This is a genomic window from Telluria sp. PB2R4, assembly GCF_059685695.1.
The window spans coordinates 1-57517 of the sequence record NZ_JCASIC010000016.1 but is presented as its reverse complement, the minus strand read 5'-3'; the positions used below and the strand labels follow the sequence as shown (position 1 = coordinate 57517).

Genomic DNA, 57517 nt, shown 5'->3' with positions numbered 1-57517 from the left:
TGGCCAGCATGCCCAGCTGCCGGTGCATTCGACGGGGCCGGGTCGGTCGGTGCCTGTTGCGACGTCTTCTTGCCGGCCGGCGCGGGCGTACCGTGTCCCATTTTGGAGTGGTCCATGGTCGACATGTCGTGGCTGCCGGTCGACTGCGGCGGCTGGGTTGGAGCTGTCGTCTGCGCTGCGGCGTTCGCTGCAAGCAGGCACGCCAGCACGAGCGCGCGAGGCGCAGGTTTAATCGATGGATTTTTCATGATACGACCACCTCCCTGAACATCCCGGCTTCCATGTGGTACAGCAGATGGCAGTGGTAAGCCCAATGGCCTGGCGCATCGGCCGTGACCCGGTAGGTGATCCTTTGGGCCGGCTGTACATTGATCGTGTGCTTGCGGACCTGGAATTTCCCGTCGGGCGATTCCAGTTCGCTCCACATGCCGTGCAAGTGGATCGGATGATTCATCATCGTGTCATTCAAGAGCACGATGCGCAGACGCTCCCCGAAGCGGAAGCGGATCGGCAAGGATTCGGAGAACTTCTGGCCATCGAACGACCACATGAAGCGTTCCATGTTGCCGGTGAGGTGAAGCTCGATCTCCCGGCTCGGTTCCCGTGGATCGACCGGCCCGCCGATCGTGCGCAGGTCGGCATACGTCAGGACACGTCGGCCGTTGTCGCGCAGGTTGACGCCGGGGTCGTCGAGGTTGGTGCGCGGCATATCGACGTGCATGTCGACGCCCGGCCCGTATTCGGTGCGCGCATGCGTCACCTTCGGCGGATGGCCTGCGGTCGGCGCGGCGGCCGTAGGCATCTGGGCATGCGCGGCATGCGGGTCGGTTTGCGTTGCCATCGGCATGTCGTGCCCCTGATGCGCGGCACCTGCCGTCGCTGCCGGTGGCGATGCGCCCGCCTGCTGTGCATGTCCACCCATCGCATGGCCGCCCGTGGCGGAGCCATGCATGCCTGACATGGCCATTGCACCCATCATGTCGGTCATGCTGAGCCACTGGGCCTCGTCCATGTCCGGTACGGGAGCCTGCATTCCCGTCCGCGGTGCGAGCGTGGCCCGGACGAAACCGGAGCGTCCGATCGACTGCGCGAAGATCGTGTACGCCTGGTCCTCTCCCGGTTCGACGGTGACGTCATAGGTTTCGGCGACCGAAATCCGGAATTCGTCGACAGTGACGGGTTCCACGTCCTGTCCGTCTGCGGAGACGACAGTCATTTTCAAACCCGGGATGCGCACGTCGAAGATGGTCGTCGCGGCGCCGTTGATGAAGCGAAGGCGGACTCGTTCACCAGGGCGGAACAGGCCGGTCCAGTTCATCTCCGCGGTGGCGCCGTTGATGAGGTAACGCAGTGCCCCGCTGATATTCCGGCTGGCCGTCACATCGCTGAAGTCGGTCGGCATCATACGCATCTGGTTCCACATCTTGCGCTTTTCCACGGCGGCGGCGAATCCCAAGCTCCGCACGTCGCTGACGAACTCGCCGAAGGTGGGCTGTTTGTTGTTGAAGAAGTCGCTCATCTTCTTCAGGTTGGCCAGCACCCGCTCCGGCTTCTCGTCCGTCCAGTCCGACAACATGACGACATAGTCGCGATCGGCCTGGACGCGCTCCCCGGCTTTTGGCAGGACGACGATCGGGCCGTACAAGCCGAGCTGTTCCTGGAACGCGGAATGGCTGTGGTACCAGTACGTACCGCTCTGCTTGACCTCGAACCGGTAGGTGAAGGTTTGTCCGGGCTCGATCCCGGCAAAGCTCAGTCCCGGCACGCCATCCATGTCGGCCGGCAGGAGGATGCCGTGCCAATGGATCGAACTGACCGTCGGCAGACGGTTGGTAACCCGGATCGTGACCGTATCGCCCTCGTTCCAGTAAAGCAGGGGCGCCGGCACCTGGCCATTGACCGCGGTGGCGATACGATCCGCTCCAGTGAAATTGACGGGCATCGGCCCGATCTCGAGATCGAAACTGGTGCCGCGTAGATTGCGCCTGTCCCGCGCGGCAAACAGCGCGCCTGGGCTGAAACCCGCGAGGCCTATCGCTGCCCCCAACCCTTGCAGGAAACGGCGCCGCCAGCTGCTTGTACAGGCGTCAGTAACTTCTGAACGTTTCATATGGTTCTCCGATTCGAAATGCGACTTCTAGCGCAGGAATCTGCGCGATTCGGCCCCAAACGTTCCCCATGCCGGTGACCAGGGACGCGGACACGCCTGCCCCGCGGCGGATAGCCACCGGGACACGACTCGGTTATTTGATCTGATTTGTTTGAACGCGTGCCCGGTCAGGATGACTCCTTCGTGCAGGCGCGAGCGCGGACACGGGCGGGTCTCCCGGTAATCAGGAACGCATCGCCGGCGCTAGCCGTGAAGGATTACGCCGCGATTGACGCGGCAGTGCGTGGGGGGCGCTCGATCCGGGCGGGAACATGCCCGGTGAACGAAGGTAAGGAAAATTGCAGGGCAGTACTGACCGCCTCCTCGACCGCAGTCACGGCCATGACAGGCGGCGGCGCATAGGCGCCAATGGAGCAGCTTGCACAGGTGCCGCAGCCGGATCGCGCGTGCGTACCATCGTCGCCGCAGTCTTCATCGACCCTCTGCACCGGCGCGCCGACATGATCGTGCCCGCCATCGTGCCCCTCGCCGGTCACCGTCGCTTCCATCTGCATGCCACCGGCATGATCGCCGTGGGCGGTCAAGGAATGATGCGCCATGCCGCACTCGAACCTCGCGACTCCCGCAATGCTCTGCAAAGGGAGGGAGACGATGAGTAGGCATAAGAAAAATGATCGGAGCCTGGCGCGCATATGGTCAATGTAGCATGCTCCCGGGGTAGCGTGCACACAATTTAGGGCGCCGCACGTAATCGTGCAGCGTAGCGCGGCGCCGTCGCCCGTCCCATATGCAGCTCGGCTACAACATCCGCCGTGCACGCAGTTTTGAGGACTGGTCTGCTGCTCGCTGTGCATTCGGATAGTCACGCGACACAGTGGTAGATTCACCACTCAACAGCGGAGCCGGACGCTGCCGGAGCCAGCGGCTATAGAGGAGAGTGAATGACAAGTTGGGCTCGCTGCGATGCCCGCAAAGTCGGCCGACAGATTAGAATCGCTGAATTCGAACGTTGAGCCAACTATGAGTCAAGTAGACGCAACAGAAATTGCAAACCGCCTGATTACGTATGCCGTCCCTGGATTTATTGCGCCGAAGGGGCGCCGGTTTCCTAGGACTGCTGAGGGCATCGCTATTCCGCCAGAGTCCGTCCAGGACTACTATGCCGCCGTTCGAGAGCTTTTCCAGGTCGATAAGACCGTCGCTACGACGTACTCTGTAATTACGTTTGAAAAACGGGTCATCAAGTTTATAGCCCCGTTTGTCATCGCGTCGCAAAAGGTAGACAAGCGAACCGTGTCTGCGTTTCTGCGGGAGCTGGCGAACGCGCCGTACATCACTCATGATGTGTTTCGCCCAATCCATCGCATTACGAAATCCGCCGACTCCGGGCCGATCGTACTGGGAAACTACACGCTCTATAACACGGTCACCGATGCGTCCGCTCTCGATGAAGCGTTGAGGGGAATAATGGACGAGACCTTGCTGGACACGAGCGATCAGTATCTCATTCGTTGCAGCGTAGAGGCCCGTGATGAAATGATCGCCTTGGAGTTGGCCGACGCGCGGTTTGAACAGTTTGAGAACGCAATCTACTGCATGTTGGGTCCTCAGAGCGGTTTCGCTCCAACCATATTCAGTTCGCCCGAGCCGATCGCAAAAAAAACGATCGTCATGAGCAAGGCAACTTGGTCCTCCTCGATTGGAAGCGAGTCCTTGGCGAAGGACCTTGACGTGGACGATACCTATTTTCGTGACTCCGATGCCGGATTTGACAGAATCTGGGCAAGCCTAGGCGCACCGTCGAACGGCAAGCTCATGCAAAAAATCTTGCTTGCGGTCGACTGGGTGGGCCAGTCCATTGCCGAGAAAGTATCTTCGAGCGCCTTCATCAAGGCAGCTATCGCACTCGAGGTCCTGTTTACGCCTGAGAAAGGCAACTTCGCCCCTTCGATCGTCTTCCAGATTACCGAGAACGTGACACTGTTGCTCGGGGAGGACGAAGCTTCACGCACCCAGCTCGAACGCGAGTTCAAACGCCTGTACGAGATACGCTCGAATATCGCGCACGCCGGGAAAACCGACATCGAACGAGCCGACCTGGTCTCTATCCAAGAAATGGCTCGTCGAGTCATATTCAAGCTGTTAACGGCACCCTCCATCAAAGATTGTGCCACGCCCGACGAACTAAGCAAGGTGCTGAAAAAACTTAAGTACAGCTGCCCTGCCATTACCTAGAAGGCCTCAGCAGTGGTATGGCCGTATTATGATTAAAGCTCTACATCCCGATGCAGAGGCTCGCACGCGTCATCGAATATAGTTAAAATGGCACGGACCGCCGTTACTACCAAACCCATGCGACGCTCCTTCCCGGCACTGTTCCGATACTTTGCGCTTCTCCTCGTCATGACGCTCATGACGTCGGGCATGGCGATGGCATCGTACGTATGTCCGGAGATAGTCGGCAAGCAGGTGCCCATGCAGATGATGGATGGAGAGCCTTGCGCCGGCATGGACACGGAGCGCCCCGTCCATTGCGCCGAGTTCTCGGCCGACACCAAGGCTTCGGTCGACCACCATAACCCGGCTCCCGCACTGAGCCTCCTGTCTCCCGCCGGCCTCGTTCGTATCCTTGCACCCGTCTCGGCGCTGGCGATCGCCCTGCCCTGGCTCGGCGACCTCCCCGAGCCGGATGCTGACCCGCCCTACCTGCGAACCCTGCGCATCCGAATCTGACCACCTCCCGTCTGGCATGTGCCCGGCCAGTTGCCGGCGCTCGTTTTCACTCGCGGAGGATGTATGTATTCTTATCTCATATCACGTCATGGCATGCCGGCCAAGCCCGCACGCCTTGGCCACGCTCTCCTCGTGGCCCTGTCCCTACTCGTTTCCAGGGGCGTAACTGCTGCCCCCGATGGGCTCACCTTGAACGAAGCCCTGACGCTCGCAACGTCTGCCTCGGCGTCCGCAAAAGCGGCGCGCGCCTCGGTCACGGCGAGCGAGCATGCTGCCGTGCGCGCGGACCAGCTACCCGATCCCACCCTGAAGCTGGGCATCGACAACCTGCCCGTATCCGGTCCCGACCGCTTCCGTCCCAACGCCGACTTCATGACGATGCGCCGGATCGGTATCGAGCAGCAATGGGTTTCCCGCGACAAGCGGCAGGCCAGGACGGAGCTGGCGCGCCGTTCGGTCGAGGCCGCTGAAGCGGCGCATCTCGACAGGGTCACAAACATCCGGGTCGAGACCGGGAAGGCCTGGCTGACTGTGCTGTACAAGCAGCGCGCGCTCGGTCTGGCGAAGTCGATCGCGCGCGAGATGGAAAGCGATGTGTTTGCCGTCCAGGCGGCGCACCGCGGGGCCAAAGCCTCGGCCAGCGACGTCCTGCAAGCCAAGGCCGAACTGCTGCTCGCTGGCGACGGCGTTGATGCGGCCGAGCAGGACCTGCAGGCGGCGCTAGTCGCGCTGCGCCGCTGGACGCGGACCGACACCCGGGCCGTTTCCGATGAGGCGCCGGCCCTCGATACAGCGGCTCCCCGCTTCGCCATGCCGAACCTGGAAAGGCTACACCCGGCCGTCCTCGGCGCACGCCGCGCCGTCGATCTGGCCGATGCTGATACGAGCGCCGTCGTACACGAGAGCCGGCCCGACTGGTCGTTCGAAGCCGGCTTCGCCCAGCGCGGCGGTCCGTATTCGAACATGATCTCGCTCGGCGTCAGCATCCCCCTGACCATCCACCGGGCGCAGCGCCAGGACCGCGAGATCGCGGAGAAGGCCGAACTCGGCACCGCGGCAAGGCTCGAGTACGAGGAAGCGCTGCTCGAGACCCGTTCGTCGATCGAAGCCCAGTTGGGGCAGCTCGACAGCCTGAAGCGCCGCATCGCACGGCTCGAGAAGGAGCTGCTGCCGACTGCGGCCCGGCAGGTCGAGACCGCGCTGGCCGACTATCGCGGCGGAACTGGAACGCTGACCGCAGTATTCAAGGCCAGGCAGGCCGACCTCGAACGCAGGCTGCAGGTCAATGCACTCGGGCTAGAGGCGGCACTGATCTGGGCGGGTCTGGAGCTGCGCCTGATCCCGCAGGAGCTGGCAGGCGCCGGGAGGGACGGCAAATGAAGCACTCCCTAGCAACGAAGATGCTGGTCCTCGCCGGCGCAGCTGGACTGATCGGCTATGGCGGCTACTGGCTGGGCGCCAACAGGAATGCCGATGCCCCGGCGGCCGCTTCGGCGCCGGCACCAGGCAAGCGGGTCCTGTACTGGCACGACCCGATGGTTCCCGGCAAACGTTTCGACAAGCCCGGCAAGAGCCCGTTCATGGACATGCAGCTGGTCCCGGTGTATGCGGACGAGGAGAATACCACCGGGGTGAGAATCTCACCGTCCCTCCAGCAGAACCTCGGCATCCGTTTCGCGACCGTGCGGCGCGAGGAAGTGGCTGACTCGCTCGATCTGGTCGGCACCACCCAGTTCGACGCCAGCCGCGAGGAGGTCGTCCAGAGCCGTACCGCAGGCTACATCGACAGGCTCCATGTTCGCGCACCGCTGCAGCAGGTCAGGCGTGGCCAGTCGCTCGCCTCGGTCTTCGCTCCGGAATGGATTGCGCCCCAGGAGGAATACCTCGCCCTCAAGCGCGGAGGCGACGCAGCGCTTGCGGCCGCCGCACGCCAGCGGATGCGCGCGCTCTCGATCCCCGACACCCTGGTCGCGGAGCTGGAGCGTACCGGGCGGGTGCAGACACACCAGAAATTGGCCTCCCCCGTTTCCGGGATCGTAAGCGAGCTCGGGGTGCGCGAAGGCGCCCAGGTTACGCCGGGCATGACGATCGCCAAGGTGGTCGGCATGCAGACCGTCTGGCTGCTTGCCGAGGTGCCGGAAGCCCTGATCGGCTCCACGCGAACGGGCATGCGGGTAAGCGCGACGGTCGAGGGCAACGCCCGGCGCACCTATGAAGGCAAGGTGCGGGAAATCCTGCCGGGCGTGAATGCCGCGACGCGGACGGCCCAGGCCCGTATCGAACTGGAGAACCGTGACGCCTCGCTGATGCCAGGCATGCTGATGCGCGTCCGGCTCAGCGCTGCGGCGGGGCAGCCGCGCCTGATGGTGCCAACCGAGGCCGTGATCGCGTCCGGTACGCGCTCCGTCGTCCTGGTGGTCCAGGGCGACAGCCTGCGTCCTGTGGTTGTCACCACCGGACGGGAGATCGGCGACGCCACCGAAATCCTGAGCGGCCTGGACGAAGGCCAGAAGGTCGTCGCCTCCGGCCAATTCCTGATCGATTCCGAAGCGAACCTGAAATCGATTCTGCCAAAGTTTTCGGACGAGGCCCCAGCGGCGGCAGCCGGTGACGGCGCGGGCCAGGCGCCTGCGGTTGACCGCATGGAGGCCATGAAGAAGCCGGCCGACGCCCCTGCCCAGCCGGAAAAGCCAGGCAAAGCGGCGGCAATTGTACATACCGCGGTCGGCAAGGTGGAGCAGGTGGCGGATGATGCCATCACGCTGTCGCACGGACCGGTCCCCAGCCTGAAATGGCCGCCCATGACCATGGATTTCATGAAGCCCGCACCCGATGCGTTCAAGGAAATCAAGGCCGGCCAGACCGTGGAATTCGACTTCGTCGAGGTGGAGGACGGCTACATGCTGAAGCGGGTCGTGCCGGCCAAGGGGGGCAAGCAATGATCGCGCGCATCATCCGCGCCGCGATCGGCGCCCGAATCTGGGTCCTGCTTGCCGCCGCCTTGCTGGCGGCATGGGGCGTCCACTCGCTGCGCACGACCTCGCTCGACGCCCTGCCCGACCTTTCCGACACCCAGGTCATCATCCGCGCCCAGTATCCGGGCAAGGCGCCGCAACTGGTCGAAGACCAGGTCACGTATCCCTTGACCACCGCCCTGCTGTCGGTGCCGGGGGCGACGTCGGTGCGCGGTTATTCCTTCTTCGGCGACTCCTTCGTCTATGTGCTGTTCGACGACGCGACCGACCTGTACTGGGCCCGTTCTCGCGTGAGCGAATACCTCAACCAGGTGCAGAACCGCCTTCCCGCCGGTGTGCGGGCCGAGCTGGGGCCCGACGGTACCGGCGTGGGCTGGGTATTCGAGTATGCACTGGTCGACCGCTCCGGGCGGCACGACCTGAGCCAGCTGCGCGCCCTCAACGACTGGTTCCTGAAGTTCGAACTCAAGACGGTGCGCGACGTCGCGGAAGTCGCCAGCATCGGCGGCATGGTCCGGCAGTACCAGGTCGTGCTCGACCCCGACCGATTGCGCGCATTTGGCATGTCGCACGCCCAGGTGCTTGATGCGATCGGCAAGGCCAACCAGGAGTCGGGGGGCTCGGTCGTCGAGATCGCGGAGACGGAATACATGGTCCGCTCGCATGGCTACCTGCGCAACCTGGAAGACTTCCGCAACATCGTACTGAATGCGAGCGAAACCGGCACGCCGGTCCTGCTGGGGGATGTCGCCAGGGTGCGCCTCGGGCCGGAGATGCGACGCGGGATCGCCGAGCTCAATGGCCAGGGCGAGGTCGCCGGCGGCGTCGTGGTCATGCGCTCCGGGAAGAACGCGCTCGACACCATCGCCGCCGTCAAGGCGCGGCTTGCAACGCTCAAGCACTCGCTGCCGGCGGGTGTCGAGATCGTCACGACCTATGACCGGTCGACGCTGATCTCGGCGTCGGTGGCGAACCTGGGCCGCAAGCTGGCCGAAGAGTTCGTGGTGGTCGCGATCGTATGCGCGGTCTTCCTGTTCCACGTGCGCAGCGCGCTCGTGGCCATCCTCACACTGCCGCTGTGCGTGCTGACGGCATTCATCGTCATGCGCTACCAGGGCGTCAACGCCAACATCATGTCGCTCGGGGGCATTGCGATCGCCGTGGGCGCCGCCACCGATGCGGCGCTCGTCCTGGTCGAGAACGTCCACAAGCACCTCGAAGCCCATGCCGAGGCCAACGCGGGCGCAGCGCCCGACGCCAGGACCCGTTGGGATATCGTCAGCCGGTCTTCGATCGAGGTCGGGCCGGCACTGTTCTTTTCGCTGCTGATCGTGACCCTGTCCTTCATTCCGGTGTTCGCGCTCGAGGCGCAGGAGGGCAAGCTGTTCGCCCCGCTGGCCTACACCAAGACGTACACGCTGGCGGCCGCCGCCGGGCTGGCCATCACCCTGGTCCCCGTGCTGATGGGTTATCTCATCCGGGGCAGGATTCCGAAGGAAGCGGCCAACCCGATCAACCGCCTGCTCATCCATGGCTACCGGCCACTGCTCGATGCCTGCCTGCGGCACCCGAAGGCCACCCTGGGCATCGCCATGATCGCGCTCCTGCTCACGGCGATTCCTGTTTCGCGGCTCGGCGGCGAGTTCCTGCCGCCTTTGAACGAAGGCGACCTCCTGTACATGCCCTCCGCCCTGCCCGGCCTGTCCGCCGCCAAGGCGGGCGAGCTGCTGCAGCAGACCGATCGCCTGATCAAGAGGGTGCCCGAGGTGGCGACAGTCTTCGGCAAGGCCGGCCGCGCAGAGACCGCGACCGATCCGGCGCCGATGGAAATGTTCGAGACCACAATCCAGTTCAAGCCGAAAGACCAGTGGCGGCCCGGCATGACCCCGGAGAAGCTGGTGGAGGAGCTCGACCGCGTCGTCAAGGTGCCCGGACTGTCGAACGTGTGGGTGCCGCCGATCCGCAACCGCATCGACATGCTATCGACCGGCATAAAGACCCCCGTCGGCATCAAGGTCTCTGGACCGGAACTGGCCCAGATCGACAAGGTGGCGACCGCCATCGAAGCCGCCGTCAAGACAGTACCCGGCGTCAGTTCCGCGCTTGCCGAACGGCTTAGCGGCGGCCGCTATATCGACGTCAGCATTGACCGGCTGCGCGCCGCGCGTTACGGGATGAGCGTGGCCGACATCCAGGCGGTCGTGTCGACGGCGATCGGCGGCGACAATGTCGGCGAAGTCGTTGACGGACGCCAGCGCTTCCCGATCAACGTGCGTTACCCGCAGGACTACCGCGATTCCGTGCAGGCGTTGCGCGAGCTGCCGGTCATCACCGCCCGCGGCGCACAGATTCGCCTGGGCGACGTGACGAGCGTCGTCATCACCGATGGTCCACCCATGATTCGGAGCGAGAACGCACGCCTGTCTGGGTGGGTCTATGTCGATGTCCGCGGCGTCGACCTACTCACCGCTGTTCGTGCGATGCAGGAGCGTGTGCGGAAACAGGTCGCGCTGCCTCCAGGGTATGCCATCGGCTGGTCGGGGCAATTCGAATATCTCGAACGGGCTTCCGAACGCCTGATGACCGTCGTTCCCCTCACTTTGCTGGTCATCTTCCTGCTCCTTTACCTGGCATTCCGGTCCATGGCGGAAGCGGTGCTGCTGATGGCGACGGTGCCGTTTGCCCTAGTGGGCGGGTTCTGGCTCGTCTGGCTGCTCGGTCACGCGGTGTCGGTCGCCACGGCGGTAGGATTCATCGCACTGGCAGGACTGGCGGCAGAGTTCGGTGTCGTGATGCAGGTTTACCTGCGCAATGCGCTGCAGAACCGGCTCGATGCCGGCCGTGCGCTGAGCAGCGAACTGGTGTTGGAAGCGATCCGGGAAGGTGCGCTCTTGCGGGTGCGTCCGAAGGCAATGACGGTGGCGGTCATCGTGGCCGGACTGCTGCCCATCATGTTCGGAAGCGCGGCCGGGTCCGAGGTCATGCAGCGCATTGCGGCACCAATGATCGGAGGGATGGTAACGGCGCCGCTGCTCTCGCTGTTTGTGATCCCGGTCGCGTGGCGGCTTCTGCAGGAACGGCGTCTATCTGCTAGGCACGACAGACAAACGTTTTACAATGCGCGGTCCGGATCAGATCGCCTGACTCCGCCCGGATGACCTTGCGTGTCGCGCGACCGGACCGGAGACCTCGCAATTTCAGCGCGTATGCTCCTTGAAAAGTGGCCCGGCTAATTAATCGAAACTGCCTACGGCGGGCTGCGGAGGCCAATGGCACTTGACCTTCAAGTTGCTAGAAGGTGTTAAATGTCAGGCTCCCCAACATCAAAGACAAGTTCAACTATGAAGTACCCCATCTGGCGTTGGTTCGCATCCATTGCAATCTTGTTCAGCCTAGCAATAAGCGCAGCACAGGCGGAGCCCAAATCGACGGAAGCGGAAGCCCGGCAGCTATGGCAGCTGCTCGATTATGTCTCCGTAGACTACGCTGGCGCGGTCCAGAACGGCTCCGTCATCAGCGAGGTTGAATATGGAGAGATGCAGGAATTCTCCACGCGAGCACAAAGCCAGGTGCTGGCATTGCCACCCCATCCCCGGCACGCAGAACTGACCGCCGCCATTTCAAGGTTGAAGGCGGCGGTTGAAAACAAGGAAACGCCGCCGCGTGTCAGCGAGCTTGCCCGAGAAGCCAACCGCTTGCTCCTGCTGGCCTACCCCTTCCCGGTCGCGCCGCGCTCCATGCCCGACCTGGCCCGTGGCGCCGCGCTGTACCAGGCGCAATGCGCTTCATGCCACGGCGCGAACGGCGCCGGCGACGGCGCTCTTGCGGCAACGCTCGACCCGAAGCCGATCGCCTTTACAGATGAGGAAAGGGCTCGCTCCCGTTCTCTCATGGCCCTTTACCAGGTGATCAGCCAGGGTGTCGACGGCACGTCGATGCCGGCGTTTGCCAGCTTGTCCGAGCACGACCGCTGGTCCCTGGCGTTCTTTGTCGGTTCCCTGTCTTTCAAGGACGCCGACATTGAAGCGGGGAAGGCTGCATTCGCACGAGATGAAGCCCCCGGCGTGGCGCTTCCTGACATGACCGCCCTTGTCACGACGAGCGAAGAGGAGCTGGCGAAGGCTATGCCACCAGCCACTGCGCGAGCAGCGCAGGCGTACGCGCGCACTCACCCCGACATTGTCCGGGAACAGCAGGAACGCAAGGGGATCGCCCTTGCGCGCAAGCTGCTGCAAGAGAGCCTGGGCGCTTTGAAGAATGGCCAGCGCGCGGCCGCCACCGATCTTGCCTTGTCGGCCTATCTGGACGGCTTCGAGCCACTCGAGGCGACGCTGGACGCGACCGACCGCCAACTCCTGGTCGATGTCGAGCGAACGATGCAATTGTACCGGGGCGCAGTCGCGCGGGGTGACGTGGAAGGCGCAAGCGGATACGCACAGCAACTGGACGCGTACTTCATACGGGTCGAAAATGTAACAGGCGCCAAAAAGACCGATGCCACGACGGTGTTCGTGGGCGCGCTGACCATTCTCCTGCGCGAAGGCGTCGAGGCCTTGCTGATCGTGATCGCCATGGTTGCGTTCCTGCGCAAAGCAGAACGTCCCCAGGCGCTGCGCTACGTGCATGCGGGCTGGATCTCGGCATTGGCCGGGGGCGCGCTGACCTGGCTGGTAGCCACGTACGTGGTCAGTATCAGTGGCGCCAGCCGTGAGGTGACAGAAGGTCTGTCCTCGCTCTTCGCGGCGGCGGTACTGCTGTCGGTCGGCCTGTGGATGCACCAGAAAAGCCAGGCTGGACAGTGGCAGGCCTACCTGAAGCAGCATCTCACGGCAGCGATGGAAAAGCGCTCGGCATGGGCCATGTTTGCCCTGGCCTTCATCGCGGTGTACCGTGAAGTCTTCGAAACGGTCCTGTTCTATTCAGCGCTTGCAGCCGACGGCAATGGCCCTGCCCTGATGGGAGGATTCGTAACGGGCCTGGTCCTGCTGTCGATTCTTGCCGTCATATTCCTGCGGACGAGCGCACGCATGCCAATCGGCAAGTTCTTTTCATACAGTTCAGTATTGGTCGCCGCTCTGGCAGTTGTCCTGGTCGGCAAGGGGATCGCAGGCCTGCAGGAAGCCGGGTGGTTGATGGCCACGCCAATACAGGGGCCGCGCTTGCCTGTTCTTGGCATCTACCCGACCGTCCAGACCTACATCGCGCAGGCAGCCCTACTTCTTGCGACCGGGCTAGGATTCGGTCTTAATCTTCAAAAAGCGCGCAAATAGCGTCGGGATACGTCCGGCCGGCGGAGCATGTGCGGCCGGGTGCTGGAGATTCTGTTTGTTGCGCCTCCAGCTTGAAAGCCAGGAACTTGGCGGGTTCGGTCGGCGTCGTAATCGGCGCCGACCGGACCTACTCGTTAATCAAGCTGACATGTATGAATGCTTGAATTCAATTTGCATACATCGGGTTCTCCTCCACGTAGATCGTGATATCTGCCGCGCCGGGCAAGAGTTTCGACAGGGGGATCAAGGGCAGACCCAGCGTATCGAATGTCCAGGTGATACTGCGTTCGCCATCGACGATGCGTACCGTTTCGAGCCGGTGTACTCGTACGGACCTGGTCTTGCCTGTTCCAAGCTTGATGACCCGATCAGGTGTGCCTGCCGATTCATAGCCATGTGGCGCCTCGTGGCCGACTCGTGGCTGTACTTGCGAGTTGCCGTCTTTGGCAGCCGGCATGGCTTGCGCGGCCAGAGGCGCTGAACTGCTGGCAAAGACAAAGAATGACAAAGCGAATACATAAGACAGGTTCGGTTTCATTGCTGTTTCCTTTTATATTGAATCAGTAAATCGTATAGATGAGAAAATTGGACTAGCCTGCTGGAGTCCAGCTAGCCCGCGACTTGTACCCGCGCGGGCGACCAATCGCTTTGCCGGGTATTCCACGCACGATACGTACACCCGGAGTCCTGCAATGCCGGGGCGTGATCAATGCAGGTAATCCAGCGAAAACCGCCACCGGAATCAAAGCAGTAAAGTCAGGACGGTTCCCAGCAGCGCGCCACGCCAACCCGTCAAGGGTGGCGCGTATGCTCCGGTCATGCGCTCACCCTTGCCACTGACAAGAACTCGCTACACGCCAAGCAATGCTCAGGAACGTGCTACTTGGGTCGGATCGGACTGTCGAATACCGGGGACTGATACAAGGGCGGGGCAAAGGGAGGGACTGGCAGTGAAATCGGCCGAAGGAAGTCTTCCTTCATGCGCGACGATGTATCGAATTGCGGTAGGTCACATACGGTCGTACAGAGCAGGCCGCAACCTTGCTCGTAAAGACCAGCCATATCCTGCTCATGGATATCGCTGATGTCATTGAGACCGACTGACGAATCAACTGAAGAATACTTGGCAAGTACAACGCAGCCGCCTGCCGCCCAGACTGACTGAAGCGGCAAAAGAGCGATGAGCAGGACGAGGAGGACTTTCTTCATTCAATTTCAATTGCTTGTCAGGCTATTCCGGTCGGATTGTGTGCAGTCCATCCAACCGTTCAAGAACGTAGTGTTGGCATAGACAGGTTGCGTTGTGATGCATTTTATTGCAAAAATATCCACATTCTCGCTTGGGTGCTTCCGCCCAGCTCAATGTTTGTTTAGGCGCTTTGCTGGAAAAACTTCGCCCTGGAACTGCGTCAATGGTGTGGATCAGCGCAAAGACGAACTGTAAAAATATAATTCGGCCAGACGCTCAGACAGGCAGGGCCGGTCGCTGAGGAGATAATCACGTTTTGTCTGGCGTCGAGGCCGCTGAGGGGGAACCGAACAGTGCATGCAAAACGACGACCGCCGCACCAACAGTGATGCCGATATCGGCGATGTTGAATGCTGGCCAGTGGTACGTGCCCGCATATAGGTCAATCCAGTCGACAACGCCCATGCGTGCGGTGCGATCGACCAGGTTTCCAATTGCACCGCCAAGTATCAGCGCCAATGCTGCTCTCTCCGTGGCCGTCGTCGCCGGCTTCCTGATCATTTGAATGATCAATACCGACGCCAGCACGGCCACAACGATGAACAGGTAACGTTGCCACCCGCCCGCCGTGGCGAGAAGGCCAAAAGCTGCTCCCTGGTTGATAACATGGACGATGTTCAACGACGGCAGCAGCTCAACCTGCTGGCCGTAGGCCAGCCGATCCACGACCTGGGCCTTCGTGACCAGGTCGGTGGCGGCGATCAGCCCGGCGCCCAGGACGGCAGAGAGCGGTGAAAGATGTCTGGCCATGGTTCCGTCAAATGCCTTCCGCTACGTTCTCTGCCGGGCGGGCAAAGCGCTGGTACAGCGTCGGCAGCACGAACAGCGTCAGGATCGTGGCCGAGATCAGCCCACCGATGACCACGGTCGCCAGCGGCCGCTGCACCTCGGCCCCGGCGCCTGTCGCCAGTGCCATCGGGACAAAGCCCAGTGATGCGACCAGGGCCGTCATCAGCACCGGCCGCAGCCGCCGCAGCGCGCCTTCGCGAACGGCTTGCGCCCACGGCAATTGTTTTGCCAGGTCGTCGATCGATCCCACCATTACCAGCCCGTTGAGGACGGCAACGCCGGACAGCGCAATGAATCCGACGGCGGCCGAAATCGAGAAGGGTAGCCCACGCAGCCAGAGCGCTGCAATTCCGCCAATCAGGGCCAGGGGCACACCCGTGAAGACGACTGCGGCGGCGCGCCAGGAACCGACCGCCGAATACAGCAATACGACAATGAGCGCGAAGCAGGCCGGTACCACGACGGCCAGGCGCATCCGCGCGCGTTCCAGGTTCTCGAACTGCCCGCCCCAGGTGAGCCATACGCCGGCCGGTACCCGTACGTCCGCATCGATACTCGCGCGCGCCTCGCTGACCACGCCGGCTATGTCACGGCCGCGTACGTTGGCCTGGACGACCACGCGGCGCTTGCCGTTTTCCCGGCTGATCTGGTTCGGTCCCTTGGCCGTCTCGAGTATTGCCACCGACCCCAGCGGAACGAAGCTGCCGCCCGGCGTCAGCACAGGCAGCAGGCGCAAGGCTTCCACATCGTTGCGGGTCTTTTCGCCCAGTTTCACTACGACGTCGAAGCGCCTGTCTCCCTCGTAGATCGACCCTGCCTCGCGTCCGGCGATGGCTGCGGCCAGGGTGTCGTGCACGTCCTGGGCGGTCAGGCCGACCCGTGCCATGGCGTCGCGATCCAGCCGGACATCAAGCAGCGGAAGCCCCTGCACCTGCTCCACGCGGACGTCTTCCGCGCCCTCGACCGCGCGCAGTTTTGCCGCGACCTGTTCGGCGGTGCGGAGCATGGCGTCGAAATTGTCGCCATAGACCTTGACGGCGATGTCGCCACGCACGCCGGCCAACAACTCGTTGAAGCGCATCTGGATCGGTTGAGTAAGCTCGTAGTTCTGGCCTGGAATGCCAGCAACCGCTTTCTCGATCTTTTCAACCAGCTCGGCCTTGCTCATACGAGGTTCCGGCCACTCCGAGCGGTCTTTCACGATGACAAAGGTATCGGTGATGTTCGGCGGCATCGGGTCGGCCGCCAGTTCGGCTGTACCCGTTCTTGAAAACACCAGCTTCACCTCGGGCAGCTTGCCGACCGCCTTCTCCACCGCAAACTGCATGGACTGGCTCTGCTCCAGGGAAGTGCCCGGGATGCGTGCCACCTGGAGCAGTACGTCCTGCTCATCGAGCGTCGGAAGAAATTCCTGTCCAAGCGTCGTGAACAGGCCGAGTGCGCCCGCGAAACCGACCGCGGCCAAAACGCCGGTCAGCTTAGGCCGTGCGAGAGCACGGTCCAGCCACGGTGCGTACGACGAGGACGCGGCCTTGACCAGTTTGTTTTCCTTTTCATCGACATGGCGCGAGAGCCAGAGCGCAATCGCGGCCGGCACAAAGGTGAGCGAGAGGACGAAAGCGAAGACCAGTGCAAGAATCACCGTCACCGCCATCGGTGCGAACATGCGGCCTTCCACCCCCTGGAACGTCAACAGGGGCACGTAGACGAGAATGATGATCGCCTGGCCGTAGACGCTTGGCCGGATCATCTCGCGTGCGGCGGCGGCGACGGTCTCGAGCCGCTCCGCCTTGGTCAATATCCTGCCGGTCGCATGCTGGCGTTCCGCGATCCGGCGCAGCGCGTTTTCCACGATGATGACCGCGCCGTCGACAATCAGGCCGAAGTCCAGGGCGCCCAGGCTCATCAGGTTTGCCGACAGCCCCGCTTCGAGCATGCCCGCAGAGGTCATCAGCATCGTAACCGGGATGACCGCCGCGGCGATCAGTGCCGCGCGCAGGTTCCCGAGGAGTGCGAACAGCACGGCGATCACCAGCAGCGCACCCTCGGTAAGGTTGGTCGCCACGGTCTTGATGGTGGCATCGACCAGCCGCGTGCGGTCAAGCACGGGCCGGATCAGCAGGTCCGGCGGCAAGGAGCGCGCGATCTCTTTCAGGCGGGCATCCACCGCGGCGGCAACCGTCCGGCTGTTCTCCCCGATCCGCATCACGGCGGTACCGACGACGACCTCCTGCCCGCCTTCGGATGCGGATCCGAATCGCACTTCCTGTCCCATGCCGACGGTCGCGACGTGCGAAACCAGTACCGGCGTGCCGCTACGGGTCGTGATGACGGTCTTCGCCAGTTCCTCGGCTGACGTGATGCGCGCGTCGGCCTTGACCGTCAGGGCTTCCCCGTTCTGAACGACCACACCGGCGCCGGCGCTTGTGTTATTGCGCTCGAGCGCTTCGCCCAGCATGGTCAGGCTGATCCCCAGGGCTGCCAACCGCTGCGGATCGGGCGTGACCACGTACTGTTTGACGTAGCCCCCGATGACGTCCACGCCTGCCAGCCCTTCGGTATTCTTGAGCTGGGGTGCGACGATCCAGTCCTGCACCGTTCGCAGGTAAGTGGCTTTTTCGGCAGCACTGCGCAGCACTTCGCCTTCTGGAGTGACATAGCTGCCATCGGCCTGCAGCCCAGCCGCCGGCCCCGCTTTCGGGGCAGGCTTCGAGGCGTATTCGACCGTCCACATGTAGACGTCGCCGAGCCCGGTCGCGATCGGGCCCAGGCTTGCGGTAGCGCCTGGCGGCAGCGAGCGCTCGACGGCGCGCAGCCGTTCAGCCATCTGCTGGCGCGCGAAATAGATGTCCGTACCGTCCTTGAAGACGGTAGTCACCTGCGCAAACCCGTGCCTGGTCAGCGACCGGGTGGATTCCAGGCCAGGTATCCCGGCAAACGCCGTTTCGATCGGATAGGTGATCTGCCGTTCCACGTCGGCCGGCGCAAGCGCAGGTGCAACGACGTTGATCTGCACCTGGGTGTTGGTGATGTCCGGTACTGCGTCGATCGGCAGGCGCGTCAGCGCAAGTGCCCCGAGGATCGACAGGAGGATCGTTGCGATGAGCACATGCCACCGCCGCGCAACGGAAAAGTTGACGATACGAGCAATCATGGTTGGGTGTCCTTCAGGAGCCGTCGAGTGAAGAGATCAGTCATCGTCTCCCGCCTCTCCTTTTCCATGCTCCGCTTTCAGCAGATACGTATTGCTGACCGCAACCTGTTCGTTGCCTTCCAGGCCACCCATCACCTTGACGTAGCCGGCCGCGTTACCGCCGAGGACAACGTGCTTGATCGCGAATCCGTCTTTCTCCCGAACGAATACGCTGGGCCTGTCCTCGACGGTTTGCACAGCCGTCCGTGGAATGGCCAGTTGCGTGCCGACGCCCCCTTCGAGCGCAATCGATGCCCGGACCGTTTCGCCGATACGCCACGCGCCGCGGCCGTTCGACAAGCGTGCAATGGCTCGTACCTGGCGAGTCGCAGGATCGAGGACACGCGAGACATGCGTGATGCGGCCCGTGCCGGTGCGGCCGTCGGTCGACACATCCACCGTCGTGCCCACGGTGACGCGGGCAGCGTCGTCCGGCGAGAGCGAAAGTTCGGCAGCCAGCTCGTTGAGGTCGGCGACCTCGAAAAGATGGGCGTCCGGTGCGACGATGTCGCCCAAGGCGATCTGTCGTGCCGTGACGTTGCCCTTGATGGGCGAGCGCAGCATCAGCCGATTGAGCTGTCCCCCGCTGCTTGCGCCTGCGGCGGCGAGCTGCTGCTCGGCCAGGCGAAGACGGGTGCGTGCTTCTTGCGCGGCATTGCGCGCAATCTCGAACTCCTGCCGCGAGGTGACTTTCTCACCGTACAGCCGCTCTTCGCGTGCAAAATTGGCCTGCGACAGTTCGTACTGCCGCTTGGCGATCTCGACGTCGGCCCTGAGCTGGGCGACGTCACGGCTTTCAATCACGGCAAGCACGTCGCCACGAGCGACCGAATCGCCAAGGTTGCGCCGGATCTCGACCACCCTGCCCCCTACGGCGCTCGAGACGACCGCTGCATGCTTCGGATCCGCCGCGATGACTGCCGGCGCCTCGACGGCCCCGGCGAACGATTGCCGGACCGGCATGACCTCGATTCCTGCCGCTTTGATCTGCTGGTCCGACAGCGCGACAAAGTCTTCCTTGGCTTCGGCCTCGCCGCCTTCTTTCTCCGCAGCTTCGCCCCGCTCTCCGGCCTCGCCCCTGGATTCGCCTTTCTCGGCCTTTTCGGCCTTTTCAGCCTGTTCGCCTTTGGCATTCGCGCTTTGTTCGCCATGTTCGGCAGCTTCTTGACGGCTGGCCGTTTCCGGCTTGGGCGAGCATGCGCTCAAGAGGATCATCGCGGCACACAGGCCCGATCGGAATACCGCTTGCATGGGTCAGTCCTTGTAAATTGGAGAGTTGGAACCTTGTAGCCGAGCCAGACGCGCCCGTGCCGTATGAAGTGCTGCGAGCGCATCGACCGAGCTTTCGCGGGTTTCGGCCAGCGAGCGTTCGGCCTCGATCAATTCGAGTTGCGGGAATTTCCCCTCGGCATAACCGATCCTCGCGATACGGGCCGCCTCTTCTGCCGCTGCCAGTGCGGGGCCGTTGGCGGCGCGTGCAGCCGCCAGTGCGTCGGCCACCTCGACTTCTGCCTGTGCGGTGGACTGTTCGACTTCCAGTACGACGGCGCGGCGCACGGCGGAAGAGCGATCGTATTCCGCCCGAGACCGCGCAAGCGCGGCGCTGCCCTGGTTGAACAATGGCAGCGGGACCGACAGGCCCAGCACCGCCGCCTTGTCGGAAGTTTCGCCATACCGGCGCATGCCGGCGGTAAGCGTGAGGTCCGGTATCCGCTCGCGCCTGGCCGCATCGACACGTGCCTCTGCAGCGGCCAGTTCCGCCTCGGCTGTGGCAATTGCCAGTTGCTGCCGCGCAGGCGGTACCTGCTCGCTGCGTTCGATCCGCTCAAACCAGGCGGACGCTATCGCGAAGGGCATTGGCGCGCCTGTCAGCCGCGCGATCGTTTTCTGCGCCAGCTCGGCGGCGCGCATTGCCTTTCCCAAGCGAACCTCGGAATTAATTCGTAGCACGTCCGACCGTTGCTCTTCTATGGGGGATGCTTTCCCGGCCCGTACCCGCTCGCGTGCCGCATGATGCGCGCGTTCGGCCAGCTCATGACCGGCTTTTGCGATCGCAAGGTAGCGCTCACTGGCGGCAAGGTTAACGAACGCCTCGGTGATCTGGAACGTCAGTTCGGCTTCAGCGGAGCGCGTACCAACGTCGGCAGCAGCGCGCTCGGCCTGGGCCACGCGTAGCCGGGCGCCCCGCTTGCCTCCCAGCTCCAGGGGCATCGACAGCGAAACCGTCTTTTCTCCCCCGCCGAAACCGGAATAGCGACCCGACCCCATCACATTTTCCGCTTCCACGGAAAGTGTCGGATTCGGCCGCAGGCCGGACAGGCGCACATTGGCGTCTGCAGCCCGCAGTGCTGCATCGGCGCTCTGCAGTTGCGGCGCCTGGGCACGGGCTCTGGCAACGGCGTCGGCAAGCGTCAGTACCGTGCCTTCGGCAAAGGCAGGACCCACAGCTGCGCACATGGCCAGCAAGGCTGCGGTGACACAGAAGTTCATCTTGGTGCGCATGATCGAATTTGCTTGACGGATTGGTAAATGAACTTTATAAACCTTGAAGCCACTTTAAGGTCAAGCATATGTCACGCACTTTAACGATAGGCCAGTTGGCCGCCGCGGCGCAGACCCCTGCGCCGACGATTCGCTATTATGAAAAAATCGGCTTGCTCGATTCTCCATCCCGGACCGGCAGTAACTATCGGCTGTACGGCAGCGAGGATGTGGCCCGCCTGAGCTTCGTTCGCCGCGCCCGGGAAATCGGCTTCACGATCGATCAGGTACGAAGCCTGCTGGCCTTTTCCGACAACCTCGATGGCGACTGCTGTGCCGTGACTGCGCTGACCGAGCAGCATCTTGCCGAAGTCGAGCAGAAGATCAGGGACCTCAACTTACTGAAGGAACACCTTTCCCGTCTCCTCATCTCATGCCGGGGCGGTCGGTTTTCCGACTGCAGCATCATCGGCGCCCTCTCACCTCAGCAATAAACTATTTCCCCGGCTGCGCGGCTCTCACGTGGCGAGCACGCTTGACCTTGAAGCGGGTTCAAGCTTTATCCTTCGAAAAAATCTGACCCAAGGCTCATCGTCATGACACAAAACCAAACCGCTGCGGCAGCCCGCCTCGAAACCGAACTGTTTGTCTCCAAGATGGACTGCCCTTCAGAAGAGAATCTGATTCGGATGGCCTTGGGCAAAGTCTCGGGCATCGACAACATTGCCTTCGACCTCAACGCCCGCACCGTGACTGTGCTTCACCATGGGAAAGCGGATGCCCTTTTGGAGGTGCTGCAGCCCTTGCGGCTGGGTGTCGAGTTGCGCGGTTCTCATCCAGCCAAGCCGAAAGTCCACAGCAAACGTATGCTGAGTACCCTCGGGATTCCCAAGATGGACTGCCCTTCAGAGGAGAACATGATCCGCATGGCACTGGCGGATGTCGGCGGAGTTCAGTCCCTGAACTTTGACCTCTCCCAGCGGCAGCTCCACGTTGCGCATACGGGAGAAGTCGATCCCATCCTGCAGAAACTCGGCCCGCTTAAGCTTGGTGCCCATCTGATTGGGTCGCAACCGGATTCGTCCCACGCGGAAGCTGGTAATGACAAGGCCGGCGACGCGTCGGAGGCGAAGACGCTCCGGCTGCTGCTGGCTATCAACGCCATCATGTTCGTGGTCGAGCTGACGTGGGGCCTGATCGCCGAATCAACCGGCCTGGTGGCTGATTCATTGGACATGTTTGCTGATGCTGCTGTCTACGGCCTGGCCCTGTACGCGGTAGGTAGGGCGGCTGCGCTGAAGACGCGTGCAGCGCATTTGGCCGGCTGGCTGCAGCTCGTGCTCGCGCTAGGCGCCCTCAGTGAAGTGGTCCGCCGGGCCTTCTTTGGAAGCGAACCGGAATCGGGCTTGATGATGGGCGTTGGCGCGGTAGCCCTGATTGCAAATGTGGCTTGCCTGGTGTTAATCGCAAAGAAACGCGACCGCGGGGCGCACATGAAGGCAAGTTATATTTTCTCGGCGAATGACGTCATCGCAAACATCGGCGTGATCGCTGCTGGCGCACTCGTCACCTGGACCAGATCGCCTTATCCCGATCTGATTGTCGGCACGGTGATCGGTGTGATCGTTCTTTCGGGCGCCCGTCGCATCCTGCAGCTGAAGTAAGCACGCCACCGACTGAAATGTAGAGGCCCGCTTGACGGCGCATTCGAATACATCGCAATCGACATCGGGACACAAGAGGCCGATATTGACGAGAATATCGGCACTTGCGATGAGATTTACCAAGCATCGCGAAGCTGAGGAAATGATGGAATCGCGCTATTGCCTGCGTGTGGCCATGCTATACTTTTCCCATGACTCGGCGTTTTATTTATGCTTTGCTAACAATCATGATGCTTCAGCTTAGCTGGAGCATCGTGGCCGAGTACTGCGAGCACGAAACCGGCCGCGCCGCACAGCATCTCGGCCACCACGCTTCGTTTGACGATCCCGTTCAAGAAAGCTTGGGCTCCCTTGAACAGCCGTCCAAGTCCAAGGCAGGCACCCTGCACTCGCACTGTACTTCCTGCACCCACACCCCTCTCAACTTCGAGGAACTCCCGGTCGCGGTAGCGGTATCCGAACCACTGCGTATCGCTCCCTCGTCTCCCCTGCTTCGTCTCTCCTCCATTGATACGGCGCCGCCCGAGCGGCCTCAGTGGCTTGCCCTCGCCTGATTCGGCGGCGGCTCGTAGCTCATCCATTTCATCGTCTTTCTGGAACGTCGTCACGACGGTCCTGACGCGGATCGCCGCTGAATAACCTTCGCCTATTGTTTTCGGAGTTTATTCATGCATCCCACACGCATTGTTGCGGGGTCGCTCGTGCTATTGGCATGGGCGCTCCCTGCGGCCGCGCAGCTGGCCGGCGATTCGCCGGGCAAGCAGTCGAGCGCGGCCCCCATCATCCCGGCCGTCGGCCGGACCTTAACGCTCGACCACGCGGTCGATATGGCCCTATCCGCCAACCCGGGCCTTCGAGCCCGGGCCCTCGATGTCACCATCGCCACCGCCGAGCGCCGCCAGGCCGGATCGCTGCCCAACCCGACAGTCTCCTATACGACCGAGGGAACGCAGCGCGGTACCCGTACGCGTACCTTCGAGCTCAGCCAGCTCGTCGAGCTGGGCGGCAAGCGCCGCGCCCGCATCGAGCTGGCCGAACGCGAAAGCCGGCTCGCGGCAGCGGACTTGAGCGTCGCCCGGGCCGATCTGCGTGCCGACCTGACCGCGGCATATTTCAACGCACTGGGCGCCCAGGAACGGGCGGGCCTTGCAAGGACGTCGCTCGACATCGCCTCGAAGGCAAGAGCTGCGGCCGACAAGCGGGTGGCGGCTGGACGGGTGTCGCCGGTCGAGCTCTCGCGCGCCACTGTAGCCGAGTCCACGGCACGCCTCGACCTGGCCCAGGCGGAAGGCGAACTCGCCATCGCGCAGGGCATGCTGGCAGCGTACTGGGGCCAGACCCGGCCGGAAGCGGTCACCCTGGTCGAGCCGACGAACGGGCTTGCCGTCCTGCCCTCCCTTGAAGTCTTGCGCACGCAACTGGCCAACTCACCGCAACTGCAGCGCGCTCGCCTGCAGGTCGAGCGCGAACAGGCGCAGGTCTCGGTCGAGCGCGCACAGCGCATGCCTGACCTCACCCTCGTTGTCGGCCGGCAGAAAGATGAAGAGATGGGACGCTCGCAAACCGTGCTTGGCGTGTCGGTTCCGCTTCCCCTGTTCAACCGGAACCAAGGCAAGTTGCAAGCCTCCCTTAGCCGCGCCGACAAGGCACAGGCAGAAAGGGAGGCGCAGCAGCTGCAACTGGAACAGACCCTGTCCAGTACCTACCAGCGGGCGCAACTGGCGAAGGAACAGGTGCGCACCATGCGGCAGGAAATCCTCCCGGAAGCGCAACGGGTCTTCGATGCTGCCGTCATCGGTTTCGAGGCCGGCAAGTTCAACTTCCTCGATGTCCTCGACGCCCAGCGCACCCTGCTGCAAAGCCGCGCGCAGTACGTCCAGGCACTTTACGACAGCTACCGCCAGGTCGCGGAGCTCGGCCGGTTTACCGATACCGGTCCCGGCGTCACCAATACCAACAGGAATAGTCCATGAAGTTCAATATCGACAAGAAATCGGCGGTTTCCATCGGGGGAGTGATCGCCGTCGGCATCGTGCTCGCGTTGCTGATCGTTTTCTGGAAAGGCGGCGGCATGCCTGCGCAGGAAGGAGGCGAGAACGCGGAGCAAACGGCCGAAGCCAAGCGCGGGGAACACGCCGAGGAAACGGCCGAGGCCAAGCCCGGGGAACCCGGCGGTCATGCCGAGCCGCCCGGCCTCATCGAAATGAGCCCGGAGCAGATCCAGGCTGCAGGCATCGCCACAGCCGCGGCCGGCCCGGCAAGCATCCGCACCGAGCTCGTCCTGCCCGGCGAGGTGCGCTTCAACGAGGACCGCACGGCCCACGTCGTGCCGCGGGTCGCGGGTGTGGCGGAATCCGTGTCCGCCTCGCTCGGCCAGGACGTGAAAAAAGGGGAAGCCCTGGCCGTCATCGCCAGCGCTGAACTGGCCGACCTGCGCAGCTCCTCCCTGGCCGCCGGCAAGCAGCTCGAGCTCGCGCGCATCACCTACGCGCGCGAAAAGAAGTTGTGGGAACAGAAAATATCTGCCGAGCAGGACTATCTGCAGGCCGAACAGGCATACCACGAAGCCCAGATCACGTCGCAGGCGGCTCGCGCGAAGCTAGACGCGATCGGCGCCGGTATGGGGTCCGGCGCGGACAATAGCTATGTCCTGCGGGCGCCGTTCACCGGGGTCGTCGTCGAAAAGCATCTCTCGCAAGGCGAAGCGGTGAAGGAAGATGCCAATGTCTTCCTCGTCTCGGATCTGTCGAGCGTGTGGGTCACCATCGCGGTCACGCCAAAGGACCTGCCTACGGTGCGCGTCGGCCAGGCGGTCACGGTCAGGTCGACGGCCGGAGGGCCGTCGGTAACCGGCAAAGTCAGCTATGTCGGCAACCTCCTCGGCGAACAGACCCGCGCCGCCAATGCACGGGTCGTGATCGACAATCCAGGCCTGGCCTGGCGCCCCGGCCTGTTCGTGAATGTCGGCGTCGTCAGCGGACAGAAGGACGCTGCCGTCGCCGTCGTTACCGACGCCATCCAGACGCTCGATGGGAAGACCGTGGTGTTCGTCAAGACCGGAAAAGGCTTCGAGGCGCGACCGGTGGCGACCGGTGCGAGCGACGGAAAGATGACGGAGATTCTCTCCGGCCTCCCGGCGGGATCGCCTTATGTCACGACCGGCAGCTTCGTCGTGAAGGCCCAGCAAGGCAAAGGCAGTGCCGAGCATGAGCACTGAGCGAGGATCCAGACATGTTTGAACGAATCATTCGCTTCGCCATCGAACACCGATGGCTGGTCATGCTGGCCGTCATCGCGATGTCGGCCGTCGGCATCTACAACTATCAGAAGCTGCCGATCGACGCAGTACCCGACATCACTAACGTCCAGGTGCAGATCAACACCTCGGCGGCCGGCTATTCGCCGCTCGAAGTCGAGCAGCGCGTGACTTTCCCGATCGAGACCGTGATGGCCGGCCTGCCGGGGCTCGAACAAACCCGATCGCTGTCGCGCTATGGCCTGTCTCAGGTGACCGTCATTTTCAAGGACGGCACCGACATCTATTTCGCACGCCAGCTCGTCAACCAGAGGATCCAGGAAGCCAGGGAAAACCTGCCGGCGGGGGTCACGCCGATGATGGGCCCGATTTCTACGGGTCTGGGCGAGATTTACCTGTGGACCGTGGAAAGCGAACCCGGCGCGAAAAAGACCGATGGTACGCCCTACACGCCCACCGACCTGCGCGAGATCCAGGACTGGATCATCAAGCCGCAGCTGCGCCAGGTCCCGGGCGTCACCGAGATCAATTCGATCGGCGGCTTCGCGAAGGAATACCTGATCGCCCCTGATCCCGCCAAGCTGAGTTCCTACCGCTTGTCCCTGTCCGATGTCGTCGACGCGATCGACCGCAACAACGGCAACGTCGGCATGGGATACATCGAGCGCCGCGGCGAGCAGTTCCTGGTCCGGGCCCCGGGCCAGGTGCGCAGCCTGGACGATATCCGCAACACCATCCTCGGCAACGTCGATGGCGTTCCCATTCGTGTGCGCGATGTCGCAACGGTGGGTGTCGGGCGCGAGCTGCGCACGGGCGCGGCAACCGAGAACGGACGGGAGGTGGTGCTCGGCACGGTCTTCATGCTGATCGGCGAGAACAGCCGGGCAGTGTCGCAGGCAGTGGCAAACAAGATGGTCGAGGTGAACCGCTCGCTGCCGAAAGGGGTGGTGGCAATTCCCGTGTACGACCGGACGGCACTGGTGGACAAGGCGATCAATACGGTCAAGAAGAACCTGCTCGAGGGCGCCGTCCTCGTGATCGTGATCCTCTTCCTCTTCCTCGGCAATATCCGGGCGGCCGTCATCACCGCGATGGTCATTCCGCTCGCGATGCTGTTCACCTTCACCGGGATGGTGAGCTACCGGGTCAGCGCCAACCTGATGAGCCTAGGCGCGCTCGACTTCGGCATCATCATCGACGGTGCGGTCGTCATCGTCGAGAACTGCGTGCGGCGCCTCGCGCACGCGCAGGAGCATCGCCGGCGCGAGCTGACTCTTGCCGAACGCTTCCATGAGGTGTTCGCGGCCGCGAAGGAAGCGCGCCGCCCTCTTCTGTTCGGCCAGCTCATCATCATGGTCGTCTACCTGCCGATCTTTGCCCTTTCGGGCGTCGAAGGCAAGATGTTCCATCCGATGGCCTTCGCCGTGGTCGCCGCGCTGCTCGGGGCAATGATCCTGTCGATCACCTTCATTCCCGCCGCGGTCGCTCTGTTCATCGGCAAGCGCGTGACGGAGAAGGAAAATCGCATCATGGTCACGGCCAAGCGCCTCTATGCGCCCTCCCTCGCCAAGGTCCTGCGCAACGGCCCCCTAGTCATCACCAGCGCGATCGTGCTCGTAATGCTCTCGGGCCTGCTGGCCTCCCGGCTGGGAAGCGAGTTCATCCCCAACCTGAACGAAGGCGACCTCGCCTTGCAGTCGATTCGCATTCCCGGCACGAGCCTGAGCCAGTCGGTGGAGATGCAGCAAAAGCTCGAGGCGGGTCTGAAGGCGAAGTTCCCGGAGATCGACCGGATATTTGCGCGCACAGGTACCGCCGAGATCGCGTCCGACCCGATGCCACCCAATATCTCGGACGGCTACGTGATGCTCAAGCCCGAATCGGCGTGGCCGGCGCCGAAAAAGAGTCGCGCCGAGCTGATCGCGGCGATCGAGGAGGAAGCGGAGAGATACGCCGGCAACGCGTACGAGCTGTCGCAACCCATCCAGCTGCGCTTCAACGAGCTGATCTCGGGTGTGCGCAGCGACGTCGCCGTGAAAGTCTTCGGCGACGACATGGCCGTGCTGGAAGCGACCGGCAAGGAAATCGCCGAAGTCCTGCAGCGGGTGCCGGGCGCGGCCGAGGTCAAGGTGGAGCAGACTGGCGGCCTGCCGATGCTGAGCGTGGACATCGACCGCGAGAAGACGGCCAGGTATGGCTTGAACATCGGCGACGTGCAGGAGGCCCTGGCGATCGCCACCGGCGGACGCGAGGCCGGCACCATGTTCGAGGGCGACCGCCGCTTCGACATCGTCGTTCGCCTGCCGGAAGCGATGCGCGCCGATCTCGACGCATTGCGGCAGTTGCCGATTCCTCTTCCGGGCGCGGAAGGCAGTGCCAGGACCTACATTCCGCTGGCCGAAGTCGCGACGCTCAACTTCTCGCCCGGGCCGAACCAGATCAGCCGTGAGAACGGCAAGCGTCGCATCGTCGTCAGCGCGAACGTGCGCGGCAGCGACATCGGCAGCTTTGTCCCAGCGGCCCAGGCCGCCATCGCGGCCAAGGTCAAGGTCCCGCCGGGTTACTGGACCAGCTGGGGCGGCACTTTCCAGCAGCTGGAGTCGGCCACGCAACGCCTGCAGATCGTTGTGCCGCTTGCCCTGTTCATCGTGTTCACGCTGCTGTTCGCGATGTTCGGCAACGTGAAAGATGGATTGCTGGTCTTTACTGGCATCCCCTTCGCGCTGACCGGTGGCGTCATCGCCTTGGCTTTGCGGGGCATCCCGCTGTCGATTTCCGCGGCGGTGGGATTCATCGCCTTGTCCGGCGTGGCTGTCCTGAACGGCCTGGTGATGATCTCCTATATCCGCACCCTGCGTGAAGAAGGCATGGACCTGGAACAGGCGATCACGCAGGGGGCGTTGACACGGTTGCGGCCGGTCTTGATGACCGCCCTGGTCGCCTCGCTGGGCTTCGTACCGATGGCGATCGCCACCGGTACCGGCGCCGAGGTGCAACGGCCGCTTGCGACCGTCGTCATCGGCGGGATCCTCTCCTCGACCGCCTTGACCCTGCTCGTGCTTCCCCTGCTTTATCGGTTCGCCCATCGCAAGGATAACGAGGACGAACCGGTAGTGCCTGCGAAAGTGGTCGTCCAGTAAGCGCATGGGCCGCAGGCGGCGCCTGCGGCCCAACACAGGGAGGGCGATATGTGTCGAGACACTTCGGGCCGGCGCGTCCCGGTGGGGCGCCGGCTCGTCAAGCTGGACATGGTTGCGCAAGGAGTTGCTTTCGCGAGCTGCGCGGCGGGAGGAATCATTGTTGAAAGCGTCATCCTGGTAGCCGCAGCTTCGTATCACGCGGCCACTATTGCGTTTCGGCTGATATCGATCGAAAGGCTGGCAGAGCAACGCAAGCCCAGAGTCGAGGCCGCGTTCTCGGTCGCGCAGATCGCACTGTCCATGTGTTGTCTGGTACTGGTTTTATTTGTTACCGCGATGGGGACACATGGCATCTTCCACAGGGACGCTCCCAATGCCATGGCATTGGCCGGTTTTGCCCTGCCAGGATTGTTTGCCATTGTCACGACGGCAGGACTGGCCTACGAGCTGGCCCGAGCCGGCGAGAACGTCAGCATGGCCGACGCTGCGCTATCGGCGGTACCGACTGCGCTCGCATTCGGTGTCGCCTTTTGCGACTCCGGCATCGCTGCAGGAATGCTGGATGCACTAGCCGGACTTGTTGCCGTACCGGTGTTATGTGTGCGAACCGCGATCAATCTTGGCCGGACGCTGAACTGACCGATTGGAAAGTAACGAATGAAGAGCCACATCGAATGGAGGTGACATGAGACTGCCACAGCAGGTGCCGGAGTCATTGCACGAAAACCTCTTTGAAGTTTTCGGCATTATTGGCCTGGCGATCTTCGGGATGGTAATGGTTTTCCTCGGCTGGCTGAAGTACCGGGATCGGAACAAGCCCCCTGGGAGGAAAGCTCGGAAACGTACAGAGAGAAATGGGAAGCAAAAGTAAGTTCGGGTAGCACACGACAATCACAACTCAAGGGGAGCACAATGGGTTCAGGACACTCTCACGCAGCGCAGCCGGGCCAGAGCGAACGGCCGCTCTGGATCGCGCTTATCCTCACGACGGCCTTTCTTATCGCCGAGATCGTCGGAGGTATTCTCACCAACAGCCTTGCGCTGATTTCGGATGCGGCGCACATGTTTACCGACACTGCGGCGCTGGCGATCTCGCTTGCGGCCATCCGCATCGGCAGGCGGCCGGCCGACAGCGAGCGCACATTCGGCTACTACCGCTTCGAGATCCTGGCGGCGGCGTTCAACGCCATGCTGCTGTTCCTGGTCGCCATCTACATCCTGTATGAGGCCTATGACCGTCTGAACAACCCGCCGGAAATCCAGTCCGGAACCATGCTCCTGGTTGCCGCCCTGGGCCTGGTCGTCAACCTCATCAGCATGAAGTTGCTGTCGAGCGGCAAGGACAGCAGTCTGAACGTCAAGGGCGCTTACCTCGAGGTATGGAGCGACATGCTCGGTTCGATCGGCGTCATCATCGGCGCCCTCGTCATTCGCTACACGGGCTGGGGCTGGGTTGACTCCGCGATCGCCGTCGCGATCGGTTTATGGGTGCTTCCCCGCACCTGGACACTGCTCAAGGCAAGCATGAACGTGCTGCTTGAAGGCGTTCCCGAAGGACTCGGCATCGCCGAAGTGCGGGAAGCGATCGAACGGGTGCCGGGCGTGGCGAGTGTGCATGACCTGCATGTCTGGTCGATCACGAGCGGCAAAGCCAGCTTGACGGCCCACGTGGTGCAGAGTGAAGACGTCACGAACTCGCAAACCCTTTTATTGGGCATCCGCCAGCTCATCGCGAGCAAGTACGATATCCACCACAGCACCATTCAGATCGAGACGAGGCCGTGCGAGCAGGCCGCCGAGGAACATAGCTTTGGCCCTGCCTTGGCCGACGACCATCCCGAGCATGCCGGCCACGATGACCATGAGGAAGAAAAGCGATGATCGACCATATCAGGAGCAATCTCGTTGAAGCGCGTGACGCACTCGATCGCCTCATCAGCGACGATACCCAACTGGGCAATATCCAAGCCGGTGCAAGCTTACTTATACAGGCATTACGAAGCGGGCGCCGCGTTATCTCATGTGGCAACGGCGGTTCGATGTGCGATGCAATGCATCTGGCGGAGGAGCTGTCAGGGCGGTTCCGCGAAGACCGCCCTGCCATGGCCGCGGTGGCCATCAGCGACCCAAGCTACATCAGTTGTGTCGCCAACGACTATGGCTACGAGAAGGTGTTCGCTCGCTTCGTCGAGGGCAATGGCGCCGCCGACGACGTTCTGTTCGCGATCAGCACGAGCGGCAGCAGCCAGTCCGTGATCCTCGCAGCGCAGGCTGCCCATGCGAAAGGCATGAAGGTAATCGGTTTGACCGGGCGCCCCGGCTCGCAACTCGAGAAAAATGCCGATGTCTGCATCTGCACTAGCGCTGGACGGTATGCCGATCGCGTACAGGAGCTCCATATCAAGGTGATCCATATCCTGATCGAGTTGGTGGAGCGCGCATTGTTACCGTCCCAATACCCTACAAGCAAATAGGTCTCGCGAGGATAGACATGATGCGTTCGTTGCGAGCAGCAATAAGGCGGAACAGTCTACGGTACTGGCTTACGCGGCGGACGGTCGGTCATGCATCCGTTAAGCGTAGCCTGCCGGCCTATCGCTTGTTGCGGACTCGGTGCACTATGGCGTCACGCACACCTGGCCCGTTCCGCCACTTTTTGCGCCCTGAAACCGGACCGGATTTTCCTTCTTCCCTTACATCCGTGTTCCGTTAACCTTGAGCAGGCGGAGCCCGTTGAAGACCACGAGCAGGCTCGCGCCCATGTCGGCGAATACGGCCATCCACAAGGTGGCGGAGCCCGCGACAGCCAGGATCAGGAACACTGCCTTGATCAGCAGGGCCGCGATGATATTCTGTTTCAGGATGGCTGCGGTCTGCCTGCTCAAGCGGATGAACTGTGGAATCTTGCGCAGGTCATCATCCATCAGTGCGACGTCGGCCGTTTCGATAGCGGTGTCCGTGCCTGCTGCGCCCATCGCGAACCCAATATCGGCCTTGGCCAGCGCCGGCGCATCATTGATGCCATCTCCCACCATGCCGACGGTGCCAAAGCGCGCGAGCTCGTCATTGACGGCAGCGAGCTTGTCTTCCGGCAGCATGTTGCCCCGTGCATCGTCGATGCCGACCTCTCGCGCGATCGCCATGCCCGTCACCTTATTGTCGCCGGTAAGCATGACCGTCCGGATCCCCAGCTGGTGGAGCTGGGCAATCGCTTCGCGGCTGGTTTCGCGGATGGTATCGGCGACCCCGATGACCAGCAGCGGCGCCGTTTCGTCGCACAGGACGACCGCGGTCTTGCCCTCCCCCTCCAGTTTGGAGAGTACTTGTTCGGTCGCGTCGCTGCAGATGCCGAGCTCCTCGACCAGGCGATGATTGCCCAGGTAGTACCACTTTCCATCGATTCGCCCTTTGGTGCCACGGCCGGTGAGCGCCTCGAACTCGCTCGCGGCTGCCACGCCAAGGCTCCGGGCTTCACTTTGCCAGTGGCGGCTCACAGCGGTCGATACCGGATGGTCGGACCGGTCCGCCAGCGCTGCGGCAAGCTGCAGGTGGCTGAGCGCATCGCCCTGCAGGGGCAACACGTCCGTCACCTCCGGCTTTCCCTGCGTGATCGTGCCGGTCTTGTCGAGCGCGAGAGAGCGCAGTTTGCCGCCCTGCTCGAGGTAGACACCTCCTTTGATGAGAATGCCGGCGCGTGCTGCGGCCGCGAGGCCACTGACGACAGTCACCGGGGTCGAGATCACGAGGGCGCAGGGACAGGCGATCACGAGCAGTACCAGCGCCTTGTAAATCCAGGGCATCCATTCGGCGCCTAGCAGAAGCGGAGGCACGACGGCGACGGCAAGCGCGACGGCGAACACGATCGGCGTGTAGATGCTGGAGAAGCTGTCGACGAACCGCTGTGTAGGTGCGCGGCTGCCCTGCGCATCCTCGACCGCGCGGATGATGCGCGAGAGCGTCGAATTGCTGTGTGCTGCGGTGACGCGATACTCGAAGGACCCGTTTTCGTTGATCGTTCCGGCGAACACCTTGGCGCCGACCGTTTTGGGAACTGGCATGCTCTCGCCCGTGATCGGCGCCTGGTTGACCGAGGAATGCCCTGAGGTCACTTCCCCGTCCAGTGCGATTCGCTCGCCAGGCGCAACACGGGCCAAGGCGCCGATTGCCACCGTGTCGGCGTCCTGATCCTCCCAAGTGCCGTCCGCTAGACGGACACTGACACGGTCCGGCGCCAGGGCCATCAGGCCGTGGATGGCGTTCCTTGCGCGGTCGAGCGAGCGGGCTTCTATCAACTCGGCGATCGCGAAGAGGACCATGACCATCGCCGCTTCGGGCCACTGGCCGATCAGCACGGCGCCGGTCACTGCAATCGACATCAGGACATTGATGTTGAGATTTCGGTTCTTGAGAGCGATCCAGCCCTTCTTGTACACGCCAAACCCCGTCGTCGCGATCGCTAGCAGCGACAGCAGGATGACGGGCAGCGCGTTCTCGACTCCCGTCGTCCACGCAATGATCTCGGCGCCCGCCGCTGCGGCCAGGCCGAGCAGCAGTCCCACGTGCGGCCATTTCCGGGCGGCTGGTTGTGCAGGTTCTGACTTCGCTTGGGCATCCGTCTCGATGAACACGGCGTGCATCCCGACAGACTGTAACGCTTCCTGAATGGCGTTTGCGGGCCCCGCATGCGTAACGCTCAAGCGCCGCTGGACCAGATTAAATTCAAGCTGGCCGACCTGCGGAAGGGTTGACAGCTTGCTACGGATGAGTGCCTCCTCGGTCGGGCAATCCATGTTCTCGATCCGGAACACGCTCCTGCCCTCTGCCGGGCGCGCTGCGCCACCATCGACAACCGGCTCCATGCCGGTCGCACGGACCGCTGCGATGATCGGCGCCGGGTCCTCCAGGGTGTGTTCGATCCGTAGCCGGCGCTGCATGAGGTTGAAGTCCAGCGCTTCGACGCCTGGTACGCGTCCGAGAGCCCCGCGCAGGAGACCCTCTTCGGTCGGACAGTCCATCTGTTCGATTCGAAGGACCAGTCCATTGGTCTGGACGGCCGCCGCGGCTGCCACAGGCTCGCTTGGCGCACTCTTCGCGCAACATGATTTGGTTTGACACCCCGACATCACCGATCCTCGCAAACTGTGTATAGTCTTCATTTAAAACCCTATAGCAAGTACAGAGTCAAGCATTCATCCAGCGATAAACGGAACAGCACATGAAAATCGGGGAATTAGCCGTGCAAACGGGCTGCCTGGTCGAGACGATCAGGTATTACGAGCGGATTGGCCTACTCATGGCGCCTGAAAGATCGTTGAATAACTACCGCGCTTATAATGCACAGCATAGCGAACGGTTGCTGTTCATCCGTCATTGCAGGGCCCTGGATATGACCTTAGACGAAATCAGAATCCTCTTGGATTTCCGTGACCATCCAGATGGGGACTGTATTGGCGTCAATGACGTGTTAGACGAACATATCAGGCACGTAGCAGAGCGTATTGCGTCGCTCACAGCACTCGAGGCACAGCTTCGACATCTGAGGGGGCGTTGCCTGGTAGCTGACACTGCGAGTTCGTGTGCGATCTTGGACGCGCTCGGCGCGGAGTCTTCTTGCGAGCTCGTCCGCGCGCCCCAGTGCAGACAAGGAGGCGGAGGCGCCAGTATTTCAAAGACCGGCTCAGGAAGCGATTGAGGGAATGAGCGAAAACAAACGAATTTGATGGGAAAGTGCATTTTGCGGTAACTCGACGCCAATCGCAACATTACCTAGAGCGTCAACCGTGGCCACAATCTTTCGCGCTAGCACGTCTTTCTCTTCAAAAAGAACAGCACGCATCTGATGGGCTGAAGGCACCGGAGCTCACGTCATAATCAGAGCTGACTCACTCCTGCTGAGTTAGCACTCCTTTAAATCAGTAGTTGTATGCGGTGCACATATCCCACCTGACACCACAGTAGTGCCGGCTAGCCGACTTGGCCATCACCACAGCTATCAAACCTGGCTACGCTGAAAGTTACCCGGCACACAAAGCCAGAGCGGGTGCTGAGCCTGCTTCATGATTAGGTGCGCGCACTTGTATAGAAAATTTGCGCTGATCCTTTGCTACAAAATTGCTATGGCAGAGGACCTGCTCCCTCTGTAAACACCTATTCCTCGGTCCAGTCCATCATGGGGGCGACACTTAAGGTTCGCTTGCGGTATTTCATACAATCCGTAATTCTCTATGCTCAAGTAATGAGGAGCCCCATGCGCTCAACTGGACAGTGCAATCGTTCAGTCGCTTTACGGCTCAACAGAGCATTATAAAGCTTGGCAGCATCCTTCGCGATCGCCCCATGCGCCTGCCGAGCGCATCTGGCTCAGGGCATGGGGATGTGGTCGCGCAACACTTCGCCGCGCTCGAGGGCAGTGATGCTGTCGATGGTGGTGCGCATGATCTGCCCAATCGCTTCCACCGTGAAAAAGGCCTGGTGTCCGGTGACAATCACGTTGGGAAACGACACCAGACGCTGGATCACATCGTCCGTGATGATGGTCGACGACAGGTCCTGGAAGAACAGGCTCGCCTCTTGCTCGTAGACGTCGATCGCGAGACCGCCCAACTGGCCGGTCTTGAGAGCCGCGATAGCGGCCTCGGTGTCGACCAGGCCACCCCGGCTGGTATTGACGAGGATAAGGCCCCGCTTGGCCCGGGCCAGCGAGCCAGCGTTGACAATGTGGTGGGTATCCTCAGTAAGCGGGCAGTGCAGTGACACCACGTCGCTGCAGTCGAGCAGCTCGTCGATGCCGGGATAGCGGCCTCCCTGCGCCTCGAATGCAGGGTTCGGGAACCGGTCATGGCCGATTACCGTGCAGCCGAATCCGTGCATGATTCGCGCGAAGATCGTCCCGATCTTGCCGGTGCCGATCACGCCGACGGTTTTCCCATGCAAGTCGACGCCCATCAGACCATCGAGGTCGAAATTTCCATCGCGCGTGCGCGCGCTGGCCCGCGCGATCTTGCGGTTCACAGCCAACAACAGGCCGACCGCAAACTCGGCCACCGAATGCGGCGAGTAATCCGTCACCCGCACTACCGCAATGCCCAGGCGCTCGGCGGCGGCGACGTCGATGTGGTTGTAGCCGGTCGATCGGGTAGCGACCAGGCGTGTGCCCTGGGCGGCCAGCAGGGCCAGCACTCCCGCATCGACATTGTCGTTAACGAATACGCACACTGCCTCGCAGTCCGCGGCAAGGACTGCCGTGTCGATGTCCAGTCGGTCTTCGATGAAACGCAATTCATGGCCGGCGTCGGCGTTCGCCTTGACTAGCATGATTTTGTCGTAGCGCCGTGCGCTGAATACTGCCGTCTTCATGTTTGCCTCGCAGATGTGGATGTGGCTCGTCGTTTTTTGACCATCGTAATCGGGTTTCTGCTCGGCGCAGTAAAGCTTTGGCACTGCCGCTTTGCCAATAGCGGTTAATTTTCCCAGCCTTCCCCAACAAAAACTGCTTACAACTAACAAGCAAGCCGGTAAAATCGCATATATTCCCGCATAGAAACATTTAGTCACGGCGTCGTGCGGGACGCCGCATGTCCATCCGGAGCTTCCTCCCCCTTTCCATTGCCGCCATGTACGAGGTGAACACATGAACAACATGACCCGCACGGGCGCAGCTAGCGGCCTCGACCAGCAACGGCGCGCGGTGCGCCGCAACCCGAACGACGCGACTGCCCAGGCCCTGCTGGGCCTGGCGCTGCTGAAGGCGCGCGAGCTCGAGGAAGGCGTCGCCTGCCTGCAGCGCGCCCTGCGCCTGGACCGCGGCATGCGCGACCTGCAGGCGGTGCTGGCGCCGGCGCTGCTGGAACTGGAACGTTACGCTGAGGCGGCCGAGGTGTATCGCGCCGCCCTGCGCCACCAGGAGACCCCGGACCTGCACCAGGACCTGGGCATCGCCCTGCTGCGCGCCGGTTCCAGTGAAGAGGCCGAAGCCAGTGCACGCCGCGCGGTCGAGCTGGCACCCGAAACGCCGCGCTTCCTGCTCACCCTGGCCTCGACCCTGCATGCCCAGGGCAAGATCGAGGAAACCGTCGCGGTGCTGGAACAGGCGCTCGCCCTCGATCCGGGCCAGCCGGACGTGCACCTGGACCTGGGCGAGCAGCTGCTGCGCCTGAAGCGCCACGCGGAAGCCGCCGGGCACTACGAGGCCGTGCTGGCGGTCCGGCCCGACCATATCAAGGCACTGGGCGGCCTCGGTGTCTGCCACGACAACCTGAAGCGCCACAAGGAAGCCATCGCCTGCTTCGAAGCGGTGCTGGCGCAGGCGCCGGAAGACGCGCATACCCTGGTCAACCTGTCGAACGCCCTGCGCAATAGCAACGACCTGGGCGCATCGCTGGCGGCGCTGCGGCGCGCCCAGGCGCTCGCGCCCGACGACCAGCCCATGCTGCGCGGGCTGCTGCACACCTGCTTCTCGATCGGCGAATGGGAAGAGGCGTTGCGCCTGGCACGACGGGTGTTCGAGACGCATCCGAGCCCGGAAACCCACAGCGCCTTCCTATTCATCCTGAGCCATTGCACCTTCGACCCGGACGAGCTGACCCGCGAACACGTCGCCTACGGCACCCGCTGGGAGACACCGCTGGCGGCCCTGCGCCAGCCGCATGCCAACCTGCCCGACCCGCAGCGCCCATTGAAGATCGGCTTCGTGTCGGCCGACCTGCGCAACCATGCGGTCGCCTCGTTCATCATGCCGATCTTCGAGGTGCTGAAGGACAGCGCCCAGCTCGCGCTGTTCGCCTACCATAACCATGTGGCGGAAGACCCGGTCAGCGACCGCCTGCGCGCCTGCACCGCGGGCTGGCGCAGCATCGTCGATCTCGATGACGACGCGGTCGAGCGCCTGATCCGCGAGGACGGCATCGACATCTTGATCGACCTCTCGGGCCACTCTGCCATGAACCGCCTGCCGCTGTTCGCGCGCCGGCCGGCGCCGGTACAGGCCACCTGGATCGGCTATGCCGGCACCACCGGGCTGCGCGCCATGGATTACATCCTGTGCGACCAGTTCCTCGTGCCGGAAGGACGCTACGAAGACCAGTTCACGGAACAGATCGTGCGGCTGCCGCTCGGTACCCCCTTCATGCCCGAGCCCGGTGCGCCGCCGGTCAGCCCCCTGCCTGCCCAGCGCAACGGCTACCTGACCTTCGGCAGCTTCCACCGTGCGAGCAAGCTGAGCCGGCACGTGATCGCCCAGTGGGCGAAACTGCTGCATGCGATTCCCGATTCCCGGATGCTTCTCGGCGGCATGCAGGCCGGCATCGACGACGTGGTGATCGCCTGGTTCGAACAGGAAGGCATCGCCCGCGAGCGCCTGCTGCTGCGGCCGCGCGCGCCCCTGTACGATTACCTGAAGCAGCACGACGACGTCGACATCTGCCTCTGCCCCTTCCCGTACGGCGGCTCGACCACCATCGGCCATGCCCTGTGGATGGGCGTACCGACGCTGGCAACCGTCGGCGCGACCAACCCGAGCCACAGCCCGGGGCCTTTCCTGACCCACCTCGGCCTGAACAGCTTCTTCACCGAAGACGAGGAGACCTACGTCAAGCTGGGTGTGTTCCTCTCGCAGAACCTGGGCGCGCTGGCGGCCATGCGTGCAAGCATGCGCGACCGCTTCCTCAAGTCCCTGCTCGGCTATCCGGGCGTGACGGCGGCAGCCATGGAGCTGGGCCTGCGCCAGATGTGGGCGCGCTGGTGCCTTGGGGAGGCGGCGGCCCCGATCCGGGTGCGCCTGTCCGACCTGGTGACGGAAGAACAACAATAGGCCGGCTCAAAAATATTTCCACATGGAACTTAATGAGGCGACCAGACCGGTCGCCTTGTACTGATGAGAGCGAGTGACGCACTCGGAACCGCGGTGCGAACCGCAGTCGATTCGAACCTCAGACCAATCAATCAGGAGCCACCATGCTGAGCCTTCACACCAACAACGCTGCACTGTCCGCACAAAACTCGATCAGCCGCACCCAGAGCTCGCTGTCGACCTCGATGACCCGCCTGTCGACCGGCTACCGCATCAACTCGGCAATGGACGACGCCGCCGGCCTGCAGATCGCTTCGCGCCTGAAAGCCCAGACCTCGGGCATGGCCGTCGCCATGCGCAACACCCAGAACTCGACCTCGATGCTGCAGACCGCCGAAGGCGCGCTGGACGAAGTCGGCAACATGCTGGTCCGCATGAAGGATCTGGCAACCCAGTCGGCCGACGCTTCGTCGACCGCCAAGGACAAGGAAGCCATGCAGTCGGAATTCGACGCACTGGGCCTGGAACTGAAGAACGTCCTGCAGAACACCACCTTCGGCGGCACCAAGCTGCTGGTCGGTACCGCCAACGACGGTACCCTGCGCGCCGGCGCCATGACCTTCCAGATCGGCGCCTCGTCGAGCGAGACCATGAGCGTGAACCTGAGCACCGCGATTTCGCAAGTCGTCAGCGACGTCAGCTCGGCCACCGTCAACTACAGCAGCACCACCACCGGTAGCGAACTGACCGCCGGCACCAACGCCAACACCACCATCGGCAAGCTGGAAACGGCCCTGGCATCGGTCAACAAGGTCCGTTCGGACCTGGGCGCCGCGGCCAACCGCCTCGAGCACGTGTACAACAACCTGTCGAACATCAGCACCAACAGCAAGGCCGCCACCGGCCTGATCATGGACGTCGACTTCGCGAGCGAAAGCGCGAACATGACCTCCAACCAGATGCTGCTGCAAGCTGGTACCGCAATGCTGAAGCAGTCGAACAGCATGTCCTCGATGGTCATGTCGCTCCTGCAGTAATGGCTCTGCTTCCTGGCGCATAGCGCCGGGAACCGCCAAGGGCCAGCCGCACTCCGGCTGGCCTTTTTTACTTTAGACTTCGGATTACCATGTCCAGCCTGCCACTCAGTATGCCGCTGCCCGTCCCCGCCGCACCCAGGCTCGCGGTCGGCCCGGTCACTGCGCCCGTTCCCGCTCCCGCCGTCGCCGCGCCGCTGGGCCAGGGCGCATTCGTCGCCGCCGAGCTGGCCGAGCTGGCGCTGCCCGCCGCGTCCACCCCAGGCGCCGCCACGCCGGCGGCCGGCGCCGCTGCCGCGGAACTGGACAGCCACGCGATGCGGCCCGACCAGGTGGTGATGGCGCGCCAGCTGTCCTTCCAGCGTGGCGATGCCGCCTCGCTGGGAGCAAGCTGGCGTTCGATGGTGCGCAACTACGGCCGCCAGCTGATGGTGAGGGAGCAGCAGGCCCTGGCCGGCCAGCTGCCGCCAGCGGCGCTGGCGGTCCAGCAGCAGGGCAGCGTCCTGCCGCAGCCGCTGCTGCCGGCGCACCTGCGCCATGCGATACCGGACGATGCCTGGCGCTTTACCGTGCATGCGAACGGCGCCCAGGCCCAGCACCTGAGCGTGGTCGCGCAGGAACGCGACGAGCCGCCGGGACGGCGCCGGCGCGGCCGCGCCGCACTGCGCCTCGAGATTGACATGCCGGATGGGACCCGCGTGACGGTGCAGGTGGAACCGGTGCCGGGCGGGGTGTCGCTGGCGCTGCATGCCCCGGACGCCCGCACGCTCGGCCATCTGCGCGAACTCCAGCCGACGCTCGAGGCGGCGGTGCAGCACGCGGGGCTGCAGGTGATGCGCTGGACCTTCAGCGACCGCCTGCCGGCCGCGCCGGCGCATGCGGCGCTCGCCGCCCACCAGGCCGAGTCGGTCCTGACGCCGGCGGTGTTCCGGGCCGTGGCCGAACTGGCTTTGATGTTACCTGCTGCCCGTTAGGATTCGTGCCAGCCGGCCGGCCGCCGTTTAATGGGACGGGCCGGCGCGCCGACCGCGGTGCAATCGGCATCGATGTCCGCCGTCACGACCGCCCCCGCCCCCACCACCGACCAGGCGCCGACCTGCGCGCGCGGAATCACGGCGCTGCCGATGCCCAGCTCCGCCCCTTCGCGCAGCAGCACATTGCCGGCCAGGTGGACGCCGGGCGCCAGCGTGACGAAATCTTCCAGCACGTCGTCGTGCGCCAGCGTGCAGCCGACGTTCACGTGCACGTGCTCGCCCAGCCGGATGTCGGTGGTGAGCATGGCGCCGGCGCAGACTACGCTGCCCGCGCCGAGCTCGACGCCGGCGCCGATCCAGGCGCGCGGGTGCACCAGCACCGGGAAGGAATTGCCGCCCAGCGCGCGGATGCGGCGCACCAGCCGCTTGCGCGCCGCCGGCGCACCGACCGCCACCACCACCGCGGCGTCGGGATTGGCCGCCAGCCAGCCGAGATCACCCAGCACCGGCAGGCCCGCGACCGCCGGCGGCGCGTCGAAGCCGGCATCGGCCAGGAAGCCGACGCAGTCCCACGCCGGCGCTGCTGGTGCCAATGCGGCATTGATGTCGCGGATCAGCTGCAGGATTTCGCGCCCATGCCCGCCCGCGCCGACGATCGCGATGCGCCGGATCATGCGCGCGCGTCTCTTACCAGGCCCACGATCCGCTCGACGTCTTCGTCGCCGAGCGCCGGATAGATCGGCAGGCACAGCACCTGGTCGGCGGCGCGGCTTGCCACCGGCAGGTTTTCCGGCGCCGACGACAGCATGCCGCGGTACATCGGGAAGCTCGAGATCAGGGGATAGAAGTAGCGGCGCGCCACGATGCCGTGTTCCTTGAGCCGGTCGTACAGCGCGTCGCGGCCGAGCGGGTATTCCGGCCCGACCAGGATCGGGAAATACGAATGATTGGTGGTACCCACGTCGGCGGGACGCACGCAGGTGATTCCGTCCACGTCGGCAAACGCGCGGCTGTACTTGCGCGCCACCTCGCGCCGGGCCGCCATCGCGGCGTCGATGCCCTTGAGCTGGAGCAGGCCGAAGGCTGCGTTGATCTCGCTCATCTTGCCGTTGATGCCGGCAGCGACCACCGTGGTCTCGTCGACGAAGCCGAAGTTCTTCAGGCGGTCGATGCGCTGCTTGGTGCGCGCATCCGGGCTGACGATCGCCCCGCCCTCGAAGGTATTGAATACCTTGGTGGCGTGGAAGCTCAGCACCGACAAATCGCCGCAATTCAGGACGCTCGACCCGTTCTTCTGCACCCCGAAGGCATGCGCCGCATCGTAGATGACCTTCAGGTTGTAGTTATCGGCAATGGCCTGGATGGCGTCGGTGTCGCACGGTTCGCCGTAGCAGTGCACCGGCATGATGGCGGTGGTGCGCGGCGTGATCGCCGATTCGATCCTGGCCGGGTCGAGGTTCAGGTTGACCGGGTCGATGTCGACGAACACCGGTGTGATCCCGTTCCACAGCAGCGAGTGCGAGGTCGCCACAAACGAATACGGCGTGGTGATGACTTCGCCGGTGACGCGCAAGGCCTGCAGGGCGGTGAGCAGGGCCAGGGTGCCGTTGGCGAACAGGCTGATATATTCCACACCGAGGTGGCGGCACAGTTCCTCTTCGAGCTGCTGGTGGAACGGTCCGCCGTTGGTCAGCAGGCGCCGGTCCCATATCTGCTGCAGGCAGGCAGTGAACTCTTCCAGCGGCGGCATCTCCGGCTGGGTGACATAGATCGGTTTGTTCATGGAAGCCTCGCTAGGGTGGCAGTGGGATCAGCCGACCGTGCCGACGATCGACACGTCGCGGTTCTCGGGGATCTCGTTGTAGGACAGGACGTGCAGGCCTGGCGCGAACAACCTCGCGTAGCGCGCCAGCAGCGGGCGCACCTGCGGCAGCACCAGCAGCAGCGGCGGCGTGTGCTGCTGCTTCATCTGCTCGCGCGCCACCGGCATGTTGATCTGCAGCTGGGACAGCAGTTGCGGATCGATCGGGTAGTTGTCGAGCGCGACCTTGCCGCCGCCGTTCTGGCGCGCCTGGTTCAGGGAACCGAGCAGCATGTTCTCCAGTTCGGCCGACAGGTTAAACGCCGGCATGTCCTTCTTCTTGCCGAACATGCCGGACACGATCTGGCGCCGCAGCGCGCAGCGCACTTCGGCCGCCAGCAGGATCGGGTCCTTGGTGGTCTCCGAGCTGTCCAGCAGCGTGGTGGCGATCGCCACGATGTCCTTCAGCGACACGCCCTCTCCCAGCAGCACGCGGAACACGCGCAGCAGCTGGGTGTGGGTCAGCGCCTTTTCCAGCGCGCCGGCCAGCTTCGGCGACAGCGCGGTCAGGCGCTCGATGATCGCCGGCACATCTTCGTGGCGGAACAGCTCGTGCAGGTATTCGCGCACCACTTTCGAGGTATGGGTCGCGATCGCGCTCGACACCTCGACCACCTGGTAGCCCAGGCCCAGCGCGTCGGCCTTCTGCTCGGGTGCGATCCAGGTGATCGCCATGCCGTAGGCCGGTTCGATGCCCGGGATGCCATCGAGTTCGCCGTACACGTTGGGCGACGGGATCGCCATCAGGTGGTCCGGCATCACTTCGGCCTCGGCCACGACGACGCCCGACAGGCTGATCGAATACTGCGAAGGGCGCAGCGCCAGGTCGTCGCGCACGCCGATCGCGGGCAGCAGCATGCCCATCTGCTCCGACAGGCTCTGGCGCACGCCCTTGATGCGTTTGCTGAGCGGCTCGCCCTGCGCCTTGTCGATCATGTTCACCAGCTTGTAGCCGACCGCCACCGTCACCGGCTGCACCACGGGCAGCGCCTGCCAGTCGAGGTCGGGCGCGCGTTCGTCGCGCAGCGCGGCCTCGATCGCGGCAACCCCGGCATTGTCGGGCGCCTTGACCTGCTTGGTCAACCGCCAGCCGACATAGCCGACCACGCCGCCGAACACGAAGAAGATAAAGGTCGGCATGCCCGGCACCAGGCCGAGGATGATCATCACGCCGGCCGCCGAGAACAGCACCGCCGGCTGGGCCAGCAGCTGGCCGCCTACCTGCTTTTCGAGGTCGCCGGATTCGCCGATGCGCGTCACCAGGATCGCGGCCGCCGCCGACAGCAGCAGCGCCGGAATCTGCGCCACCAGGCCGTCACCGATGGTGAGCAGCGCATACACTTTGGCGGCTTCACCCAGCGGCAGGTCGTACATCAGCGCGCCGATGGCGGTGCCGCCGACCAGGTTGATGATCAGGATCAGGATCGAGGCGATCGCGTCGCCGCGCACGAACTTCGAGGCGCCGTCCATGGCGCCGTAGAAGTCGGCTTCGGCCGCCACGTCCTTGCGCCGCTGGGTGGCTTTTTCCTGGTTGATCAGGCCCGCGTTCAAGTCGGCGTCGATCGCCATCTGCTTGCCGGGCAGCGCGTCCAGCGTGAAGCGCGCCGACACTTCGGAGATACGTTCCGCGCCCTTGGTCACCACGATGAAGTTGATGATCATCAGGATCACGAACACCACCAGGCCGACCACGAAGTTACCGCCGATGACGACGTTGGCGAAAGACTCGATCACATGGCCGGCAGCGTCCGACCCGGTATGGCCGTTGAGCAGCACCACGCGGGTCGAGGCCACGTTCAGCGCCAGGCGCATCAGGGTGGTGCCGAGGATCACGGTCGGGAACACCGAGAAGTCGAGCGGGCGCTTGGCCGTCACCGACACCAGGATCACGATCAGCGCGAGCACGATGTTGAACGTGAACAGCACGTCCAGCACCGCCGGCGGCAGCGGCAACATGATCATCGCCAGCAGCGCGATCAGGAAGACCGGGCCGGCGAACTTCTGGCGCTTCAGCTCCGAGATGAAGGAATTGAAGGAATTCATGCGGAAACCTCACTCAAATGCGATGGGACGGCCACCTCGTTGGGGAACCGTGGGGGCGCCTGGCGCCGGCCGGCACGGAACGCGTTCAGTTGCAGGACATAGTTCAGGACCTGCGACACGGCCCCGTACAGCTGGGCCGGGATCTGCTGCTGGACCTGGCTGGTGTTGTAGATCGCGCGCGCCAGCGGCGGCAGCGACAGGGTTTCGATCTTGTGCTCGCGCGCCACGCTGCGGATATACAGCGCCATCTCGTCCACGCCCTTGGCCACCACGAACGGGGCTTCGGCGCGGTTGGTGTCGTACTTGAGCGCCACCGCGTAGTGCTCGGGATTGACGATCACGACGTCGGCGGTCGGCACGCTCTTGCGCACGCTGCGCTGGGCCAGCTGGTTCTGCAGCTGGCGGATGCGCTGCTTTACTTCGGGCCGTCCCTCGTTGCCCTTGTGTTCTTCCTTGAGCTCCTGCTTGCTCATGCGCTGGTTTTTGGTGAATAGGAAGGACTGCACCGGCACGTCGACCAGCGCAAACACCACGAACACCGCCACCATCGCCATCAGGCCGTCCAGCATCAGGGAGGTGCCGCCCACCAGCGCGTCGGCGAGCGGCATGCGCTGCAGCTCGACGTAGGCCTTCATCCCCGATCCGGTCACATGCCACAGCACCAGGCCGAGCACCGCCGCCTTGGCGGCGGAAGTCGCAAAGCCGATCCAGTGCTTTTGCGAGAACAGGTTGCCCAGGTTGGTGATCGGGCTCAGGCGGCTGAACTTGGGCGCCATGTTCTTGCCCGAGAAAATCAGGCCGCCCGGCAGCGCGCCGGCGGCGATGATCGCCACCGGCACCGCCAGCAGCGGCAGCACCATCTTCACCAGCAGCATCAAGGCGCCGCTGAACACCACCGACATCGCGTTCTCGATCGCGCCGGCTTCGCCCAGCGGCACGAACACCAGCCGGAACAGCGAACGGAAGGACTCGAGGTAGCCCGGCAGCAGCATGGCAAACAGCTTCAGGCTCACGAGGATGCCGACCGCGGTCGCCAAATCGCGCGAACGGACGACCTGCCCTTCGTCGCGCGCCTTTTTCAGTTTCTGCGCTGAGGGCTTTTCGGTCTTGTCGCCACCGGTGCCGTTATCGGCCATGCGCCATCCTCATCTGCGCCGAGAGCATCTCCAGGATCTGGTTGGTCATCGAGACGTAGTGCTCGGGGATGAAGCGCACCACCTGGATCAGCATCAGGAGTCCAAAGATCGTCACCAGCGAGAAGCCCAGCGAAAACAGGTTCAAACTCGGCGCAACCCGGTTCAGGAAACCGAACCCGATCTGCACCACCATTGTCGAAAACACGATCGGCAGCGCCAGCAACATGGCTGCCGAAAATATCCAGGCCACGTTCAGCGCCACCGCTTCCAGCAGCAGGGGGCCGTAACCGGCGCCGACCGGCCAGGCCTTGAAGCTCTGGCCCACCACGCCCATCAGCACCAGGTGGCCGTCGATGCCGAAGAACACCAGGATCGCTAGCAGTGACAGCAGGCCGGACACCACGTCCGACGCCTGTCCGTTCATCGGGTCGTTCATCTGCGCCATCGAAAAACCGATCTGGCTCGACGCCAGGAAACCGAGCATCGAGATCACGGCCATCGCGAACTGCAGCGCCAGCCCGAGCACGCCGCCGATCACGGCCTGCTCGACCATCGTCACCACCCCGGCCAGCGAGAACGGGTCGGGCATCGCCGCGGCGCTCTGCGTGGTCAGGGGCAGCATCATGAACGACAGCGCCACCGACAGCAGCACGCGGACCGGCACCGGCACCGCGCCCTCGCCCAGCACCGGGGCAGTCGACAGCATGGCCATGATGCGGGCGAACGGCCACCACAGGGCATTCATCAGCGGCAGCAGGAAGCCGACCAGCTCCATCGTTCCAGTCCGTCGCCGTCAGGACGCGAGCGTCGCTGCGCGCTGGAACACCGACACGCAGTAATCCATCAGCGTGGAGGTCATCCAGTGGCCGGCCAGGATCACCGCCGCCAGCGTCACCAAGAGGCGCGGCAGGAAACTCAGGGTCTGTTCATTGATCTGGGTGGCGGCCTGGAACAGCGCCACGATCAGGCCCATGACCAGGCCCGGCACCACCAGCACCAGGACCAGCAGCATCACGACCTGCAGGGCCTCGACCACCAGGTCGACAGCGATATCAGGACTCATTATTCATTCTCTCCGCTAGTAGGCATGGATACTGCCGACCAGCGTATTCACGGTCAGGGTCCAGCCATCCACCAGCACGAACAGCAGCAGCTTGAAGGGCAGCGAGATCACCAGCGGCGACAGCATCATCATGCCCATCGCCATCAGCACCGACGACACCACCAGGTCGATGATCAGGAACGGAATGAACAGCATCGCGCCGATCTGGAACGCGGTCTTCAGTTCGGACAGCACGAAGGCCGCCAGCTTGACGGTGAAGCCGCGCTTTTCGGGCGCCAGGTTGGCCGGCTCGCCGGCCAGGTGCGCGACCTGGGCCAGCGAGGTCTTGCTGGTCTGGGCCAGCATGAAGCGCGTCAGCGGCACCTCGGCGATCTTCAATGCCTGCTCCAGGCCGATCTTGTCCTTGTCGTAGGGGAGGAAAGCGTCGCGCCACACCGCTTCGCCGACCGGCCGCATCACGAGCAGGGTCAGGATCAGGGCGATGCCGGTGATGATCCGGTTCGGCAGGCCCTGTTGCAGGCCGAGAGCCTGGCGCAGCAACGACAGCACGATCACGAAACGGGTGAAGCTGGTCATCATCATGACCATGACGGGCAGCAGCCCGAGCAGGGTCATCAGGACCAGGATCTGCGACTTGACCGTCATCCCCTGGGTCGAGCCCGGGATCACCCCGGGCAGGATGCTCGGACCGGACTGCTGCTGTGCCGCCGCGGGCAGCGCGGCCAGCAGGAGCAGCAGCGCGATAGCGCCGCCCAGGAACGGCGCCGCGCGGCGCAAAGTTGAATCAGGACCCGCGCCGCGGGTACCCACCATCATGACGTCAGGGCGTCCAGGTTCAGGCCGTCGAGGTCGATGACCTTCAGACCGTACTGCTCGCCGGCGACGACGACTTCGGCGCGGCCGATCGGCGCGCCATTGACCTTGATGACCAGCGGCTCGCCGGCCAGGGCGTCGAGCGGCACCACCGAGGACGGGCCGATCGCCATCAGCTCCTGCAGCGAGATGCGGGCCGAGCCCACTTCCAGCGTCAGGGTGACCGGGATGCGGCGCATCATCTGCGGCAGCTGGCGCGCGGCATTCTTGCCGGCCACGGCAGTGGCGGCTTCGACGCCGTCGAGGTCGTCGATGATGACGTCACCAGTCAGTTGCTCGTTCAGGTTCATATCCATTTACTCGGCATCTTCAAAAGAGGTTAGACAGAGTTTTCCCTTGTGCTCGGCCACGGCGGCCGTGAACAGGCGCGATTCGTCGAGCAGCACGTCGGCGCGCCCGACCGACACCGGAATGACGTCGCCCACCTTCAGCTCGAACAGTGCGCCGAGCGTGGTCTCCTTGCTGGCCAGGCGGCCCTCGAGCTTCACGAACAGGCCGGAAGACAGCCCGTCATTGCCGGCGCGCGCGGTGCGCACGCTGCTGCGCTCTTCCTTCAGGCCCTGCAGCACATGCGACATCAATTCCTGGTCCAGGCCGATCCAGCAGTGGCTCTGCTGCCCGCCCTGTGCCGACAGGGTGATGCGAATGACCCAGCCGGCCTTGCCCGGTGCGCTGGCCGCCACCGGCGGCTCCACCACCGCGGCGTCCGCGCCCGGCACCTCGACGCCGACCGCCGCCAGGCCCTCGGCCACGCGCGCATGCAGCTGTTCCACCAGCTGCGCGGTCAGGGTCGCCGCCAGCCGTTCCTCGGTCGCGGTCACGCGTTCCAGGCTCGGGTCACGCGGCGCGCTCGGCGCGGCGCTCGGCGAGGGGTTCTTGCGGCCATAGCGGCCTTCCAGCAGGCTCAACAGCAGGCTGCGTTCGAACGCCACCGCGGCGGTACCCAGCGGGCCCGCCACCGCCAGCCAGCGCAGGCCATCGTCGTCGGGAGCGCGCTCGAACGCCAGGTTCACCAGGCGCCAGGCGCCCCAGTAGCGGCGACCGCCCGGCCCGCCCATCGCCGTGCCCAGGGCATCGGCGAAACGGCGCGCGAACTTCGGCAGCAGGTGCACCGGGCGGCCCAGCAGGCTGGGATCGAGCACCTGGTAATTACCCTGGAACTTTCCAGAAAGGTCGGCCCCGTCCCTGCGCGATCGGTCGAGTGGATTCATCGGCATTGTTTATTGGTCACTAGGAAACGGCGAATGACTTTTTTTCATTCCCCAAGGCAACAATTATACATGGAGATCGTCGGCGAAGACTTTGATATTCGCCTTTGATTTCCTACTTGCCCTACGGTAATATCACTCCTATCGCATCGCAGCAAGCGGCCTCATCCTTGTAGTGACATGGGAGAGACCCAGCAAAAGGGTCAAGAATAAGACGTCCGTTCGTAGACATCGATTTAACAAACCGGGCCCTTGACCAGCTAATTTGTCGGCAAAAGAAGACACAGTTTGTCGCCTCCGCACAACACCCGCAACATACCTTTTCGCACTGGAACGAAGCATGGCCACTGAACTTGCCGGTTTGATCAAAGCTGACCTTGCCGCACTGACAAATGAAGCCAATCGCCTGGCGATCGCCCCGGCGACCGACCTGTCCACCGGCAGTGCATTTAACAATTCGCCAGCTTCGTTCTCGTTTACCCAGACCATGAAGGATGTCATTGCCAGCGTCGATGGCGAAGACCGTGCCGCCGGCGAACGCATGGCCGCGGTCGACGCCGGCAAGAGCGACGACCTGGTCGGCGCCATGCTGGCGAGCCAGCAGGCCAGCCTGTCCTTCTCGATGCTCATGCAAGTACGCAACAAAGTCATGGGCGCCGTCGATGAACTGATCAAACTGCCGGTCTGACCTCTCCCTTATTGCAGAGACACGAAGAGAATATCCAGTGATTTCGACCCTCAAGGCCGCCTTTGGCGGCAAGAAGCTGGCGGTGCCCGACATGCCGCCGGCACTGCGCAACAACCTCACCCTGCTGATCGGCCTGGCCGTGGCCATCACGGCCGCGGTCATGCTGTTCCTGTGGCAGGACCAGTCGAACTACAAGCCGGTGTTCGGCGCGCGCGAAAAAGTCTCCGCCAGCGACATGATGGGCGTGCTCGAAGCCGAGGCCATTCCCTACCGCGTCCATCCGGAGAGCGGCCAGGTGATGGTGCCCTCCGGCGAACTGGGCAAGGTGCGCATGCTGCTGGCCGCCAAGGGCGTGACCGCCCAGCTGCCGGCCGGCCTCGAGCTGATGGACCGCAACGACCCGCTCGGCGTGTCCTCCTTCGTGCAGGACGTGCGCTTCCGCCGCGGCCTCGAAGGCGAACTGTCGCAGAGCATCCTGACCATGGACGCGATCGCCTCGGCGCGCGTGCACCTGGCGATCGCCAAGTCGAGCTCCTTCGTTGCCGGCGCCGGCGACCAGTCCTCGGCATCGGTGGTGGTCGCGGTCAAGCCGGGCCGCTCGCTGTCGAACGAGCAGATCGCCGCCATCGTCAACATGGTGTCGAGCAGCGTGGCGAACCTGTCCCCTGCGCGCGTGTCCCTGGTCGACCAGGCCGGCAATTACCTGTCCTCGCGCGTCGACCTGAGCGACGGCTACGACGGCCAGGCCCAGGGCCAGGGCGAGAACAGCGCGGCCAAGCGCTACACCGACGAGGTGCGCAGCAACGTCAATGAACTGCTGGCGCCGGTGCTGGGTGCGAATAACTTCAAGCTGAGCGTCACCGCCGACGTCGACAACGACAAGGTCGAAGAGACCCAGGAAAAGTACGGCGAAGCCCCGAAGGTCACCAGCGAGGCGATGCGCGAAGAGATGGAGCGCAGCCGCATGGCGCTGGGCGTGCCGGGCACGCTGTCGAACCGTCCGCCGCAGGCCGATCCCGCCGCGGCACAGGCAGATGCGCAAAATCCTGACGCCGCGGCCAAGCCGGACGACGGCAGCGCACGCAAGAACGCCACCACCCGCCAGTACGCCTACGACCGCGCGATCACCCAGATCAAGCGTTCGCGCGGCCGCCTGAAGAAGCTGTCGGTGGCGGTGGTGCTGAACAATGCGACCGCCGCCAACCCGAAGCTCGGCTATACCCCGGCCGAACTGGCGAACATCGAAAAGATCCTGAAGGGCGGCCTCGGCATCGACGCCGCGCGCGGCGACGTGCTGACCGTCTCCAGCCTGAGCTTCCCGGCCGTGCCGGTGGCCCAGGAGTGGTGGCAGGAACGCGACAACGTGGTCGACATGACGAGCTACGGCATGTATGCGCTCGCCGCCCTGCTCGGCTACCTGCTGCTGGCCCGCCCGCTGCTGCGCGCGGTCACCTCGCGCCTGGCGCCGCAGCCGCCTTTGATGCCGGCACCGCCGGCCCTGCCGGGTGCGCCGGGCGGCGCTGCGGCCACCGCGGACGGCGCCGTCGCAGCGCTGCCGGCTGGCAGCCCCGCCGCACTGGCGGCGCCGGGCGCTGCGGCTGCGGGCACCGAAGCCGCCGGCAAGATGCCGGTGGTCCCGCTGCTCGAAAACTACGACCTTCCGCCGGCCGGTTCGGCCGTCGACGTGATGGTCGACCATCTGAAAGTCCTCGCCGGCAAAGAGCCTGAGCGCGTTGCCGAAGTCGTCAAACAATGGGTACAGAAAAAACATGGCCGAACTGAATAACTTCGACGACGGCGACGCCGTCCTCTCCCCGGTCGAGCAGGCCGCCATCGTGCTGCTCTCGATCGGCGAAGAAGGTGCGGCCGCGGTGCTGCGCTGCCTCGAGCGCGAAGAATTGCTGGAGCTGACCCAGGTCATGTCGCGCATGAGCGGCATCAAGGTCGACACCGTGAAGACGGCGGTCCAGAACTTCTTCGACGACTACCGCCAGCAAAGCGGCCTGCACGGCGCCTCGCGCAGCTACCTGAAGCGCTCGCTCGACCTGGCCCTCGGCAGCGACATCGCCAACAGTGTCCTGAACACCATCTACGGCGACGAGATCCGCCCGATGATGGCGCGCCTGCAGTACGCCTCGCCCAAGTGGCTGGCCGAGTTCATTGCGACCGAGCACGTGCAGATGCAGGCGGTGTTCCTCGCCTTCCTGCCGCCTGCCCTCGCCTCGCAGATTCTGGAAGCGCTGCCCGCCGACGGTCGTGAACTCGTGCTGCTGAACATGGCCCACCTGGACGAGATCGAGCGCGACGTGCTGCACGAACTCGAAGAACTGGTGAACCGCTGCCTGTCGGCGCTGGACACGCAAAGCGCCAGTGTGGAAGGCGTGCGCCAGGTCGCCGAGATCCTCAACCGCCTGCAGGACAACCGCGCCGGCATGGTGGAGCTGCTGCGCGCCCACGATCCGGACGTCGTGTCGCAGATCGAGATGTCGATGTACGACTTCTTCATCCTGTCGCGCCAGACCGAACAGGTCATCACCCGCCTGCTCGACGAAGTGCCGCTCGAGCAGTGGGCGATCGCGCTCAAGGGCGCCGAACCGCTGCTGCGCGATGCCATCCTGGGCGCGATGCCGAAGCGCCAGGCGCAAAGCTTCGAAGACCTGATGCGACGTTCGGGCCCGGTTCCGATGTCGCGCATCGAGCAGACCCGCCGCGAGATCATGGCCACCGTCAAGGGCCTGGCCGACGCCGGCGAGATCGACATCGCCCTGTTTGCCGAGGCGACCGCCGAATGAAGCAATTCCGGCCCTATCACTTCCCGCCCCTGTACCAGCTCACCAGCGCCCTGCCGAAGGGTGCGACTGCGGGCAATGGCGCCGGCTCGGCGGAGGAATGGCAGGCCGCGCTGTCCGACGGCTATCGCCAGGGCCAGCGCGAAGGCTATGAGGCCGGCCTGGACCAGGGCCGCGGCGACGGCTTCCCGGTCGGCCAGGCCGAGGGCCTGCAGCGCGGCGTCGAGGAAGGGCGCGCCATGGCGCTCGCCGAATTCGAGCAGCTGTCCAAGCCGGTCGACGCCATGCTGAAAGGTCTCAAGAAGCTCAAGACCGACATGCGCGCGGCCCAGCGAAAAGAAGTCGTGGACCTGGTCGGCAAGATCGCGCGCCAGGTGATCCGCGCCGAACTGGCATTGCAGCCGGTGCAGCTGCTTGCGCTGGTGGAAGAAGCCCTGAGCGTGATGCCGCCTTCGCGCGACACGGTCGAGGTGTTCCTGAATCCGGAGGAACTGCGCCGCGTGCTCGAGCTCGACCCGAAGCGCGCCAAGAAGTGGACCCTGCTGCCTGATCCGGCCCTCGAGCCGGGCGAATGCCGGGTGCGCTCGGGCGACAATGAAGTCGACGCCGGCTGCCAGGGCCGCCTGTCGGCCGTGATGGACCAGGTGCGCGACCAGCTGCTGGATGCGGAGGACGAGGAATGACGGCGCTCGCGGCGCGCCTGCGCGCGGTCGAACTGGGGGCCGTGCCGGTCGCCACCCCGACCGGCCGCCTGGTCGGCGCCCAGGGCCTGCTGCTGGAGAGCGTCGGCTGCCCGCTGCACACTGGCCAGCGCTGCCGCATCGAGACCGTCGATGGCGGCTGGCTGGATGCGCAGGTGGTCGGCTTCAAGGAAAAGGTCTCCTACCTGATGCCGTTCAAGAAGGCCAGCGGCCTGGCGACCGGCGCGCGCGTGCTCCCGGTCGCGGACAAGGCGGAGCTGATGATCGGCCCTTCCTGGATGGGCCGCATGGTCAATGGCATGGGCGAGCCGATCGACGGACTCGGCAAGCTCGGCGGCGACGAGCCGCTGTCCACCACCCCGCCCAAGGTCAACCCATTGCGCAAGGCCCCGGTGGAGGAGCCGCTGGACGTCGGCGTGCGCGCGATTAATTCGATGCTCACGATCGGCAAGGGCCAGCGCGTCGGCCTGATGGCCGGTTCCGGCGTCGGCAAGTCGGTGCTGCTCGGCCTGATCACGCGCCAGACCGTGGCCGACGTGATCGTGGTGGGCCTGATCGGCGAGCGTAATCGCGAGGTGCGCGAATTCGTCGAGAAGTCCTTGGGCCCGGACGGATTAAGGCGCGCTGTGCTGGTGGTGGCGCCGGCCGACGAGTCGCCCCTGATGCGCGTGATGGCCACCGAATTGTGCCACTCGGTGGCAGCCCACTTCCGCGACCGCGGCCAGAACGTGCTGCTGCTGTGCGATTCGCTGACCCGCTACGCGATGGCGCTGCGCGAAGTGGCGCTGTCGCTGGGCGAGCCGCCGGCCACGCGCGGCTATCCGCCTTCGGTGTTCTCGAACCTGCCGCAGCTGGTGGAATCGGCCGGCAACGGCGAGAACCCGAGAGGCAGCATGAGCGCGATCTATACGGTGCTGGCCGAAGGCGACGACCAGCAGGATCCGGTGGTCGATTCGGCGCGCGCGATCCTCGACGGCCACATCGTGCTCACGCGCGAGCTGGCCGAACGCGGCCACTACCCGGCGATCGACGTCGCCCAGTCGATCTCGCGCTGCATGGCGCAGGTGGTCGGCCACGAGCACACGCTCGCCGCCCGCAAGCTGAAGGCGGCGCTGGCCAGGCATGCGCGCGTGCGCGACCTGATCCCGCTCGGCGCCTACGTGCCCGGCGCCGACCCGGAAACCGACAAGGCGGTGCGCTTGCACCCGCACATCGAAGCCTTCCTGTGCCAGGGCACGCGTGAAGAGGCGCCGATGGACGGCTGCGTCGAACATTTGAAAGCGATGATGGCATGAGCACCGGAATGAAAGAGCGCACCATCGCCAGCCTCGGCACCCTGGTGGAACTGCGCAGCCTCGACGTCGACCGCCTGCAGGCCGATCTGAGCACCCAGGAAGCGACACGCGCGCGCTACCAGAACAACCTGGCGCGCCTGGATGGCCTGGCGACCGGCAGCGGCGCCACCGGGGCACTGCCCCCGGCGCTGGCACTGAACTGCGGCGCCTACAAGCAGAACGTGATGGCGATGGCCGACCTGCACCGCACCGACCTGGCCCTGCACGAGGCCAACATGGCGGTCTCGCAGCGCAAGCTGGCCGATGCCTGGACCAAACGCGAGCTGCTGGGCAAGGTGCTCGAACAACATCAAGACGCGCACGCGCGCGAACAGGAACGCGCGCTGCGCAAGCGCGAAGACGACATCGCGACGCAATCGTGGATGGCAAGCCGCCCGACGGCATAACAAGAGCAAGGAGAAGCACATGGCAATCACCGCACCAACCTACGATCCGGTCAACACGGCGAACTCGCTGGCGGACAAATACGTCATGGCGCGCCAGCAGATCCTCGACACCCAGGGCAGGAACGCCGCAGCCACCCTGAAGGGCCTGACCGAACTGAATTCGGCGATCCTGGCCTTCCAGACCAGCCTGTCGACCGTGGCGGGCACCGGCAAGAGCATGTATGCGCAGGCCGCCACCTTCAGCGACACCGCCTACGGCAGCGCCACCGCCGGACCCACCGCGGCGGCCGGTTCCTACTCGTTCTTCGTCAAGCAGCTGGCCACCGCCAGCCAGGTGTCCTACAACGGCCTGACCGAAACCAGCAGCGGCGGCACCCTGGGCATCAAGATGGGCGGCGCCCTCGCCTTCAATGTCGACCTGAACGCGGCCGATACCGACGCCAACGGCACCCTGTCGACCCGCGAACTGGCGGCGGCGATCAACGGCGCCAGCGGCAACACCTCACTGGTGACGGCCTCGATCATCACCACCGGCGCAACCAGCGAACTGGTGCTGACTGCGAAGAACACCGGCGCCAGCACCGCGATCACCCTCGATACCTCGGCGGTGACCGGCCCGGCCAGCATCAAAGCGGCCAACGAGGCGCCCATCGGCGACGCCCGCGTGCGCACCCTGGTGACCGCCCAGGACGCCGAGATCCGCGTCGGTTCCGAGAACGGCACCTCGATCATCCAGGCCACCAACACCTTCACCAACATCGACGGCGTGAAGATGAGCTTCACCAAGGCGCACACCACCGGCAGCGCGCCCTTGAGCATCACGGTCGGCGCCGACAGCGCCGGCACCACCGCCAACGTGCAGGCTTTCGTCGACGCCTACAACAAGCTCAAGTCCGCACTGAACAAGCTGACCGATGCCGGCGACCCGGCCACGGGCGCGGCGTCCGGCGCCTTCGCCCACGACGGCGGCATCCGCGCGCTCAACGACCGCCTGGTCTCGCTGCTGCGTCCGACCACCGCCGGCGACACGCTGGCCTCGTTCGGCATCATCGCGACCAAGGAAGGCACCCTCGAAGTGCGCACCGACCGCCTGCAGAGCCAGCTGGCGCTCAAGCCGACCGGCCTCGATGCCATCATCGGCAGCGCTTCGACGTCGACCCCGACCGGCATCGCCGGCGCGCTCGACAAGTTCCTGAAAGGCTGGAGCAACAGCGCGGACGGCCAGATCAAGAAGCGCAAGGAAGCCACCACCGACAAGCAAGAGCTGCTTGCCGACCGCCAGGCCTTCCTGGACAAGCAGCACGAAGCGGCCTACAACCGCTACCTGAAACAGTTCACGGCGCTGGCCTCGATGCAGGGCGTCATGACCAACAACGTGTCGATGTTCGATGCCCTGTTCGGCAACGACAAAGACTGAACACGCCTACCATACTTACGGAATCGATCATGTCCTATCAGGAAGCCTACGGCAGCTACCACGCCGTCAACCTGGACGCGCAGACCTCGCGCGCCTCGCCGGTCGAGCTGGTGCTGCTGCTCACCGACGGCCTGCTCGACGAGCTGGCGCGCGCCCGCGCCCACATTGCCGCCAAGCGCTTCGAAGCCAAGGCGGCCAGCATCGACAAGTGCGTCGAGATCATCAACGGCCTGTCCAGCTCCCTCGACTTCGAGCAGGGCGGCGAGACCGTCGCCAACCTGGCGCGCATCTACGATTTCTGCGCCAACCACCTGCACGGCGCCGGCATCAAGATGGACCCGGCCATGGTCGATGAAGTGGTGCGCATCCTGACCACGATCCGCCAGGGCTGGAAGGGAGTCCAGGAGCGCAATGGATAGGACGCCTGCCATCGACCGCCTGGGCCAGGTCTTGCTGGATGCCGGCGCGCGCGCCGACTGGGAGCTGCTGGGCCGCGCGGTACGCGAGCTCGGTCCCCGGCTCGAGGCGCTGGCCGGCGGCCGGCCCTGGAGCGCGGCCGAGCTGGCCGCAGCCAGCCGCCTGCGCGCGGCCCACGCGGGCGCCGCACGTGCGCTGGCCGAAGCCAGCGCGCAGCTGCAGGCGCGCATGGAAGACATGCTGGCCAATAAAGAAGGCTGGATGGCCTATGCCCTCGCGGGCGACAACGACACTGGTACGACCCAACCATGAACATCACGATGAATAGCGCCTCCCTGCCCGCGTCAAGCGACGCCGCGGTCAACACCGCGGTCAACACCGCAGCCGCCGGCGAAGGCCTGCCGCTCGATCCGACGCTGGCCGCCGTCCAGCCGGGCGCCCTGCCGCCGCTCGCCTTCCTGCAGTTCATGCAAGTGGATGTCGCGCTGCCGGCCGAGCTCCCGCAACCCGCGCTGGACGCCGCCCCGCTTGATGCCGCCATTGGCGCCGCCCTCCCCGCTGCCGACGCGCAGGAGGAAAACCTTGAGGTCGCCGGCGACAGCGCCTCCCAGCCGCTGCTGGCCGCCATGAGCATGCCGTTGATGCCGGCGATGATGGCGATGCCGGCCGCGCTGTCGGCCACCATGCGCCTGGCCGGCACCCCGGAGCGCCAGGAGCGCGCCGCCGATGCGGCTCCGGTCGCAGCAAGTACAAATACAAGTACAAGTACAAGTACAAGTGCAAGTGCAAGTGCAAGTACAAGTGCAAATGCAAGTGCAAATGCAAGTGCGGACGCGGGCGCGGTCGCGCTGCCGCTCGCTGCCGCCCAGCCGGCGCCCGCTGCGGCCGGCGCCCAGCCGGCACGCGCGAGCGCGAGCTTGCCGTC

Annotated in this window: 50 protein-coding genes (1 of these 50 cut by a window edge); 29 read left to right on the top strand and 21 right to left on the bottom strand. The window is 64.2% G+C overall.

What is annotated here, in order from left to right; translation table 11 throughout:
• The 3 genes from AC56LU_RS21740 to AC56LU_RS21730 form a co-directional block, all read right to left on the bottom strand.
• On the bottom strand, window positions 1-248 hold the beginning of the coding sequence (locus AC56LU_RS21740) for a copper resistance protein B (RefSeq protein ID WP_497177700.1). The gene continues 997 nt to the left of window position 1, outside the view; only the first 248 of its 1245 coding nucleotides appear in the window; the start codon lies at window positions 246-248; its stop codon lies beyond the left edge, outside the window.
• Complete coding sequence (locus tag AC56LU_RS21735) at window positions 245-2110, bottom strand: copper resistance system multicopper oxidase (RefSeq protein WP_497177699.1); 1866 nt, start codon at window positions 2108-2110, stop codon at window positions 245-247. The genes AC56LU_RS21740 and AC56LU_RS21735 overlap by 4 nt, the downstream gene beginning before the upstream one ends.
• A gap of 257 nt (window positions 2111-2367) precedes the next feature.
• A complete protein-coding gene (locus tag AC56LU_RS21730) occupies window positions 2368-2709 on the bottom strand; it encodes a hypothetical protein (RefSeq protein WP_497177698.1) in 342 nt (113 codons plus the stop codon).
• Window positions 2710-3130: 421 nt separating this feature from the next.
• Between AC56LU_RS21730 and AC56LU_RS21725 the strand changes: the two genes are divergently transcribed.
• From AC56LU_RS21725 to AC56LU_RS21700, 6 genes are all read left to right on the top strand, one after another.
• Window positions 3131-4345 carry a hypothetical protein gene (locus AC56LU_RS21725; protein ID WP_497177697.1) on the top strand — a complete coding sequence of 405 codons (1215 nt, stop codon included), beginning with the start codon at window positions 3131-3133 and terminating at the stop codon, window positions 4343-4345.
• A 246-nt stretch (window positions 4346-4591) separates the two neighbouring features.
• Complete coding sequence (locus AC56LU_RS21720) at window positions 4592-4843, top strand: hypothetical protein (protein WP_497177696.1); 252 nt, start codon at window positions 4592-4594, stop codon at window positions 4841-4843.
• Window positions 4844-5032: 189 nt separating this feature from the next.
• Complete coding sequence (locus AC56LU_RS21715; RefSeq protein ID WP_497177695.1) at window positions 5033-6223, top strand: TolC family protein; 1191 nt, start codon at window positions 5033-5035, stop codon at window positions 6221-6223.
• Window positions 6220-7785 (top strand): efflux RND transporter periplasmic adaptor subunit, encoded by a 1566-nt coding sequence (locus AC56LU_RS21710; protein ID WP_497177694.1) that lies wholly within the window; start codon window positions 6220-6222, stop codon window positions 7783-7785. Before AC56LU_RS21715 ends, AC56LU_RS21710 begins: the two co-directional genes overlap by 4 nt.
• Window positions 7782-10976: an efflux RND transporter permease subunit gene (locus tag AC56LU_RS21705; RefSeq protein ID WP_497177693.1), complete on the top strand. Its 3195-nt coding sequence runs from the start codon at window positions 7782-7784 to the stop codon at window positions 10974-10976. The genes AC56LU_RS21710 and AC56LU_RS21705 overlap by 4 nt, the downstream gene beginning before the upstream one ends.
• Before the next feature lie 183 nt (window positions 10977-11159).
• Window positions 11160-13088 (top strand): FTR1 family protein, encoded by a 1929-nt coding sequence (locus AC56LU_RS21700; RefSeq protein WP_497177692.1) that lies wholly within the window; start codon window positions 11160-11162, stop codon window positions 13086-13088.
• A gap of 166 nt (window positions 13089-13254) precedes the next feature.
• Here the strand turns inward: AC56LU_RS21700 and AC56LU_RS21695 are convergent, their stop codons facing one another.
• From AC56LU_RS21695 to AC56LU_RS21670, 6 genes are all read right to left on the bottom strand, one after another.
• Window positions 13255-13626 carry a CzcE family metal-binding protein gene (locus AC56LU_RS21695; protein ID WP_497177691.1) on the bottom strand — a complete coding sequence of 124 codons (372 nt, stop codon included), beginning with the start codon at window positions 13624-13626 and terminating at the stop codon, window positions 13255-13257.
• A 341-nt stretch (window positions 13627-13967) separates the two neighbouring features.
• A complete protein-coding gene (locus AC56LU_RS21690; protein ID WP_497177690.1) occupies window positions 13968-14297 on the bottom strand; it encodes a hypothetical protein in 330 nt (109 codons plus the stop codon).
• Between the two features lie 289 nt (window positions 14298-14586).
• Window positions 14587-15087, bottom strand: coding sequence for a signal peptidase II (gene lspA / locus AC56LU_RS21685; protein WP_497177689.1), 501 nt, complete (start codon window positions 15085-15087; stop codon window positions 14587-14589).
• Between the two features lie 7 nt (window positions 15088-15094).
• Window positions 15095-18280 carry an efflux RND transporter permease subunit gene (locus AC56LU_RS21680; RefSeq protein WP_497177688.1) on the bottom strand — a complete coding sequence of 1062 codons (3186 nt, stop codon included), beginning with the start codon at window positions 18278-18280 and terminating at the stop codon, window positions 15095-15097.
• Window positions 18281-18316: 36 nt separating this feature from the next.
• The gene (locus tag AC56LU_RS21675) at window positions 18317-19570 is read right to left on the bottom strand and encodes an efflux RND transporter periplasmic adaptor subunit (protein WP_497177687.1); all 1254 of its coding nucleotides are present in this window, start codon (window positions 19568-19570) and stop codon (window positions 18317-18319) included.
• Window positions 19571-19573: 3 nt separating this feature from the next.
• On the bottom strand, window positions 19574-20821 hold the full coding sequence (locus tag AC56LU_RS21670; protein ID WP_497177686.1) for a TolC family protein: 1248 nt from the start codon (window positions 20819-20821) through the stop codon (window positions 19574-19576).
• Between the two features lie 68 nt (window positions 20822-20889).
• Here AC56LU_RS21670 and AC56LU_RS21665 point away from each other — a divergent pair, with 68 nt between their 5' ends.
• Window positions 20890-21294, top strand: a complete 405-nt coding sequence (locus AC56LU_RS21665; RefSeq protein ID WP_497177685.1) for a MerR family transcriptional regulator — start codon at window positions 20890-20892, stop codon at window positions 21292-21294.
• Between the two features lie 102 nt (window positions 21295-21396).
• Entirely contained in the window at window positions 21397-22464 is a 1068-nt protein-coding gene (locus AC56LU_RS21660; RefSeq protein ID WP_497177684.1) for a cation efflux transmembrane domain-containing protein, read from the top strand.
• Window positions 22465-22682: 218 nt separating this feature from the next.
• Here the strand turns inward: AC56LU_RS21660 and AC56LU_RS21655 are convergent, their stop codons facing one another.
• Entirely contained in the window at window positions 22683-23072 is a 390-nt protein-coding gene (locus AC56LU_RS21655; RefSeq protein WP_497177683.1) for a hypothetical protein, read from the bottom strand.
• A 219-nt stretch (window positions 23073-23291) separates the two neighbouring features.
• On the opposite strand from AC56LU_RS21655, the gene AC56LU_RS21650 reads away from it, so the two are divergent.
• Genes AC56LU_RS21650 through AC56LU_RS21620 form a run of 7 tightly spaced genes read left to right on the top strand, consistent with a single transcriptional unit; the run spans window position 23292 to window position 31334 of the window.
• Complete coding sequence (locus AC56LU_RS21650) at window positions 23292-24437, top strand: TolC family protein (RefSeq protein ID WP_497177682.1); 1146 nt, start codon at window positions 23292-23294, stop codon at window positions 24435-24437.
• The gene (locus AC56LU_RS21645) at window positions 24434-25681 is read left to right on the top strand and encodes an efflux RND transporter periplasmic adaptor subunit (protein ID WP_497177681.1); all 1248 of its coding nucleotides are present in this window, start codon (window positions 24434-24436) and stop codon (window positions 25679-25681) included. The genes AC56LU_RS21650 and AC56LU_RS21645 overlap by 4 nt, the downstream gene beginning before the upstream one ends.
• A 14-nt stretch (window positions 25682-25695) precedes the next feature.
• Window positions 25696-28860, top strand: coding sequence for a CusA/CzcA family heavy metal efflux RND transporter (locus AC56LU_RS21640; protein ID WP_497177680.1), 3165 nt, complete (start codon window positions 25696-25698; stop codon window positions 28858-28860).
• 48 nt (window positions 28861-28908) lie between these two features.
• Entirely contained in the window at window positions 28909-29499 is a 591-nt protein-coding gene (locus AC56LU_RS21635) for a hypothetical protein (protein ID WP_497177679.1), read from the top strand.
• Window positions 29500-29545: 46 nt separating this feature from the next.
• The gene (locus AC56LU_RS21630; protein ID WP_497177678.1) at window positions 29546-29731 is read left to right on the top strand and encodes a hypothetical protein; all 186 of its coding nucleotides are present in this window, start codon (window positions 29546-29548) and stop codon (window positions 29729-29731) included.
• 41 nt (window positions 29732-29772) lie between these two features.
• Window positions 29773-30741: a cation diffusion facilitator family transporter gene (locus tag AC56LU_RS21625; protein ID WP_497177677.1), complete on the top strand. Its 969-nt coding sequence runs from the start codon at window positions 29773-29775 to the stop codon at window positions 30739-30741.
• Window positions 30738-31334 (top strand): SIS domain-containing protein, encoded by a 597-nt coding sequence (locus AC56LU_RS21620; protein WP_497177676.1) that lies wholly within the window; start codon window positions 30738-30740, stop codon window positions 31332-31334. The genes AC56LU_RS21625 and AC56LU_RS21620 overlap by 4 nt, the downstream gene beginning before the upstream one ends.
• 219 nt (window positions 31335-31553) lie before the next feature.
• Here the strand turns inward: AC56LU_RS21620 and AC56LU_RS21615 are convergent, their stop codons facing one another.
• Window positions 31554-33983 (bottom strand): heavy metal translocating P-type ATPase, encoded by a 2430-nt coding sequence (locus AC56LU_RS21615; RefSeq protein ID WP_497177740.1) that lies wholly within the window; start codon window positions 33981-33983, stop codon window positions 31554-31556.
• A 92-nt stretch (window positions 33984-34075) separates the two neighbouring features.
• Between AC56LU_RS21615 and cadR the strand changes: the two genes are divergently transcribed.
• On the top strand, window positions 34076-34552 hold the full coding sequence (gene cadR / locus AC56LU_RS21610; RefSeq protein ID WP_497177675.1) for a Cd(II)/Pb(II)-responsive transcriptional regulator: 477 nt from the start codon (window positions 34076-34078) through the stop codon (window positions 34550-34552).
• A 668-nt stretch (window positions 34553-35220) separates the two neighbouring features.
• On the opposite strand, the gene AC56LU_RS21605 is transcribed toward cadR, so the two are convergent.
• The gene (locus AC56LU_RS21605; protein WP_497177739.1) at window positions 35221-36216 is read right to left on the bottom strand and encodes a 2-hydroxyacid dehydrogenase; all 996 of its coding nucleotides are present in this window, start codon (window positions 36214-36216) and stop codon (window positions 35221-35223) included.
• A 274-nt stretch (window positions 36217-36490) separates the two neighbouring features.
• On the opposite strand from AC56LU_RS21605, the gene AC56LU_RS21600 reads away from it, so the two are divergent.
• From AC56LU_RS21600 to AC56LU_RS21590, 3 genes are all read left to right on the top strand, one after another.
• A complete protein-coding gene (locus tag AC56LU_RS21600) occupies window positions 36491-38668 on the top strand; it encodes an O-linked N-acetylglucosamine transferase, SPINDLY family protein (RefSeq protein WP_497177674.1) in 2178 nt (725 codons plus the stop codon).
• 143 nt (window positions 38669-38811) lie between these two features.
• Window positions 38812-39684 carry a flagellin N-terminal helical domain-containing protein gene (locus AC56LU_RS21595; protein ID WP_497177673.1) on the top strand — a complete coding sequence of 291 codons (873 nt, stop codon included), beginning with the start codon at window positions 38812-38814 and terminating at the stop codon, window positions 39682-39684.
• Window positions 39685-39773: 89 nt separating this feature from the next.
• Window positions 39774-40655 (top strand): hypothetical protein, encoded by an 882-nt coding sequence (locus tag AC56LU_RS21590; RefSeq protein ID WP_497177672.1) that lies wholly within the window; start codon window positions 39774-39776, stop codon window positions 40653-40655.
• Here AC56LU_RS21590 and AC56LU_RS21585 read toward each other — a convergent pair.
• From AC56LU_RS21585 to AC56LU_RS21545, 9 genes are read right to left on the bottom strand one after another with little or no spacing between them, the layout of a single operon-like run.
• Window positions 40652-41329, bottom strand: coding sequence for an acetyltransferase (locus AC56LU_RS21585; RefSeq protein WP_497177671.1), 678 nt, complete (start codon window positions 41327-41329; stop codon window positions 40652-40654). The two genes, AC56LU_RS21590 and AC56LU_RS21585, sit on opposite strands and share 4 nt — an antisense overlap.
• Complete coding sequence (locus AC56LU_RS21580; protein WP_497177670.1) at window positions 41326-42438, bottom strand: DegT/DnrJ/EryC1/StrS family aminotransferase; 1113 nt, start codon at window positions 42436-42438, stop codon at window positions 41326-41328. The genes AC56LU_RS21585 and AC56LU_RS21580 overlap by 4 nt, the downstream gene beginning before the upstream one ends.
• A 27-nt stretch (window positions 42439-42465) precedes the next feature.
• Window positions 42466-44559 (bottom strand): flagellar biosynthesis protein FlhA, encoded by a 2094-nt coding sequence (locus tag AC56LU_RS21575; protein ID WP_497177669.1) that lies wholly within the window; start codon window positions 44557-44559, stop codon window positions 42466-42468.
• Window positions 44556-45695, bottom strand: coding sequence for a flagellar type III secretion system protein FlhB (gene flhB, locus AC56LU_RS21570; RefSeq protein ID WP_497177668.1), 1140 nt, complete (start codon window positions 45693-45695; stop codon window positions 44556-44558). The genes AC56LU_RS21575 and flhB overlap by 4 nt, the downstream gene beginning before the upstream one ends.
• Window positions 45685-46470, bottom strand: a complete 786-nt coding sequence (gene fliR / locus AC56LU_RS21565) for a flagellar biosynthetic protein FliR (protein WP_497177667.1) — start codon at window positions 46468-46470, stop codon at window positions 45685-45687. The genes flhB and fliR overlap by 11 nt, the downstream gene beginning before the upstream one ends.
• 18 nt (window positions 46471-46488) lie before the next feature.
• A complete protein-coding gene (gene fliQ / locus AC56LU_RS21560; protein ID WP_497177666.1) occupies window positions 46489-46758 on the bottom strand; it encodes a flagellar biosynthesis protein FliQ in 270 nt (89 codons plus the stop codon).
• A 15-nt stretch (window positions 46759-46773) separates the two neighbouring features.
• Entirely contained in the window at window positions 46774-47571 is a 798-nt protein-coding gene (fliP, locus tag AC56LU_RS21555) for a flagellar type III secretion system pore protein FliP (protein ID WP_497177738.1), read from the bottom strand.
• Window positions 47571-47927, bottom strand: coding sequence for a FliM/FliN family flagellar motor switch protein (locus tag AC56LU_RS21550; protein ID WP_497177665.1), 357 nt, complete (start codon window positions 47925-47927; stop codon window positions 47571-47573). The genes fliP and AC56LU_RS21550 overlap by 1 nt, the downstream gene beginning before the upstream one ends.
• Window positions 47928-48848, bottom strand: a complete 921-nt coding sequence (locus AC56LU_RS21545; RefSeq protein WP_497177664.1) for a FliM/FliN family flagellar motor switch protein — start codon at window positions 48846-48848, stop codon at window positions 47928-47930. It lies immediately after the preceding gene.
• 331 nt (window positions 48849-49179) lie between these two features.
• Here AC56LU_RS21545 and fliE point away from each other — a divergent pair, with 331 nt between their 5' ends.
• From fliE to AC56LU_RS21495, 10 genes are all read left to right on the top strand, one after another.
• Window positions 49180-49527, top strand: coding sequence for a flagellar hook-basal body complex protein FliE (gene fliE, locus AC56LU_RS21540; protein ID WP_497177663.1), 348 nt, complete (start codon window positions 49180-49182; stop codon window positions 49525-49527).
• 37 nt (window positions 49528-49564) lie between these two features.
• Window positions 49565-51313 carry a flagellar basal-body MS-ring/collar protein FliF gene (fliF, locus tag AC56LU_RS21535; protein WP_497177662.1) on the top strand — a complete coding sequence of 583 codons (1749 nt, stop codon included), beginning with the start codon at window positions 49565-49567 and terminating at the stop codon, window positions 51311-51313.
• Window positions 51297-52319 carry a FliG C-terminal domain-containing protein gene (locus AC56LU_RS21530; RefSeq protein WP_497177661.1) on the top strand — a complete coding sequence of 341 codons (1023 nt, stop codon included), beginning with the start codon at window positions 51297-51299 and terminating at the stop codon, window positions 52317-52319. Before fliF ends, AC56LU_RS21530 begins: the two co-directional genes overlap by 17 nt.
• Window positions 52316-52999 carry a flagellar assembly protein FliH gene (gene fliH, locus AC56LU_RS21525; protein ID WP_497177660.1) on the top strand — a complete coding sequence of 228 codons (684 nt, stop codon included), beginning with the start codon at window positions 52316-52318 and terminating at the stop codon, window positions 52997-52999. The genes AC56LU_RS21530 and fliH overlap by 4 nt, the downstream gene beginning before the upstream one ends.
• Window positions 52996-54312, top strand: coding sequence for a flagellar protein export ATPase FliI (fliI, locus tag AC56LU_RS21520; protein ID WP_497177659.1), 1317 nt, complete (start codon window positions 52996-52998; stop codon window positions 54310-54312). The genes fliH and fliI overlap by 4 nt, the downstream gene beginning before the upstream one ends.
• Before the next feature lie 8 nt (window positions 54313-54320).
• Window positions 54321-54758 (top strand): flagellar export protein FliJ, encoded by a 438-nt coding sequence (locus AC56LU_RS21515; RefSeq protein WP_497177658.1) that lies wholly within the window; start codon window positions 54321-54323, stop codon window positions 54756-54758.
• A gap of 19 nt (window positions 54759-54777) precedes the next feature.
• Window positions 54778-56175, top strand: a complete 1398-nt coding sequence (gene fliD, locus AC56LU_RS21510; RefSeq protein ID WP_497177657.1) for a flagellar filament capping protein FliD — start codon at window positions 54778-54780, stop codon at window positions 56173-56175.
• 29 nt (window positions 56176-56204) lie between these two features.
• On the top strand, window positions 56205-56594 hold the full coding sequence (gene fliS / locus AC56LU_RS21505) for a flagellar export chaperone FliS (RefSeq protein ID WP_497177656.1): 390 nt from the start codon (window positions 56205-56207) through the stop codon (window positions 56592-56594).
• Entirely contained in the window at window positions 56587-56904 is a 318-nt protein-coding gene (locus AC56LU_RS21500) for a hypothetical protein (protein ID WP_497177655.1), read from the top strand. Before fliS ends, AC56LU_RS21500 begins: the two co-directional genes overlap by 8 nt.
• Window positions 56901-57517 (top strand): hypothetical protein (locus AC56LU_RS21495; RefSeq protein ID WP_497177654.1); only part of this gene is annotated, 617 nt, incomplete at its 3' end. The genes AC56LU_RS21500 and AC56LU_RS21495, both read left to right, overlap by 4 nt.

What these genes read in the sequence shown, in the direction of transcription:
- AC56LU_RS21735 (WP_497177699.1), bottom strand. Translation starts at nt 2,110, where the DNA reads ATGAAACGTTCAGAAGTTACTGACGCCTGTACAAGCAGCTGGCGGCGC.
- AC56LU_RS21730 (WP_497177698.1), bottom strand. Translation starts at nt 2,709, where the DNA reads ATGGCGCATCATTCCTTGACCGCCCACGGCGATCATGCCGGTGGCATG.
- AC56LU_RS21725 (WP_497177697.1), top strand. Translation starts at nt 3,131, where the DNA reads ATGAGTCAAGTAGACGCAACAGAAATTGCAAACCGCCTGATTACGTAT.
- AC56LU_RS21720 (WP_497177696.1), top strand. Translation starts at nt 4,592, where the DNA reads ATGATGGATGGAGAGCCTTGCGCCGGCATGGACACGGAGCGCCCCGTC.
- AC56LU_RS21710 (WP_497177694.1), top strand. Translation starts at nt 6,220, where the DNA reads ATGAAGCACTCCCTAGCAACGAAGATGCTGGTCCTCGCCGGCGCAGCT.
- AC56LU_RS21705 (WP_497177693.1), top strand. Translation starts at nt 7,782, where the DNA reads ATGATCGCGCGCATCATCCGCGCCGCGATCGGCGCCCGAATCTGGGTC.
- AC56LU_RS21700 (WP_497177692.1), top strand. Translation starts at nt 11,160, where the DNA reads ATGAAGTACCCCATCTGGCGTTGGTTCGCATCCATTGCAATCTTGTTC.
- AC56LU_RS21695 (WP_497177691.1), bottom strand. Translation starts at nt 13,626, where the DNA reads ATGAAACCGAACCTGTCTTATGTATTCGCTTTGTCATTCTTTGTCTTT.
- AC56LU_RS21690 (WP_497177690.1), bottom strand. Translation starts at nt 14,297, where the DNA reads ATGAAGAAAGTCCTCCTCGTCCTGCTCATCGCTCTTTTGCCGCTTCAG.
- lspA (WP_497177689.1), bottom strand. Translation starts at nt 15,087, where the DNA reads ATGGCCAGACATCTTTCACCGCTCTCTGCCGTCCTGGGCGCCGGGCTG.
- AC56LU_RS21680 (WP_497177688.1), bottom strand. Translation starts at nt 18,280, where the DNA reads ATGATTGCTCGTATCGTCAACTTTTCCGTTGCGCGGCGGTGGCATGTG.
- AC56LU_RS21675 (WP_497177687.1), bottom strand. Translation starts at nt 19,570, where the DNA reads ATGCAAGCGGTATTCCGATCGGGCCTGTGTGCCGCGATGATCCTCTTG.
- AC56LU_RS21670 (WP_497177686.1), bottom strand. Translation starts at nt 20,821, where the DNA reads ATGCGCACCAAGATGAACTTCTGTGTCACCGCAGCCTTGCTGGCCATG.
- AC56LU_RS21665 (WP_497177685.1), top strand. Translation starts at nt 20,890, where the DNA reads ATGTCACGCACTTTAACGATAGGCCAGTTGGCCGCCGCGGCGCAGACC.
- AC56LU_RS21660 (WP_497177684.1), top strand. Translation starts at nt 21,397, where the DNA reads ATGACACAAAACCAAACCGCTGCGGCAGCCCGCCTCGAAACCGAACTG.
- AC56LU_RS21650 (WP_497177682.1), top strand. Translation starts at nt 23,292, where the DNA reads ATGGCCCTATCCGCCAACCCGGGCCTTCGAGCCCGGGCCCTCGATGTC.
- AC56LU_RS21645 (WP_497177681.1), top strand. Translation starts at nt 24,434, where the DNA reads ATGAAGTTCAATATCGACAAGAAATCGGCGGTTTCCATCGGGGGAGTG.
- AC56LU_RS21640 (WP_497177680.1), top strand. Translation starts at nt 25,696, where the DNA reads ATGTTTGAACGAATCATTCGCTTCGCCATCGAACACCGATGGCTGGTC.
- AC56LU_RS21635 (WP_497177679.1), top strand. Translation starts at nt 28,909, where the DNA reads ATGTGTCGAGACACTTCGGGCCGGCGCGTCCCGGTGGGGCGCCGGCTC.
- AC56LU_RS21630 (WP_497177678.1), top strand. Translation starts at nt 29,546, where the DNA reads ATGAGACTGCCACAGCAGGTGCCGGAGTCATTGCACGAAAACCTCTTT.
- AC56LU_RS21625 (WP_497177677.1), top strand. Translation starts at nt 29,773, where the DNA reads ATGGGTTCAGGACACTCTCACGCAGCGCAGCCGGGCCAGAGCGAACGG.
- AC56LU_RS21620 (WP_497177676.1), top strand. Translation starts at nt 30,738, where the DNA reads ATGATCGACCATATCAGGAGCAATCTCGTTGAAGCGCGTGACGCACTC.
- AC56LU_RS21615 (WP_497177740.1), bottom strand. Translation starts at nt 33,983, where the DNA reads ATGTCGGGGTGTCAAACCAAATCATGTTGCGCGAAGAGTGCGCCAAGC.
- cadR (WP_497177675.1), top strand. Translation starts at nt 34,076, where the DNA reads ATGAAAATCGGGGAATTAGCCGTGCAAACGGGCTGCCTGGTCGAGACG.
- AC56LU_RS21605 (WP_497177739.1), bottom strand. Translation starts at nt 36,216, where the DNA reads ATGAAGACGGCAGTATTCAGCGCACGGCGCTACGACAAAATCATGCTA.
- AC56LU_RS21600 (WP_497177674.1), top strand. Translation starts at nt 36,491, where the DNA reads ATGAACAACATGACCCGCACGGGCGCAGCTAGCGGCCTCGACCAGCAA.
- AC56LU_RS21595 (WP_497177673.1), top strand. Translation starts at nt 38,812, where the DNA reads ATGCTGAGCCTTCACACCAACAACGCTGCACTGTCCGCACAAAACTCG.
- AC56LU_RS21590 (WP_497177672.1), top strand. Translation starts at nt 39,774, where the DNA reads ATGTCCAGCCTGCCACTCAGTATGCCGCTGCCCGTCCCCGCCGCACCC.
- AC56LU_RS21585 (WP_497177671.1), bottom strand. Translation starts at nt 41,329, where the DNA reads ATGATCCGGCGCATCGCGATCGTCGGCGCGGGCGGGCATGGGCGCGAA.
- AC56LU_RS21580 (WP_497177670.1), bottom strand. Translation starts at nt 42,438, where the DNA reads ATGAACAAACCGATCTATGTCACCCAGCCGGAGATGCCGCCGCTGGAA.
- AC56LU_RS21575 (WP_497177669.1), bottom strand. Translation starts at nt 44,559, where the DNA reads ATGAATTCCTTCAATTCCTTCATCTCGGAGCTGAAGCGCCAGAAGTTC.
- flhB (WP_497177668.1), bottom strand. Translation starts at nt 45,695, where the DNA reads ATGGCCGATAACGGCACCGGTGGCGACAAGACCGAAAAGCCCTCAGCG.
- fliR (WP_497177667.1), bottom strand. Translation starts at nt 46,470, where the DNA reads ATGGAGCTGGTCGGCTTCCTGCTGCCGCTGATGAATGCCCTGTGGTGG.
- fliQ (WP_497177666.1), bottom strand. Translation starts at nt 46,758, where the DNA reads ATGAGTCCTGATATCGCTGTCGACCTGGTGGTCGAGGCCCTGCAGGTC.
- fliP (WP_497177738.1), bottom strand. Translation starts at nt 47,571, where the DNA reads ATGGTGGGTACCCGCGGCGCGGGTCCTGATTCAACTTTGCGCCGCGCG.
- AC56LU_RS21550 (WP_497177665.1), bottom strand. Translation starts at nt 47,927, where the DNA reads ATGGATATGAACCTGAACGAGCAACTGACTGGTGACGTCATCATCGAC.
- AC56LU_RS21545 (WP_497177664.1), bottom strand. Translation starts at nt 48,848, where the DNA reads ATGCCGATGAATCCACTCGACCGATCGCGCAGGGACGGGGCCGACCTT.
- fliE (WP_497177663.1), top strand. Translation starts at nt 49,180, where the DNA reads ATGGCCACTGAACTTGCCGGTTTGATCAAAGCTGACCTTGCCGCACTG.
- AC56LU_RS21530 (WP_497177661.1), top strand. Translation starts at nt 51,297, where the DNA reads ATGGCCGAACTGAATAACTTCGACGACGGCGACGCCGTCCTCTCCCCG.
- fliH (WP_497177660.1), top strand. Translation starts at nt 52,316, where the DNA reads ATGAAGCAATTCCGGCCCTATCACTTCCCGCCCCTGTACCAGCTCACC.
- fliI (WP_497177659.1), top strand. Translation starts at nt 52,996, where the DNA reads ATGACGGCGCTCGCGGCGCGCCTGCGCGCGGTCGAACTGGGGGCCGTG.
- AC56LU_RS21515 (WP_497177658.1), top strand. Translation starts at nt 54,321, where the DNA reads ATGAAAGAGCGCACCATCGCCAGCCTCGGCACCCTGGTGGAACTGCGC.
- fliD (WP_497177657.1), top strand. Translation starts at nt 54,778, where the DNA reads ATGGCAATCACCGCACCAACCTACGATCCGGTCAACACGGCGAACTCG.
- fliS (WP_497177656.1), top strand. Translation starts at nt 56,205, where the DNA reads ATGTCCTATCAGGAAGCCTACGGCAGCTACCACGCCGTCAACCTGGAC.
- AC56LU_RS21500 (WP_497177655.1), top strand. Translation starts at nt 56,587, where the DNA reads ATGGATAGGACGCCTGCCATCGACCGCCTGGGCCAGGTCTTGCTGGAT.